Genomic DNA, 54,952 nt, shown 5'->3' with positions numbered 1-54,952 from the left:
GCGTGGCGGCGCGAAATTCATAAATCACGATTTCGGCGGCTTTTTGCAGGTTGATGCGGCCCTTGGTCAAGACCGCGCCGCGCTTGCGGCCAATTTCTTCCAGCACCTGTTCGTCGGTAATACCGGGTTCCAGGTCGAGCCGGTAGCGCGATGCCAGCATGTCGGGGTAGTTGGGAATCAGGTAGTCGAGCAGTTCGAGCGCAACCTCTTCCTCTTCAAACGCATTGCGGCCAATCGCGCCGCTGGCGGCCAGGTTGTAGCCGCTCTTGGCAACGATGATGCGCGGCCACAGCATGCCCGGCGTGTCCCACAGGTAAAACCCATCGGCCAGCACCAGGCGCTGCTCGACTTTGGTGATGCCGGCCTCGTCGCCAGTCTTGGTGGCGCGCTTGCCGGTCAGCGTGTTGATCAGCGTCGATTTGCCGACGTTGGGAATGCCGCAGATCAGCACGCGCATCGGCTTGACCATGCTGCCCCGCGTTGGCGCCAGCGCATGGCACGCTTCAATCAGCGCCTTGGCCGGCGTGCTCATGCTGGCATCCAGGCCAATGGCGCGGGTGCCTGGCTGGCTGTTGTAGTGCGCCAGCCAGAGCGCGGTGCGCGCCGGGTCGGCCAGGTCCTGTTTGTTCAGCACCTTGAGCGCCGGCTTGGCGCCGGTCAGTTCGGCCAGCATCGGATTGGCGCTGGAGCCGGGCAGGCGGGCGTCGAGCAGCTCGATCACCACATCAATTTCCTTGATGCGCTCTGCAATAGCTTTTTTGGTCAGGTGCATGTGACCGGGAAACCACTGGATGGCCATCGGGATGTTTCTTTCTTGGGTTGCGGGTGCAGGCCAGGCTGCGTGATTGCAGCCAAGGCGGCGGCAGGCATTTCACTATCAGCCGCCTGGCACCGAATGCCGAATTGTCACCTGTTCAGACGCCGATCGGTGCGGCGGCCTGGCCAGGCCGGACGAATAGGGGAAAATCCACCTCATGCCTTTACCCAATGCCCCCACCCGCCGCCCGAACAACTCCAACACCCGCCAGGCTGACAAAAAGGCCAACAACGACCTGCTGATCAAGGGCGTGCTGTGCACGCTGATCGGGCTGGGCGTGCTGGTGTCACCCCACTACATCACCTCACCCGGCATGCAGGGCATCGTCGCCCAGGCTTCGCTGGTCGGCTGGTTTGCGCTGGTGCTGGGCTGGGCCTTCCTGGGGCTGTATGCCAAGCGGCGCCTGTCGGCGCAAAGCAAGCCCTGAACGCTTGCAGCCAAGCCATGACGTCGTTTGATGACCTGCTGCGCCTGCCTGCCAGCCCCGGGGACTGGCACAGGCTGTTCAGCGCACTGCAGCAGCGCGCCCATGATTCAGGTATACGCCTGCGCCCTGCGCCGGCTGAACCCACGAGTTGCTGCGGGCGCGGCTGCAACGGCTGTGTATGGGAGGGCTTTTACAGCGCAGCAGCCTATTGGCGGCAACAGGCCTTGCTTCAATTGCAAGGCGTGTAAACATCCCTCGGTTCAGCCGTGCACCGCCTCCGGCACCCGAACTTCCAGGTGCTCGGGCGACACATACTGCTGCCGGTAGTCCTCGAACAGCATGCTGTCGCCCGACTCAATCGCCTTTTGCGCCTCGACGGATTGACGGCTCATGTCAAGCGAGCGGGCCAGTTGCTCGTCGGTCAGCGGCAGGCTTTGCAGCGCGGTCTGGGTTTTCAGCGACTGGGCCTTGATGAACTGAACGAAGGAGTTGTCAAAATCCTTCGCCATGGCGGCCAGCACCCGGGCCGACGGCAGCGTGTCGGCATCTGCCAGGCCGATGCTGGCAGCGGCCAGCGCATCGCGGTATTGCGTGCCGCCATGCTCGGCATCGAGCGCCGCGGCAATCGGCGCGCACCCGGCCAGAATTTCCGCGCCCCATGCCACCAGCGCGACTTCGCCGCCGGACCGCTGGAGCTGCACGCCGGGTTCGCGGCCACGCGCTGCGGTCTGGTGCTGGTTGTATTTGATCTCGGCAATTTCGGCAGGCGTGTCGGACGGACTGTCGGACAGCAGGCAATGCAACAGAAATACGTCGATGAAACGCATGGTCTGCGCGTTGATGCCCACCGGCTCGAACGGGTCCAGGTCCATCAGGCGCACTTCGATGTACTCGACGCCACGTTCACGCAGCGCATGCAGCGGCCGCTCGCCAGGATGAATCACGCGCTTGGGACGAATCGTGCCGTAGAACTCGTTTTCAATCTGCAGCAGCGTGGTGTCCAGCTGGTTGTAGTCGCCGCCGGGGTTGCGGATACCGACGGCTTCGTAGGCCGGATAGGGCCGGGTCAGGGCGTCCTGCAGCGAAGCAGCGTAGCCCTCCAGGCTGTTGTAGCTGACCGCCAGTGAGGCCTGCGCATCGCTCTGGTAGCCGAGCCGGCCCATGCGCAGCGAAGTGCCATGCGGCATGTACATGGTCGTGTCGGTCAATTTGTGCAGCTCATGCTGGCGGCCGGCGACAAAGGTCGAACATACCGCAGGCGAGGCGCCGAACAGGTAAAGCAGCAAAAAGGCATGGCGGCGGAAATTGCGGATCAGCGAAAAGTACTGCTCGTTGCTGACACCGGGCAGCGACCAGTTGTAGTGAATGCCCGAAATGGTCTGCATGCGCCGGCCATAGCGGTGGCCCAGTCCCACGCGGTACACGCTCTTGGCGCGGCCGACGTTGGACGAGCCGAAGCGGGCAATCGGAATGGTTTCATCCGTCGGCAGGCCGCAGGGCATGCTCGACACCCAGAGCATTTCGTCGCCGTTTTCCTTCAGCGCCTGGTAGGTGAACTGGTGAAGCTGCGTGAGCTGGTCCAGCGCGGCTTCGGGGCTGGCGTGGGCGCTGGTGACCAGCTCGACCTGCGACTCGCTGAAATCGGTGGTGATGCTGGGATGCGTCAGTGCCGAGCCAAGGGCAGCCGGATGCGGCGTCAGCGCCAGCGCGCCACTGGGCCGGGCCCGCAGGCTTTCCTTTTCAATGCCCCGGCGTATGCCCTGGAGCTGCTGGGGAGTCAACGCCTTCAGGCGTGATTGCAAAATTGCGTCGGCATGGGCCTGCAATGGGGTCATACAGTGTTCTCTCGGATTCTTGGGATTGGCGTGGAAGTTATCACACACCGATGCTTTGCGCTGTCGCAGGTTGTTTGCCTGTACTGTCAGCAGGCGGGAGGGGTAAGTCGCCAGCAAAATGCTGAAAATCAAGCCAGCATGGGCCTGGAAAAACTTGCAGTTTGCATGCCGTTCAAAAGCAATGCCACGGCACAGGCACGGCCTGAAGGGACAAAAAAAGCATGTGCACCCGCCAGGATCGGCGGCAAGTGCTTTGTCCAGCCCTTCATCGTGCTATTTTTTCAATAGCTGACTGTGCACGTCCACCATGCGCAAACGGCTTATTTAATTGATAAATCCGGCTCAAGCCAGCACGCGCAGCAGCCACTGCTGCAGGTCGGCCACTTCCTGCGGGCAAACCGAATGTTCCATCGGGTATTCGTGCCATTCGACCGGGTAGCCCAGCGCGGTCAGCGCATCGTGCGTGGCCACGGCGCGTGGCAGTGCGACCACGCCGTCGCGCGAGCCATGGGCCAGGAAGATCGGCACGTCCTTGTTGGCGGCGCTGCCTTCAGCGGTGGTTTTTTCGGCCAGCGGCAAATAGCCTGACAGGCCAGCAATACCCGCCAGCCGTTCGGTGTGGCGCAAACCGACCATCAATGCCATGGCGCAACCTTGTGAAAAACCTGCGACGACGATGCGATGGGCCGGAATGCCGCGCGCTTTTTCATTGGCAATAATGGCTTCGATGGCGGCTTGGGTCTGGCGCATACCGGCTTCGTCCTGGCGGCTGACGAGGTCGGCGCCCAGAATGTCGTACCAGGCGGGCATGGTGTAGCCGCCATTGATGGTCACCGGCATGTGCGGTGCGCTGGGAAACAAAAAACGGACCGCCCCGATGCTGGACAAATCGAGTTGCTCGGCAATCGGCACGAAGTCGCGTCCGTCGGCACCCAGGCCGTGCAGGATAAGAATGGTGGCGACGGGGTCTTCGCCGCTCTGGGCTTCAATGATCTGAAGAGACATGCGTTGGCCAATAAAAAGGAGAAAGAAAAAAAATAAAAGTCCGGCAAAGCACAGCTTTCCGGACCGCATCAAGGAACAGATTTTAATGTGCCTTGAGAGACCTTAGCCGACGGCCCAGCTCCGCTTGCGTGTTGAGCGCGTCGTACCACAGCAGGTAGCCGGCATCGCTCGGGTGCAGGCCGTCGCGGGCATTGAGTTCACCGGGCCGCTGCGCAAACGGGTCTTCAGCCTTGCTCTTGTACATGTTCACATAAATGGCGCCGTGGTCTGCGGCGGACTGGCGCACCAGACCATGCAGCGTCCGGGAGCGCTTGGCCATCAGCCACGACAGTGGCGGCATGAAAAAAGGTGCATTGCCGACATTCCCGGGCGGCATGAGGACCACCAACGGCGCGCGGGCTGCGGCCAATTGGGCGACTCTGGCAATGTTCTGCGCCAGCGCCTCTTCACCCGTCAGGCGAATCACGTCGTTGCCGCCGCCCATCACCAGAACCGCGTCAAAGCGCTCGTCGCCTTGTAGTTGGCGAACAATGTCAGCAAAGCGCGCACCATCCTGGGCGCGGTTGACAATGCGCAGACCAGGATGGTCCCGCGCGATCAGGCCTGCCACGCTGCTGGCCGCAGAAGACGCGCCGGTGCCGACCGCCGTGCTGTCACCGGCGATCAGCAAGCTGGCGGTGGCGCCGGTCGGCGACGCTTGGAGCGGCTCGCTCTGGCGCGCCAGTTCAACGGATTGTTTGATACGCCATGCGGCATGCCCGGCAGTGGCCGCAACAACCAGCGCAGCGAACGTCCACAACGCAGCAGGCAGACGGCGCGTCGAGAAAAACCGTGAAGTCATGGCAGGCAGCTTGGTTGGATCGAATCGATGTTCATCGGTTCAACGGTTCAACGGTTGAGCCAGGTAATGCTCAATTGCAGCACCGTGGCAAACCCGACCCACAGCAGGTAGGGAATGTTCACCAGCGCCACCCAGCGTGCCCTCCCCCAGATCACCCGCATGGCCCAGACCAGAGTGCCCAGCACCAGCACGATGTCGATGCTGGCCAGCAGGTTGTTGCGCAGGCCGAACTGGATTGGCGTGTAGGCGGCATTGAACAGCAGGTTCAGGATGAAGGGCAGCAACACGGCAAAAGGCAGGCGGCGTTTGATCGTCTGAAACAGCACAAACCCGAAACTGATGGCGATGACAACATACAGCACGGACCAGACCGGGCCGAACACCCAGGCGGGCGGTGCAAAAAAGGGTTTGACAAGTTGCGCGTACCAAGCAGCGCTGCTGGTGTTGTCCATATTGAAACGTGTCTGAAGTGGGAATGCGTTGTTTTAACACCGCGCCTGTCGCGCTCCTATTGTGGCCGCCGGATGACCGGGTAGGACGCAAGCGCGAGTTGCAGCCGCTTGAATCTGTTTGGTCATCTGTTGCGTACTTTTCAGCAAGGTTTGCGGCATGATGTGATGATTGCATTTGCGGGGCCTTAATGAAAAGTGTCACCATGAAAAACAGCCAGGCTTTTTCGTCTATTTTTCTTGCCCGCCTGACAGGCTGGCTGGCCGCAGCCCTCATGCTTTTGGCGCCATTGCCATCGTGGGCGCTGTCTGCGGCGGATGCGCAAGGCGTGCGCGCCGTGGTTACGGCACAACTGGAGGCGCTGGCCCGGGACGACGCCGCCACAGCGTTTTCGTTTGCGGCGCCGAATGTGCGTGCATCCGTCGGCACGGCCAGCCGTTTCATGGACATGGTGCGCAGCAGCTACCCGGCCATCTACCGCCCTGCCTCCACGGCGTTCCTCCAGCCTGAAGAGCACCACGGCCAGGTGATCCAGCGGGTGCAACTGATGGATGAAGACGGCAAGGCCTGGCTTGCGCTTTACAGCGTTCAGCGGCAAAAAGACAAGTCCTGGCGCATCACCGGTTGCCAGGTGATTCCGAACAAGGGACGCATGGCTTGAACGGACACATCCTGACAGCTATTGTTTCAATAGCTGTCAGCGCTTGTGGATAAAGCGGAAACGCTGGTTTTGGCATAAAAGCGTCCGTGCTTCTTACCCCTTCACCCACCCGCCCCTTTGTCCGCCAGCCCCAGCCTTCGGGCCAGCCGGACCAGGTTGGCGCGGTGCAGGCCCAGTTCGCGTGCGGCTGACGCCCAGTTGTGGCCATGGCGCTCCAGGCTGGCTTGTATGCACAGGCGCTGGTGCGCCTCGGTTGAAGTGCGCAAATCAACGGGCACCGCAGTGCTGGCGGCAGGCGCATCGACAGCCGCCAGCACTGCTGCCGCCCCGCTTTCAGGCGTCAGTGAAAAGTCAAAATGCCGTGCGCTCAGGCTCACGATGCGCGGCCGTGGCGACTGGCCGGCCAGAGCTTTCAGCGCGCTGCGGCTCACCAGGTGTTCAAGTTCGCGCACATTGCCCGGCCAGTCGTGCGCCAACAGCGCAGCGCGCGCGCTGGCGTCAAGCCTCAAACTGCCGAGCCCCAGGCGTGAACGGTTCTGCTCCAGAAAGTTGCCGGCCAATAACAGCACGTCATGGCCGCGCGCTCTCAGCGGCGGCACCAGCAGGGGATAAACGCTGAGCCGATGGTAAAAATCAGCGCGAAAACGTCCGGCGCGCACCTCGGCGGCCAGGTCGCGGTTGGTGGCGGCAATCACGCGCACATCGACCTGGTGTTCACGGTCCGAGCCCAGTCGCTGCAGCTGCCCGCCCTGCAGCACGCGCAGCAGCTTGGCCTGCACCGCCAGCGGCAACTCGCCCACTTCGTCCAGAAACAGCGTGCCGCCATCGGCCAGCTCGAACTTGCCGCGCCGATCGGCCACCGCACCTGAAAATGCTCCGCGCACATGGCCGAACAGTTCGCTTTCAACCAGCGTCTCGGGCAGGGCCGCGCAATTGAGGCTGATCAGCGGGCGTGCGGCGCGCGGTGACGCAGCATGCAGCGCCTGCGCCACCAGTTCCTTGCCGACGCCGGTTTCGCCAGTGAGCAGCACCGTCAGCGCGCTGTTGCCGGCAATGGCGATTTCCTCCAGCAGCCGCAGGTGCGCCTGGCTTTGGCCTATGAGCGTGGGTCGTGCACCTTTCTCGGCCATCAGCGCGCCAAAGATGTCGGCGCGCCGGCGCTCGTCCTCGGCCCGCAGCGCCAGGCCCTCGATGCGCTGCACGACGCTGACCGTCGCGGCTGCCAGGCTGGCAAAGGCCTGCAGGTCTTGCAAATTGACCTGGGACAAGCGCTCGCTGGCCAGCGCATCAAGCGTCAGCAGACCCCAGGGCTTTTCGCCGACCTGCACCGGGCAGCCCATGCAGTCATGCACCTCCAGCTGGCCGTGAAAGCCTTCGACCAGGCCGTCATACGGGTCGGGCAGCGTGCTGTCGGCGGCAATGCGCAGCGGCCCGCCAGCCGCCAGCAACAAGCCAAAGCGCGGATGCTCGTCGATTTTGAAGCGCCGGCCCAGCGTGTCGCGGCTCAGGCCATTGACCGCCAGCGGCCGCAGCCAGACGCCCTCCAGCCGCAGCAGCGCCACCGCGTCGCAGGGCAGCAAGGCGCGCATGGCTTCGAGCAAACGGCGGTAGCGCTCGCTGTCCGGCAGTTCACGCGACAGGTCATCGACCAGGGGCACCAAAACATGCAGCATCGGGTTGGCGATCAAATTGACTCCTTAAAGCATCATTTTGACTACTTTTCATCCATGTCATTTTGACTCTTTTTTAGTCAAAAATCGCGCAAGTGCTTGATCCATATGAATTGCCAGGCGGGCACGACTCTTGAGTAACCAGGTTATCGGCTGTTTGCCCCGCTTCGCAGCGTGCGAGGCGGCAACTGCCCACAACGGAGAATTCATGCTGACCCCAGAACAACGCGCCATCGTCAAGTCCACTGTCCCGCTGCTGGAGACTGGCGGCGAAGCGCTGACCACCCATTTTTACCGGATCCTGCTGGCCGAGCACCCCGAGGTGCGGCCGTTTTTCAACCAGGCGCACCAGGCCAATGGCGACCAGCCGCGTGCGCTGGCCAACGGTGTGCTGATGTATGCGCGCAACATTGACCGGCTGGAGCAGCTTGGTGGACTGGTCAACCAGATCATCCACAAGCATGTCTCGCTGCAGATCGAACCGGCGCATTACCCGGTGGTGGGCAGCTGCCTGCTGCGCGCCATCCGCGAGGTCTTGGGGGCCGAGATTGCCACCGACGCCGTGATTGCCGCCTGGGCGGCGGCGTACCAGCAACTGGCCGACATCCTGATCGTCGCTGAAGAAAAGATTTACGCCGAAGTGGCGGCAGCCCCGGGCGGCTGGCGCGGCACGCGCCCATTTTGCGTGGTGCGCAAGGAGGCGGAAAGCGCCGAGATCACCTCCTTCTACCTGGAGCCACAAGACGGCGGCGCGCTGGTCAGCTTCCAGCCCGGCCAGTTCATCGGGCTGCGACTGGTGGTGAACGGCCAGGAAATACGCCGGAATTACTCGCTGTCGGCCGCGCCGAACGGCAGCGACTACCGCATCAGCGTGAAGCGCGAGCCGGGTGGCGTGGCGTCAGGCTACCTGCACGATCAGCTGCATGAAGGCGATGTGCTGGAGCTGGCACCACCCGCTGGCGAATTCGTGCTGGCAGACAGCGACAAGCCGCTGGTGCTGATCAGCGGCGGCGTCGGCATCACGCCCACGCTGGCGATGCTGGATGCCGCCTTGCGGGGAACGCGGCCAGTGCACTTCATCCACTTTGCGCGCAACCGATCGGCGCATGCGTTTCGCGCGGCCATCGAGGCGCGCCAAGCCCGGCATGCGCAGCTCAAGCGCTTTTATGTCTATGACGAGCATGCAGGCGAAGCGCAGGCACCGCACGCCATCGGCCTGCGCAGCAGCGCGCAACTGGCCGAATGGCTGCCGGCTTCACGCGATGTGGACGCCTACTTTTTGGGGCCCAAGCCCTTCATGCGTCGTGTGAAGAAGCAGCTGCGCGAGCTGGGCGTGCCTGAATCGCAAACCCGTTTCGAGTTTTTCGGCCCCGCCAGCGCGCTGGAATAAAACCGGGCAGATTTTCCATGCACTATGAATTCAATAGCTGCTTGCGCCCGCCCTGCGTGCGCAAAAGGCCGATTTGGTTAGAAAATCAAACAACCGGGCTCATCAGATGACCCCGGTTGGCGTCTTCAATACGTGCCGATGTAGTCCTTCTTGCCCACTTCCACGCCGTTGTGGCGCAGGATGGCATAGGCCGTGGTGGTGTGGAAAAAGAAATGCGGCAGGCCGTAGTTGAAGATGTACGACTCGCCGGTGAAGCGCTTTTCCTTGGGCGTGCCGGCCTGCGTGACGATCTCGCGTGTGGCGGCTTCGGCGAATAGTGAAGCATCGAGTCCTTCAATAAACGCCAGTACGGTGGCAATTCGCGCCTGCAAGTCGGCAAAGGTCTGCTCGTCGTCGGCCAGCTTGGGCACTTCCACGCCAGCCAGCCGGGCCGAGACGCTCTTGGCAAAATCGCTGGCCACCTGAACCTGGCGCAGCAACGCAAACATGTCGGGGTAAAGCCGCGCCTGCAGCAAGGCGTTGGGGTCGATTTTTTTCGCAGCCGCATGGGCTTCGGCCTTGCTCAGGACGCCGCTGAGGCCACCCAGCATCTGTTTGAAAACGGGAATCGAAGCAGTGTAAATCGGGCTGGTCATGGGCTCTTTCATCAGGGAATGTCAACGGAACCGCAGTTTGCCATGCCTGGCAAACTGCAAGACCCGGCATTCTCGCTGCCATCAACGCTTGGCGCTGCTTTTGAAATAATCGCCACACGCGGGCAGGCCGGTTTCACCGGCGTGTAAAACCCGGCCGCTGCGGCCATTCGGCCCTGGCCCACCCTGTCAGAAGCCCTGCATGCCACGACTGGCTTGGTGTCTAACCGCGCAGGTAGCGCTCCAGAATCGCCAGCTCGCTTGTTGTCGGCACACCTTTGCCGGTGATGACCGCATAAATATTGCCGCTGAAACCCTCTTGTGGGTAGTAATCCTTGAATCCCCAGCCAAGCAGCATCTGGTTGAAATGACCTGGTGCAAACGTGGCCTTGCCGCTGTCCACCAGCGCCGAATTGACGCGCAACGACTGGTCTTCGGGCGCACAGGTGAAGGTCAGTACCGACAGCTTGTTGGGTGCCAGCTTGTCGGGGCTGGTCAGTTCTGCCTTCCGGCCTTTGGCATCTTCCCACCGGACCACCGGCTGGCCGTTCGAAAACGCCAGTTCACAGGCGTGGCTGGCTTCAGTCTGGGACGCCTGGAAAACCAGGCCGCTGCTGTCTTTTGCGGCGATGCCAACGGCGGCAATGGCAAAGTAGCGGTCTTCAATGTTGTAGGGGACGCGATTGACGGGGTTGGGCCGTATGTCAGCTTCAGGCACCGCCTTTTTGCACCAGAAGCCCGAAGTGTCGGCCTGGTGGCCCGAACTTTTCCGGCCATTGGCCACGCGCAGCACCGGCAGCGACATGCGCCCCATGGCAGGGGTTTCGGTGTTGGTCCAGTTGAGCATTTCCATCGGATTGCCCGGGCTTGAGCCATAGCCCGAGTCGGACACGGCGCGCACCACCTGGCCGCTGCCTGACGGCGCACCCAGCATGTAGTCGGTGTAGGCGTCGGCCATGTCCCATTTGCAGGCGCCATAGCGGGCGATGATGGCCATGGCCGCGTCTTCCAGACTGGTGGATGCGTGGGCCACCGGATCGTTCAGCGAGAACACCTTGCGCGGCGGCGGCACCGGCACAGCTGGCGAGCCGATGCTGGTGTAACTCAGCACGGCCACCTGATTGTCAGCCGGCGTGTAGCTGAAGGAGTCCTGCCCGTTCGGACCCGCCGGGATCGTCAGTTCTTCCTTGCTGAGCTTGCCGCGTCCCTTGACCGCCACCGTCAGGCGCACGGGCCGGGCCAGGTTGCCCCGCGCATACACCGTGATGGTGGTGGGTGTGCCCGCGCGCGCATGGCCCGGGCCGTCGTCGAACAGCATGGCCTGCGCAATGCCTGCCGAAGCTTTCATGACGCCAGAGACCAGCGGCTCCAGCGTTTTGTTCTGGTGCCAGCCCGCCACATGATTCAAGGCATTGCTGCGTATCGGCCAGTGGTTGCCGGCCATCCAGCTGTATACCTCGACGCCGTTTTGCAATGCCAGATCGACCGTGTTCCTGAAGCTTTCAGCCCAGCGCGGGTCGTCAATGGGCATGCCGACTTCGCCCAGCGCAAGCTGGACCTTTTTGGCCTTGGCCCAGTCCAGAGCCGACCGGATGCGGTCACGTCCGGTGCTGCGACTGATCGGCTCGGCCTGGGCACTGCCGAATTTCCGGGGCGTCGATTCAATGTCCCAGTCGAAGGCATGGCCGGTGCTGCGCCGGTCCAGATAGGCATGCACTTCATAAATCAGTCCTTCTCCCTTCAACGGATAGCCAGGATTTTTCGTCGCCAGACTGCCTGCGCTGCTCCACTCGTTGCCCCCCACATAAATGGGCGTTTCCTTGTCGATGGCGCGGATGGCATCAATGGCCGCCTGCATGAACACCGGCAGGATCATCAGGTCGTCGCGGCCCCTTTTGCTTTCGACAATACTGTCGCGCTCGGGCATCTCGTGGGGCTCGTTCATCAGGCCGTAGCCGCCCAGGCCGGGATGGTTTTTCCACAGCGTCGCCGCGCGGCGCCAGACATCGGCAAACAGTGCCGGTGTGAGGGTGGCGCCTTTTTCCAGCGCAAAAATCCGCCGCTGAATCTGCGACCGGTCGGTGGTGTAGGGCCTGAGCAGGGGATCCGGAGCAGCCTTCAGGCCGATAACCGCGCCATCGGGCTGGTAGATGAAGTCCGTGTAGCGGGCGTAGTTGTGCAGGTCAATGATGCAGCGCGTGCCTGAGGCCGCATGGGCATCGAGCAAGCCGGTGATGTAGGACGCATAGCCGGCATGAAAGGCACCGGGCTCGCCGATCAGCGACCGGGCAGCGGCATTTGCCACAGTCCCGGGAAGCATCGGCTGCAGCAGTTCCCACTGGATGGGCAGGCGGTTTTTGGTAAATCCGCAGGCGGCCAGGTAGGCCACATCCGATTTTCGCGGGACGGTGAAATGAATGTTGGGGGCGGAACTGAGGCCGTGGCGCAGGCCGGGTGCAGCCCATTCGAGGCCGGAAAGGTTGGTACCCAGGGCCACCGGAGTGACCGCGGGCGCTTTTGCCTCGGACGGTCCGGCCGCCAGCGCTGGCTGCCCGCCCCACAGTCCAAAGGCCGCCATGGCAGCGGCAGCCTGTGAAAATTCTCGCCTGTGCATTGATGTTTTCTCCGTGGAAATCGGTGATGGGCTGTTTTGATCCTGTCTGGACGACAAGGACAATTCCAGCGTTTGATGGACATGGCCCTGTCTTTTAAAAGAACACCGGCGCCCCGTCAATCAGCGTCCGGCCTATTGACACATCCGTGAACCCAAGGTTCACGGTAGAACCTTTTCATAAATCGACAGCTGCAATGCCTCACCCGGTCTGCCGAAATCCGGCAACAACGTCTGCCCCGCCTGACAGTTGTCTTGCCGGAACCACGCAGGCCGGTTCAGTGCGTTTGGATTGGATCAAGCTGGCTGGCTTGGCTTTGCTGCCGCACCACGCCGGCCAGCCAGGCATCAATCAGCGCCAGGTCATTCACCGTCTTGAGTTGCTGATACGCGGTTTCGGCTTCAGGAAAACGCCGGCGCAAAAAATTCAGCCATTGCTTGAGCCGGCCGGCGCGTGCCTTGGCGTCAAGCCGGGCGCAGACAACAAGCCAGAATTCGGCCAGCAAAGGCAGCAGTTCAGGCCAGGCGATTCCCGTTGTCGTCCGGGTTGCCCCGCTTGCCCCGCTTGCCCCGGTTGCCCCGGTTGCCGGGCCATTCATCGACGCCTTGATCGCCAGCCCGAGCCCCGGGTCGGTCACCGCGCCACGGCCCAGCATCAGCGATTCGCAGCCCGACGCCTGGCGGCAGAGCCGCGCATCCTCGACCGTCCAGATTTCGCCGTTGGCCACCACCGGAATGCGCACGGCGGCGCGAATGTCGGCAATGCGTTCCCAGTAGGCGGGCGGACGGTAGGCTTGTGCCTTGGTGCGCGCATGCACCACCAGCTCGTCGGCGCCGCTGCCGGCAATCGCCAGCGCACACTCCACCGCGCGCGAATCGTCGTTGAAGCCCAGCCGCATCTTGGCCGACACCGGCATGTGGCGTGGCACGGCACGGCGCACAGCGGCGACGATGGCGGCGATGGTGTCGGGCTCGTCAAGCAGCGCCGCGCCGCCGCCATGGCGATTCACGATTTTTGCCGGACAGCCAAAATTCAGGTCGATGCCTGCCGGCCCCAATTCGGCCAGCCGCCCGGCGTTTTCAGCCAGGCACACCGGGTCCGACCCCAGCAGCTGGGCGCGCACCGGCACGCCGGCCAGCGTGCGCCCGCCGTTGTGCAGTTCGGGAACGATGCGGGTGAACACCCGCTCGGGCAGCAGCTGGTCGGTGATGCGGATGAATTCGGACACGCAGCGGTCTATGCCTCCGACCCGCGTCAAAATGTCGCGCAGCACGAAGTCGAGCAGCCCTTCCATGGGCGCCAGCAGGATCATCGGGGCCGGGGCCGATGGCTTGGCAGGTCGCCCCACAGTCAAAAAATCATCGCTGTTCATAAGTCATTCCCGCGCAGGCGGGAGAGCCGGCAAGGCGCTGGTTTAAACCGCGCCCAAGCGCCAGAGAGACGTCACTTCGGCAGCGCGGGCCTTGTGCAGCGGGTTGCTGGTGTCGGCCGCCTTGGGGTGCTCGGGCTTGGCGTCGATACGGCCCAGCACCTTCAGGCCGCTGGCCTTGATGGCGGCGAGCAATTCGGCGCGGGTGCGCAAACCCAGCTGCTCGGCAAAATTGGACAGGATCAGCCAGCCTTCACCGCCGGGCGCCAGGTGAGCCGGAAGTCCCTTGAGGAAACCCAGCAGCATGCGGCTGCCTTCGTCGTACACCGCGCCTTCGAGCGGTGAACCGGGGCGGGCCGGCAGCCACGGCGGGTTGCAGACAATGACCGACGCCAGCCCCTCGGGGTACAGGTCAGCTTCCATGACCTTGACCGGGTTGGGCAGGCGCAGCCGGTAGATGTTTTCCCGGGCGCAGACCAGCGCGCGCGGGTCAAGGTCGGTGGCCACGACCTGGTCCACTTCCGGACGCAGCGCCAGCACGGCCGACAGCACACCGGTGCCGGTGCCAATGTCGAAGGCCACAAATTTCGAAGCTGGACTGGCGGGCAAAGGGGCATTTGCCACCAGATCCACATATTCGCCGCGCACCGGCGAAAACACGCCGTAGTGCGGATGAATGCGGTTGTTCGGCGCCTTGCCCAGGGCCGCAATTTCAACGCCCTTCTTGCGCCACTCATGCGCGCTGATCACGCCCATCAGTTCGCGCAGCGACGCCACGCTGGGCAAAGCATCTTGGGCGAGCGCACCCCAGGCTTCGGCACACGCCTGTTTGGCGTCGGGCGCACGGCGCAGGTCAACGCCATAGTCGGCGCCAAACTCGATCAGCACCATGCCGAGCACCCGCGCGCGCTGCGATTGCGCCTGGCGGTGCAGGTGAAACTCCTGGCCGGCCGGAACGCCAGAAACAGCGTTGTCGGCATCTTTTTTCAGCTTGACGCGGGCCAGCTTGGAGGCTTTTGGCGGCTTGTCGATGCGCCGGGCCAGCGCCTGCACCATCTGCCGTGCGTTCTGGAAGTCGCCGCGCCAGAGCAGGCCGGTGCCTTCGCAGGCCAGCCGGTAGGCGGTGTCGGCGGCCATGGTGTCGTCGGCCTCGACGATCCGCCGGGGCGGCAATGCGCCACGCTCGGAACGCCACAGCGCCGAATGCGCCACACCCGCTTCTTTCCATTCAATAAGGGTAGAGGCCGGGGTGGCCGATTCAGTAAGTGCGGTGGAGGTCACGGAAAAGAAGGTAGGCATGGGCAAGGCAGTCAGAAAGGTCAGAAAGAAAGACCCCGTGTTTTAACAGATGGCCGACGCTTTCACGGCAAAAAACCCTGCTGCCTACGTTTCTTGATAAAAATAAGGCTGTAGCGCATGCTGCACGGGCGCAAGCAGCTATGAATACAGTAGCTAGCGAAATGGACGGCTGAGAAAGCGCGAACCCGCCATGCCGAATCGCCAGGGCTGGTCAACGGCTTTCGATATGCCAATGCGCGGCCCGGACACCACCTGCGCTTGCAGCCCCGGCGCGGCGGGGAGCAACTCAAACGGCGGCTGGCCAAGACGCAAGCCGTTAAAACTGCGGTCTATCCCCAGCGCCTGCCCCAGCCGGCCAGGACCGGCGCAGAGCAGCCGGACATCGTCCAGACCGCGCCGCTTGCGCATGCGCTCCAGCCCCTCGGTGGGCTCGATCGCGCGCAGCAGCACCCCTGCGCCGTGTCCGGCTTGGCGGCAGACAAGGTTCATGCACCAGTGAATGCCGTAGGAGCGGTACACGTAGATGCGCGCCGGAGGGCCGAACATGACTGCGTTGCGTTCGCTCGGGCCGCTGAAGCTGTGCGACGCCGGGTCGTCGCGGTCGTAGGCTTCGGTTTCAACAATCACACCGCCCACGCCATCGACCAGCAGCAGCATGCCGATCAGCTGGCGCGCCACGGTGCTGGAGACGGCCAGAAAGTCGATGCCGGCAACGCTGGAGGATGAATTAAAGACCATGGGTGAATTTTCCAAGGCAATCCCTGATAAAAAAAGCAGAACACGGCAAGAACGCACGACATCAGCCAACAGGGAGCGCCAGCAAGGTGCAAAAGCCATGCCCTAGGATTTGTCTTTCAACCCATCGGAATTACCGGGGGCAAAGGCCAAAGGACTCCTACGCACAGCTTGAAATGGCGACTACAGCCCGGGACGGCTCTCGAGGTTTAAGGTTTGGGCTTACTCAAGGGAAACGACAACATGCCAAAATTCAATGCCTCGCCCCCCAATGGCGACAGCCGCAAAATGCTGGAGCAGCGCTCCCGCGAAGCCACCCGCCCAGCGGCGCCAGAGCAAAAAGGCGGCTGGCCATTTTCAGCCAACAAGCAAATTTTTGCTGTTCGCACAGATCGCCCGTCGGCAGTTCCTTCGCACGAAGAAAAACCTTCAGATTAACGCCACACGAGTCTGCATGGGTGGGCTTCTGGAAAGTCAGGTGGGCGGCAGTGTCCGAACGCTGAAAAAAAGTTTTCTGACTTTCAATTCGCTTTTGACTTCAGGCGTTTGAACACGGTGACACCCAACAGCACAATGGCTCCGGCCACGATTCCCACGATGGCATCGATGACAAATGGTGCCAGGGTGCCCAGCACTGCCCCGATGCCATTGACATCACTGGCCCACTGGGTGGCGATGTCAACAGGATGATGAAGAAAGGTAAAACCGTGGCTCAGGATACCGCCACCGACCAGAAACATCGCGGCAGTTCCGGCAACCGAAAGAAACTTCATCAGCCACGGCGCCGTAAACAGGATGACGCGTCCCAAGCCGTGCTGAAAACCGGTCCACGCCCCGTCGCCGGGAAGCTGGCTCAGGTACAGCCCAGCATCGTCAAGCTTGACAATACCGGCCACCAGACCATAGACCCCGGCGGTCATGACCACGGCAATACCACTCAACACCACCAACTGGGTGGTGAAAGGGCTGCCTTGTACCGTGCCGAGCGTGATGGCGATGATTTCCGCCGACAAGATAAAGTCTGTTCGAATTGCACCCTTGATCTTGTCTTTTTCCACTTCACGCAAGTCCACCGCTGGATCAGCCATTGCATTCACCCGCTTTTCATGCTCGGCCGCCTGCTCGGCAGCGCTGTGCATGAACTTATGCGCCAGTTTTTCAAACCCTTCATAGCAAAGGAAAGCGCCGCCGACCATCAGCAGCGGCGTCACCAGCCACGGCGCAAATGCACTGATCGCCAGCGCTGCTGGCACCAGGATCGCCTTGTTGATGAAAGAGCCTCTGGCAACCGCCCAGACCACCGGCAGTTCGCGCTCTGCCTTGACGCCTGAAACCTGCTGCGCATTCAGGGCCAAATCGTCGCCCAGCACGCCGGCGGTTTTTTTGGCTGCGACCTTGGACAGCAAAGCCACGTCGTCCAGCACGCTGGCAATGTCATCAATCAGGGCAAGAAGGCTGGTGGCCATGGGTTTTCAGGGCATGTGGTGGCATGCCGGGGTTAAGAAGCAAAAACAAAAAAAATCGGAAAACTCCAGCGTACCGAATTTTTCGAACTGTCGGGACAGGAAAAAACCGCCATCAGGCGGTTTTCGGTCGCAAGTATTTACGCCCGACGTTGATCAGTGAGCTGTCAGGCGGCCGATGATAAAACCCAAGGCCAGCGCCAGTCCAACGGCTTCCAGCGGCTTGTCCTGAATCCAGGACTTGGAACATTCAACCGCATAACCCGGCGCCTCGTAGACCCGGCTGACCTGTTCGGAAACACGGTCGGCCACATGGGTAGCACCGCTGGAGAGACGGTTGACCGCGTCATGCGCCGCACTGCCGGCATGACCGACCGCGTCAAGCGCCGGGTCCACTACCTTGTCGATGGAATCGTGCAGCGTCGAGCCTGCAGATTCCACGCTGCGCTTGAGTGCGTTGCTGTCAGTGGTGTCAGGGTTGTGATCGCCATTGTGTGAAGTCGAGTTTTCCATCTTGTTTCCTTAAAAAAATTCAGCAAAATTTGAAGTTTTCCAATAGCCGTGCCGTGTTTGTTCAGCTTGGCTGCCATGCGCGAATCACGCCCCAAGGACTTGACAGCCAAGTTTAAGGGGCTGGCCGCTTTGGCAAATGTGCGGCGCTGCACGATGCCTTTGTAGGACAGGAAAGACAAAGCCTACCCGGCTAAAACTGAGCCTGGTTTGGGCCAATAATCGAATATTGACGCATGGCTGCACCCCACCCGGCCGCGTCGACAACCGAAGGAATTCAACATGCATGGTTTTTCAAATATTGCTACTCAACGCTACTTCGCAGGCCCTGCCGGCCACAGCCTGACCCGCAACGGGCCTGGCGAAGAGGCCCAGGAAGAGGAAGAAGGCCTGGAACTGCCGGTGAACCCTGACCAGGGAATACCGCTGATTCCGGATGAGCAAGGCGACATCGCGATACCGGCCTGACGCTTGCGCCGGCGGCCAGGTCTGGGGCGGCCTCAACTTTGAGCTGAAACCAGGCCCGGCCAGCGTTCCTGGGTACTCTATCCCTTGCCTCTCATGAAAGCGCATGCTTCAATACAAGCGCTGACGAGCTTGTTGACATAGCATGAAATGCTGCTGTCACGGCAAAAAAGGAGGCCCTTGAACACACTGACAAAACTGGTCAGGGGAATGATCGGCCAGCTTAAACCGCAGTGCCTGCGGCGCAGCGCGAGTCGTATGCGTCAGTAGCGGCGGGCGCCATGGCGCAAACCGTCTACCTGTTTTGTGTATCTGCCGGACTGGGAACCGTGATTCGGGCCTGGATTGACCGCCAGGCACTGTCCGAAGCGATGGGTCTTCAGGCCGATCACCAGATACTTTTATCGCAAACCGTCGGCTGGCCGGCAGCCGCTTTTTCGGCTGCCGTGGATGCGGTCAGTCCACCGCCCGTTTGAGGCGCAACTCTTCGAGTTTCACGCTGCCGAAATCAACCGTCTTGAGCGACGGCATTTCACGCTTGAAACCGGCAGCATGTTCACAAAACTCCAGCGCAGGCTCATTGCCCAGCAGCACCCACAAGGTGACTTGTGTGCAGCCCTCATCTTTCAGGCCATCGCGGGCACCGTCCCACAGTTGCAGGCCCACGCCCTTTCTCCAGTGATCGGGCGACACGTAAAGCGCCCAGATCTCGCCCACGCTGGAGCGGGTCTTGGGGTCGCGTGAACGGTCGAAACCGACGAAGCCGACGATCTGCTCGCCGTCTGTGGCCACCAGCACCTGCGGCTCGCTGTACTCGATTGCTTCACGCCAGTAGGCCTGGCGCTTGTCCACGGTCATCTTGGTCAGATAGTCCTCGGGCATCAAGTCCTTGTAGGCGGCTTGCCAGGTGGCAACATGGATTTCGGCAATGGCTTTGGCATCACGGGCAACGGCAGGGCGGACGGAATAGCTGGACATAGAAAAAATCGCTTGTGAAAGTCAGGGGAAGGCCCGGGAGGGCGGATTGTCGCGCAATTCGAATTGGCGTCCGATGCGCTTGGGTTAAATTCAACTTTTTGCTTTGCGCCTTCAAGGTGTTCGCGCTTACCACCTTATGCCAGACCCCCAACCGAAGAGCCCGACCACATTGGAAGAATCCAGCAGCCAAATCTTCAACGCGTGTATCGCAGGCGATGCCACGGTGTTTGAAGTGTCTGCAGCGCTGCCGCTGCTGGTCGCCGCCGAACATGCGGGCGTGTGGCTGCGGGACAGTTCATGCCGCAACGGCACCTGCCGTACCTGCATTTGCCGGCTGGTCAGCGGCCAGGTGGTGTACCGCATCGACTGGCCGGGGCTGAGCCTGGATGAAAAACGCGAGGGCTTCATCCTGCCCTGCGTGGCGTACCCGGCTTCCGATGTGGTGATTGAAGCGCTTTTCTGATTCTCCAACGCCAGCGCTTTTGCATGGCAGCGCACGTTATGCAAAAGCGCATGGGGCTAAGGCATGATGGCCGCATGAAGATGACCCAATTGCAATCCCTGGCGCGCCGGCTTGTTGCAGCCACCCTGACTGGCGGCACCTTGCTGATGGCTGGCGTCAGCATGCCGGCTGGCGCCCTGCCGTTCGAAGACACCATGGCCCAGCGCACGCTGGCCTGCACCGCCTGCCACGGCCCGCAAGGCCGTGCCGCGCCCGGCGGCTACTACCCGCGACTGGCCGGAAAGCCGGCCGGCTACCTTTACAACCAGCTGCTCAATTTCCGTGAAGGGCGCCGGCACTACGGGTTGATGACCGGACTGATCGATCCGCTGAGCGACGCCTACCTGCTGGAAATGGCGCAGTATTTCGCCAGCCTGGACGTGCCCTACCCGGCGCCGCTACCCGCGCAGGCGACAGCCGCGGTGCTGCGCCGGGGCGAGCAGCTGGTGATGCACGGCGACAGCGGCCGCAAGCTGCCCGCGTGCGTCCAGTGCCACGGCCAGGCCATGACCGGCGTGGTGCCTGCGGTTCCCGGCCTGCTCGGGCTGCCGCGTGACTACCTCAATGCCCAGCTGGGGGCCTGGAAGGCCGGCCAGCGCCGCGCCCACGCGCCCGACTGCATGCAGGACATCGTGTCCCGCCTGAGCCTGGAAGAGATCAACGCGGTAGCCAGCTGGGTCGCCGCCCAGCCGCTGCCGGAGAACACCCATGCGGTCAGCGCCCCACCGGCCGCAGCGCCCGGCAACGAATCCCTGCGCTGTGGCAGCGCTTTGCTGCCTGCCGCCGGCAGGCCTGACACGAAAGCAAAAAAATGAAAACCACCACCCGATGGGCACTGGGCATTGCCGTGCTGGCCTTGGGTGCTGTTGGCGCCATCTGGGCGCTCAATGTGCAGGACGAGACCGATGTCCGGACCACGGCAGCTTTTGCCCCCACCGACAGCGTGGTCGCGCGTGGCGCCTACCTGGCGCGCGCGGGCAACTGCATGGCCTGCCATACGGCGCGCGGCGGTGCCGGTTATGCCGGCGGACTGGGCATTCCGACACCCTTCGGCACGGTGTTCACCTCCAACCTCACGCCCGACGCCAATACCGGCATCGGCAGCTGGTCGCCAGCGCATTTCTGGCGCGCCATGCACAACGGCCGGTCCAAGAGCGGCCGCCTGCTGTACCCGGCCTTTCCGTACACCAGCTACACCCAGGTGACGCGCGAGGATTCCGACGCAATCTTCGCCTTCCTGCGCAGCCAGCCCGCCGTGAACCAGCCAAACCGGCCGCACGCGCTTGAATTTCCCTTTAACTCGCAGGCTGCGCTCGCTGTCTGGCGCGCGCTGTACTTCAAGCCGGGCGTGTACCAGCCCGCCGCCAGCCGAGATGCCGAATGGAACCGGGGCGCCTACCTGGTGGGCGGCCTCGGCCACTGCAGCGCCTGCCATTCACCGCGCGATGCACTGGGCGGCAGCCGGCAGAGCCTGGCACTGGCCGGCGGGCTGATCCCGATGCAGAACTGGTATGCGCCGTCGCTGACCTCACCGCATGAGGCCGGCATGGCCAACTGGGACAAGCAGCACATCGTGCAACTGCTTCAGACCGGCGTGGCGCCAGGTGCCTCGGTCAGCGGCCCGATGGCCGAGGTGGTAATGCGCAGCACCCAGCACCTGACGGACCAGGACCTGGGCGCCATGGCAACTTACTTGAAGGCGCTTCCCGGCGCCAGCCCGGCGCCCAAAGCACCGGCCTCGCCGCGCACGGAGCGCGCCCCGGCCAACTTGGAAAAAACTGCAAAACTCTATGAGCAGCATTGCGCGCAGTGCCACGGCGACAAGGGCCAAGGCATCCCCAATGCCTACCCGCCGCTGGCCGGCAACCGCGCAGTGACGATGGACGCCACCGACAACCTGGTGCAGATGGTGCTCAATGGCGGGTTTGCGCCCGCCACCCGGGGCAACCCCCGGCCCTTTGGCATGCCGCCGTTCGTGCTGGTGCTGGACGACAGCGAAGTGGCCGGCCTGATCAGTCATATCCGCAGCTCCTGGGGCAACCAAGCCAGCGCCGTCACACCGCTGGAAGTGACCCGCGCCCGGTCCAACCAGGCGCATTGAACGCTGGCTGTCAGCCTCGCCATCATGTTGGTGGTGGCGCTGGTGGATCGGTCATGCGGTCGCGGTTGGCAAGCGCCGGAAAGCCCCTGAGCCAGAGCACGGCCACCAGCAATGTTCCCACACCGCCCGCCACCACCGACCCGACCGGCCCGAGCAGAGCCGCAGTGGCACCGGATTCGAATTCGCCCAGCTGGTTTGACGCGCCAATGAACACCGAATTGACCGCGCTGACGCGGCCGCGCATGTCGTTCGGCGTCTCGATCTGCACCAGCGTCTGGCGCACTACAACGCTGACCATGTCGGCACCGCCGGACACTGCCAGCGCAACCAACGACAGCACAAAGTGGGTCGACAGGCCGAACACCAGCATGCACACCCCATAGACGGCTACGGCCATCAGCATCGTGCGGCCGACGCGCCGCTCCAGCGGCCAGCGCGTCAGCGCCACCGACAGCACCAATGCGCCTGCCGCCGGCGCCCCGCGCAGCAGGCCCAGGCCCCAGGGGCCAACATGCAGGATGTCTTTCGCGAACATCGGCAACAAAGCCGTGGCGCCGCCCAGCAGCACCGCGAACAAATCCAGCGACACCGCGCCCAGCAACGCCTTGCGTTGCCAGACAAACTCGGCCCCGGCCAGCAGCGTGCGCATCGACACCGGCTCGCGCGGCGGCGGCACATGGTCGTAGCGCACTGCCGCGACCAGCGCGCAGCCGACGGCAAACAACAACGCACAGGTCGCATACACCGCCGTGGCACCGGCGACAAAAATGACGCCGCCCAGAGCCGGGCCGCTGATCACGGCGGCCTGCATGCCCGAAGAGCTGAAGGCCATGGCGCGCGGCAGCATCACCGCCGGCACCAGCATCGGCGTCAGGGCTTGCTGTGCCGGCATCTGGAAGGCACGGGCCACACCCAGCATCACCGATACGCCGAGCAGCAGTTCGCGCGACGCCCAGCCTGCCGGCGCGCCCCAGCCCTGCGTTGCAGCCACCAAAAGCAGCGCCACGCTGCCCTGCGTCAGCAGGCAGGCCGCCACAATATGCGCCCGGTTCAGCCGGTCGGCCACATGCCCGGCCACCAGCGTCAGCAGCAGCGCAGGCACAAACTGGTACAGGCCGACCAGCCCCAGGTCCCACGCACTTCCGGTCAGCTCGTACATTTGCCAGCCGACGGCGACCATCAGCATCTGGTTGCCGGTGGTGCCGAACAGCCGGGAAAACCACATGCGCATGAAGGCGCGCTGGCCAATGAGTTCAGCAAAACTGGGGGTGGACATGGGGCGGGAGCTTACCAGCGCGCATCCAAATGCGTGCAAGCCAGCATTCACCGCCACATCGCGCTATTTATTCAATAGCTGTTCATGTCCGGTGTGCTTGCGCAAAAGACTTTTTTAGCTTGAAAATCAAACGCATTCATCATCACTCGGGCGCAGCGAAACCTGTAATTCCCAGCCGATCGTGCGCTCCAAAATGATTGCCAGGACGCACTGCTCACAGACAAAGTTGCGCCGATAATTCAGGCATTAACTTAATGGAGAAACGACATGGCCAAAGGTCAGCAAAACAACGACAAGATGGTGAAAAAACCCAAGAAGGACAGCTCGCCGCCCAAGCTGGTGTCGCCCGACGCGGTTCGCCCTACTGTGGTGACGCAGGTTCCGATTCGCGGCAAGCTGAAGAACAAATAAGCTTTTCATGGTGTTGCCTGACGCTCCGTCCACCGCCCTGCTGCCAGAGCCTGCCCCGGCAGGCGGCCAGCCGGGCAATCCGCTGCACGGCGTCAAGCTGGAAACCATCGTCGCCGCACTGGCTGCCCATTACGGCTGGGAAGGCCTGGGCCAGCGCATCAACATCCGCTGCTTCACCAGCGAACCCAGCGTGGCGTCGAGCCTGAAATTCCTGCGCAAGACGCCCTGGGCGCGCGAGAAGGTCGAAAGCCTTTACCTTTTCATGCTGCGCGAGATCCGGCGCAGCAGCCCGCCGGTTCACAACTTTCCCCCGCCCAGGCCTTGAACCCTGTCAGGGACGTCGCGTGCCCTGGCGCGCAGCCGCTCACCCCTTTGCAAATCCTCCATGCCGACGACAGCCTGCTGGTGCTGAACAAGCCCTCCGGCCTGCTCAGCGTGCCCGGGCGCGGTGAGGACAAGCAGGACTGCCTGAGCCGCCGGGTGCAATCCCTCTACCCTGACGCGCTGGTCGTTCACCGGCTGGACATGGCGACCTCGGGCCTGATGCTGATGGCACGCGGCGCAGCCATGCAACGTGCCATGAGCCTGCTGTTCGAGCGCCGCGAGGTTAACAAGCTTTATGTGGCGCTGGTGGATGGACAGCTGGAACCCGCACCCACCGCTGACGGCAGGGGCCTGATCGACCTGCCGATTGCGGTGGACTGGCCACGCCGCCCGCTGCGCATCATCGACGCTGCCGGCAAGCCCAGCCAGACGCGCTGGCGCAGCCTTGCGTTCAACTCGGAGGCCCATTGCACGCGTGTCGAACTGGAGCCGGTCACCGGCCGCTCGCACCAGTTGCGCGTGCACCTGCTGGCGCTGGGCCATCCGATCCTGGGCGATGCGCTGTATGCGCCCGACGCGGTCCGGGCCCGCTCTGTGCGCCTGCTGCTGCACGCAACCGCGCTGCGCCTGATTCACCCGGCAACCGGTACCCTGCTGTCAGTTGAAAGCCCGCCCGATTTTTGACCCTTGGTGCGTTCGCGACTGCCAGCCGCAATGCCTGGCGCTACCATGCGCCTCATGACAACTTCTCACCTTTACATCCTGACCGGCGCTTCACGCGGCATGGGTCTGTCAATGGCGCGCCAGCTGATCGTGCCCGGACACACGCTGCTGTGCATCTCGCGCAGCGAATCGCCTGCGCTTTCGCAGCATGCCCAACAGGCCGGCGCCGCGCTGGTTCAGTGGTGCCACGACCTGGCCGACAGCCGCACGCTCGGCCCACGGCTGGAAAGCTGGCTGCATGAACAAGGCAGCACCTCCTGGCGCAGCGCCACCCTGATCAACAACGCCGGCGTCATCTCACACATTGGTCCGCTGAGCCAGGCCGATCCGGACGACTTGGCGCAGGCCCTGCGCGTCGGGCTGGAGGCGCCCATGCTGCTGACGTCAGCCTTCCTGCGCGCTACTGAAAGCTGGACGGCTACACGCAAGGTGCTGAATATTTCGTCGGGCCTGGGCCGCAAACCGATGGCGTCGCAGGCTGCCTATTGCGCGGCCAAGTCGGGCATGGACCATTTCAGCCGCTGCGTGGCACTCGAAGAAGCGTTGAAGACCGGTGGCGCAAAAATCTGTTCCCTGGCACCCGGCGTCATCGATACCGAGATGCAGCTGCACTTGCGCAGCGCTGATTCAGAAGCCTTTCCTGACCGCGACAGCTTTGAACGGCTCAAGACCAGCGGCCAGCTGACCTCGCCCGACGAAGCCGCCCGGCGCGTATTGGCCTGCCTGGCGCGGCCGGATTTTGGCGCGCAGCCGGTTGCCGACGTGCGCGACTGAAAACCAGTCAATACACTTCGGGAACGACGATGTCCAGCGGCACCGGCTGGCGCACATAGTCGTCATGGCGAACCCGCTCGGGCAGCACCACGGGCGGATGCTCTGTTTCCTGGTAGGGCATTTGCGCCAGCAGATGGTGAATGCAGTTCAGCCGGGCTTTTTTCTTGTCGTCGGCCTGCACCACCCACCATGGCGCCTCGGGAATGTGCGTGCGCTGCAGCATGACTTCCTTGGCGCGGGTGTATTCCTCCCAGCGGCGGCGCGACTCCAGGTCCATCGGGCTGAGTTTCCATTGCTTGAGCGGGTCGTGGATACGGCCCAGGAAGCGCAGATTCTGTTCGTCGTCGGAAATTGAAAACCAGTACTTGATGATCTGCACCCCCGAGCGAACCAGCATCTTTTCAAAATCCGGCACGGTGCGGAAAAATTCCTCGTACTGCGCGTCAGTGCAAAAGCCCATCACCCGCTCAACGCCGGCGCGGTTGTACCAGCTGCGGTCAAAGAGCACCATTTCACCGGCCGCCGGCAAATGCGCCACATAACGTTGAAAGTACCACTGGCTGCGCTCGCGGTCACTGGGTGCGGGCAGCGCTGCCACACGGCAAACGCGGGGGTTCAGGCGCTGTGTGATGCGCTTGATGACGCCGCCCTTGCCGGCTGCATCGCGCCCTTCAAACAGGATTACCACTTTGTGGCCGGTGGCAATTACCCAGTCCTGCAGCTTGACCAGCTCGCCCTGAAGGCGAAACAGTTCGCGAAAATACTGGCGGCGTCGCTCCCGGTCCTGCGCGCCTGGAGTGTCGGTTGCTTCGCCAGTCAACTGGGCAACGGTCTGGTCCTCAAGCTCCATCTCCAGCTCTTCGTCGTAGCTGTCGATCAGGTCGTGGCGGATCCGCCGCATCACCTCTTCGTCAATTGAATTCATGGTGCGTTCCTGACACTGCGAGTTGGTTGAACCTGGCAGCGTAGCAATGCAATGTTTCAGTTTGATGAAAAGCTTAACCCGCTTGCACGGAAAGTAAAGGCAGCGTGATGAAAGTGCTGAATTGCTACTTTTAAAATAGCACTGTATTCTTATCCATCGTGCGCTAAATCAATTTTATGCTTGAAAAAAGGTCGTCAGCATGTCACTCGGATTTCAGGATCTGGTAAATCTCGTCCTTGCGCTCAAGCCGTTTTTTCTTCAACACTTCCAGCACTTCATCGGCAATCGGCAGTTTGCCCTGCTCATGTTGGGTAATGGCTTGATTGTCGGCAGCGTAATGCTCGCAAAGGCTTGAAAAATGCGCGTCTGAAGCCTTGAGCTGGTTCATTTTTTCAAGGTATTCAGGAAACTCATGCGCCAGATCGTGGTTCAACAATTCCATCTCAACTCCTTTAACAACAAAAATTCAGGCGCCTTCATTGCGCACCACCAGCACCGGCAGGTGGGCATGCGACAACACCTGCGCCGTGACGCTGCCAAGCACCAGTTTTTCCATGCTCCGGTGGCCGTGCGAGCCCATCACCACCAGGTCGGCCTCCAGTGTTTCGGCTGCCTGCAAGATGGCCTGGTAAACCGAATGGCCTTCGACCACCGAACCATTGACCAGCATGCCCTGGGCTTCAAAAACCTGCCGCGCCGCGCCGATGGCTTCGTTTGCCTGCACCGTGGCAGCCCGCAAATAGTCGGACGGGTCAGAGGAAACAACAGCACCGTTGCCGGTTAAGGCATAGGGGTCGATGACATGGATCAGCGTCACTGAACTCCTGAATGCACACGCAATGGCCCTCGCCTTGTTGACCGCGTGATGGGCAACCGGCGAGCCGTCTACAGGAACAAGAATATGCTTGAACATAAGGCCAGCTCCGCGACTTGCAAAACAGTTAAGTGGCCTGGCGCGATGCGCAGGGGTTTGCGTTGCGCCTGATCAGGGCTCAATCCGCACGCCTTTCCAGAAAGCGACGTGCCCGCGGATATTGTCTGCCTCTGGCTTGGGATCGGGGTAATACCAGGCGCAATCGGTGTTCATTTCACCATTGACCAGCAGCGAGTAATAGCTCGCCTGCCCTTTCCAGGAGCACATGGTGTGGTGGTTGCTGAACGTCACATGGTCACGGTTGAGCGAGTCTTCGGGAAAATAATGGTTGCCTTCAAGCACCACGGTGTTGTCGCTTTGCGCAATGACTGCGTCATTCCAGATAGCCTTCATGTCTTTTTCTTCCAGATGTTCGATTGAGGTTTTGCTGGCACTGGCAGCATTCATTTTGCCTGCCGCCAGCATGGAGTTTGTTAGGCAGATAGCGCATTTGTAACAGCCAGGAGGCTGGTGCAGCGTAGGATAAGGTGATTGATGCAGACAATTATTGCTTGTCTGTAAAAATATTTACCGCCTTATCCGCCTTGTCCGCCTTGTCCGCCTGACGGAATTACCACTTTGAGGCAGCCGGCGCCCATGAAAAAGGCCCTCCAGTTTGCAACAAACTTTATCCCGTCCTTTTTTGCCTGGCTTTTGCATGACCTCTCCCGCGCCCGATATTGAACTGTCTGAGGATTGATCCGCAGGTTCGACACACTCGAGCCGCGCTACACCTCTTACCCGACCGCAGACCGGTTCCACGCCGGATTCAGCGAACAGTCTTGCCAAAGCCACCTTGTGCAGCGCGCCGGTAGAGTTCGAGGCCGTCAACCGCGCCCACGGCATCGACTTCCATCGCTATTTCGCGCAGGAACTGCTGCTGCTCAGGCAGTGTGAAGAAGCCGGCCTGATCACCATCGACCCGCAGGCGATACGGATCACGCCCAAGGGCCGCATGTTTGTTCGCGCCAGCAGCATGGTGTTCGACAGCTACCTGACCCAGCAGACCACAGCGGCCTATTCCAGGCTGATCTGATCGCTCTCCATGCAACAAGGGCCGGCCAAAAGGCTGTTCCAATAGGCGGTTTAACGCAAACACGCCCGGTTGGCTGTCAGGCAGCCGGGCATTGCCACCCGAGAACGATTCCCATGGCCATCAAAGCCACCATTCATAAAGCCCAATTGCAGATCGCCGACATGGACCGCGGCATTTATGGCGACCACAACGTCATCATTGCCCGCCATCCGTCCGAAACCGACGAACGCATGATGATCCGCCTGCTGGCGTTCGCGCTCAACGTGCAGGGCGACGACAAGCGCGGCAACCTCGAATTCGCCAAGGACCTGTGGGATGTGGACGAACCGGCGCTCTGGCACAAGGATTACACCGATGCGGTGCTGCACTGGATCGATGTCGGCCAGCCCGACGAAAAGCGCCTGATGCGCGCCGCCGGCCGGGCCGAACGCGTCACGGTGATCAGCTTTTCCAGCAGCACGCCGGTCTGGTGGAAAGGCATTGAAAGCAAGCTGACCCGTGCGGCCAATCTGGTCGTCTGGCAGGTTGAGGCAACGCAAAGCCAGGCGCTGGCCAAACTGGCCGAACGTGGCATGCAACTGCAAATCACGATCCAGGATGGCACGGTGTGGATGAGCACCGGCAGCGAGTCGGTGGAAATCACCCCGCGCCGCCTGACGGCCGGCGGCTAGACCGGCTAACGGGACTCGCGCGGCCGCTCTGCCTGCAGCCCGTCTTTTTTCTCCTGTTCCTCGGCCTTGTAGGCCGGCAGCCGGGCGCCGCAATGAAAGCAGAAATCGGCATTGGCCGCATGGCCCTCGGTGAGGCATTCGTGGCAGGTGCGGGTGGTGACCGGAAACAGGATTCCGCCCCGGTGGGCCGCCATTTCCGCTGTCACGATGCCGGTCGGCACGGCCAGCGTGCCCCAGCCAAGCAGCATCATGAAGGAAGAAATCAGCCGCCCCAGGTCGGTCTTGGGCGTGATGTCGCCAAAGCCGACGGTCGTCACGGTGCTGATGGCCCAGTAGACCGAGGTGGGAATGCTGGTGAAACCGTTGGTCGGGCCTTCAACCACATACATCACCGTGCCCATGATCAGCACCAGCATCAGCACTGCTGACAAAAAAACCATGATCTTGCGCCGGCTTGAACTCAGCGCCCGCGCCAGTGACTGGTATTCGGCCACATAGGCGGTCAGCTTGAACACCCGGAACACGCGCAGCAGCCGCAGCACGCGCACATCGATCAGCGCATGCAGACCGGGAACAAACAGCGCGAGGTAAGTCGGCAGCACGGCAATCAGGTCGATCACGCCATAAAAGCTGGTGGCATATTGCATCGGCCTGCGAACACACAGCAGGCGCGCCAGGTATTCGGCGGTGAACAGCAGGGTGAAAATCCATTCCAGCCACATTAAAGTCCGGCCATGGACTTGGTGAATCGCCTGCACACTGTCGGCCATGACCACGCCGATGCTAAGCAAAATGACGCCGATCAACGTCTGGTCAAAAATGCGTCCGGCGCGGGTGTCGGCCTCGAAAATGATGGTGTACCAGCGCAGGCGCCAGCCTTGCAGGGGCTTTTCTAGCGCAGGAACCGGACGCGTGGTGGCAGATGGCTTCATGCGGTCAAGCGTCTTTGTTTTGATTCAGAAGACCGGCAGGATAACCCAGCCAGAACGTTGCGACGAAACTTGAGGCCAGTCAGCGCCCTTGCCATCCCATCGATGAACGCTCCTTTATTTATAGCTTCTTGCGCTTGCCTGCCTTGCGCAAAAGCCATTTTTCATTCAACTCTCAGGATTCTGAAGGCTGACCGCCTTCGGCTTCCTGCAGCGCGCGCCACATCACCTTGCCCGAGCCGCTCTTGGGCAATACATCGACGAACTGGACAACACGCGGGTACTTGTACGCGGCCATATGGTCTTTGCACCAGTGGATGATCTCGTCTTCGCTGACCTGGCCCTTGAACTTTTCGCGCAGCACCACGACAGCCTTGACGGACTCGCCCCGGTAGGCGTCGCGGGTGGAAATGATGCAGGCCTCCTGAATCGCCGGATGCCTGAACATCAGCGCTTCCACCTCGGCAGGCCAAACTTTGAAACCCGACGCGTTGATCATGCGTTTGAGCCGGTCGGTGATGAAGAAGTAACCCTCGGCGTCCACATGCCCCAGGTCGCCGGAGCGAAAGAAACGCTTGCCGTCGCGTTCGATGAAGGCGGCCTCTGTGGCACCGGGCTGCTTCCAGTAGCCCGAAAAATTCTGCGGCCCGCTCATGATGATTTCGCCCTGCTCGCCCTGCGGCATTTCCTCCAGCGTAAGCGGGTCGATGACGCGTGATTCGGTGCTTATAAATGGAACACCCAGGCATTGCTGCTTGGTGGCGTCGGGCGGGTTGCTGTGCGAAGGCGCAGCGGTTTCGGTGAGGCCGTAACCTTCGGCAAAGCGCAGGCCGTACTGCTCCCACAGCCGCTGCGCCACCGCCTGCGGCATGGCCGCGCCGCCGCCGCCGATATACACCAGGCTGCTCAAATCAAAAGCGGCAAAGTTCGGGCTGGCCAGCAGGTCGATCACCATGGTCGGGATGTTGGTCCAGTGCGTCACGCGCCAGGTTGAAATCAGCCGGCCGGCCAGCTCGCGGTCCCAGCGCGGCATGATGACCAGCGTGGCGCCGCCGTAGATTGACGCATGCATCACCGACACCATGCCGGTGATATGGAACATTGGCACCACCGACAGCACGACATTTTCAGAGGTGCTGTTGCCCCACAGGCAACTGCCGACCGCGTTGTGCATCAGGCTGGCATGGGTGTGCATGCAGCCTTTGGGCAGGCCGGTGGTGCCGCTGGTGTAAGGCAGCACAGCCAGGTCCTGCGGCGCGCTGGTGTGTTCGGGCAGGTAGCTGATGTCGCTGGCGGCCAGTGCATCGGTCCAGACCAGCACTGAGCCGTCTTGCAACACCGGCAACTCGTGCCGGCTGCCCAGCCAGTCGCGCCAGGATTGCGGCATGGCGTTGTCGTCGGGGGTGCCCGCCCTGCCCTCAAAGGCGTCGCTGTAATGCGTCACGATCAGGTGCGCCAGACGGACGGCCGGCGGCAGCGAGTCGCTGGCTTTGGCGAGTTCGGGCGCCAGGTCGGCGGCGGTGATGGCGACCTTGACGTCCGGGTCGGTGATGTAGTGCTTGAGTTCCTCGGCGCGGTTCATCGGGTTCACCGGCACCACCACCGCATCGATCCGCAGGATGGCGAAATGCGCCACCACCCATTGCGGGCAATTTTGCAGGTTGAGCAGCACGCGGTCACCTTTGCGGACGCCGAGCCGATGCAGCGTGGCGGCCAGTCGCTCGGCCTGCTGCATCACAGCGGCATAGCTCAGCGACTGGTCGAAGAACACCAGCGCGGGCTTGTCCGGAAAGCGCAGCGCGCTGACCGCCAGGTTGTGCCACAGCGAGGTTTGCGGCGGCGTGATGCTGCGTGGCAGGCGCTTGGGCCAGAACGGGTAATGCAGGTCGTGGCGTGCAGGCGCGCCGGATACCGTTTGATCGGCAGTCGAAGGACGGGTCAAGGCAGTGCTCCAGGCAGAAGAAAGTCCGCACAGGCTAACCCGAGTGCGTTTTATCCGCATTCGGGTAGCTGCTGATGCACCGCGCTTTTTGTCGCCTGCGTGACGCTGCCTTGGCGCTGGGGCTGTCAAACCATGCAACGGCCAATGCGCTGCTTCCAAGCGGGATGAACAACTTTGGCCACGACGAAATCATTCGCCTGCAAACCATGAATGAAACGTTGTATTCCCTCAAGCGGGCCGCCATCGAACCCGTCGCCACTGGCCCGGCCAAGCTGTTGGTTAAAAATGCGTCCGCCTGACAAAACAGCTGTACCGCAAAAAAACTTCTAATCAACTCTCTTTCAGGAACCGTCGCCGCTTCGCCTCCGAATCGATGAAGCGACTTGTTTTTAACCAGTGGCTATTTTTTTAAGTGGTGCTGTCTCCAGACAAATCCAGTGTGCCCTCGCGGTGACTTGACATGCATTGGCACGTTTTGGGCCTAACACAAAATCTTCAAAGCATTTGAAAACGAAATCAAACTCGGGAATGAAATCCGACCAGCTGAAGCATTTCAGGCGTCGTGTCCGGATCAGCCAAAATAAGCGTTCGTCCAGCGCTTCATGCTCATCCCGCTTTTCCTTGAATCCAGAGCACCCTCCCATGCATCCCGTCAAGTCAGTCAATGAACGTTTTTTCCAGGCTTTTATGTTCGAAGCCCTTGCTATTGCCATTTGCGCGCCACTCGGGGCCTGGCTGCTGGACTACCCACTGGTGTACATCGGGTGGCTGACGCTGATGATTTCGCTGATTGCCATGAGCTGGAACATGCTGTTCAACCTGCTGTTCGACCGAGCCCAGAGTCGCATGGGTTTCGAAAAGACGGTAGCAGCACGCGTCGCTCATGCCGTTCTTTTTGAAATCGGACTGCTGCTGGCCATTGTGCCGCTGGCTGCGTGGTGGCTTGGCATTGGCCTGTGGCAGGCTTTCATGCTGGACATCGGCATTGCGTTGTTCTTCCTGCCGTATACGTTTTTCTTCAACTGGACGTATGACGTCCTGCGGGCACGCTTCATTGCCCGAAAAATCCGGCGCGCCCAGGCCTGAGCCTCGCAGCGCATCAGCCCCTGACAATGCGTCCAAGTGGTAGTTCGCTGGACTCGACGCACTCAAAACAGCCGCGGGCAACCTGGAAATCCCAGCGCTCCACGCGGCAGGACGGTTGCTCGCCAGGACCATGACAGCGCAACAGATTGACCGAATTGGGTATTCCGGCACGCACCCGACTGGAAAGCGCAGTGCCCGCCTGAACGCACCAGAGCCGACGCTCCAGCCCATCAAGGCGCGCTGACAGATCGCACAGTGAAGGCAGGTGAATATGCCCGCCCATGACGATATCGGCGCCTGCCCTTGACCATGCGCGCACGGCAGGTTCCCAGCCGCGCAGGCGGTCATGCTGGTCCTCGACGTGCATGACATGGACCGGCTGGTGGACCACGACGATGCGCAACTGCCCCGGCACGGAACGGTTCAGTTCGGCCACCACCCGCTCAATTTGCGCGCCTGATACCTGGCCGTTCTTGTGCCGCCAGCGGCGCGTCGTCTTCACGCCGACGACATGCAGCCAGGGTGTGGACAACACCGGCTCGACCACCGGGCCAAACGCCTGGCGAAAGTGCGCATACGGGGTGAAGAAGCGTTGGTAGAGGTTGAGCAATGGAATATCGTGATTTCCGGGTATGACCAGCCACTGCGGAATTGCCAGGCTGTCGCAAAAGGCACATGCTTCGGCAAACTGCAACGCTTTGGCGCGTTGCGTGATGTCTCCAGACAGCACCAGCACATCGGGCCGCTGTTCACTGGCCAGTTGCGCCAGTGCATGCATCACGGCCGGCTGAACGGTACCGAAATGCGGATCGGAAATTTGCAGCACGCTGCTCATGCGTCAGCCCGGCTCAGGTCATCGCTCATTCAATCTCCGCCTCGTCTTGCGGCAAGGGCACCAGCAGCAGCAAAGGCTCAGGCGCCACTTCAAAAACCAGCGGCGACTGCATCCAGACGATTTCTCCATCAGTGGCCACCTTGATGCGTTTCATCCGGCGCGGCGTCACCGTCAGGCGGCGAAAAGTGAAGCTGCGGATGTTCTCCGCCTCCCCAAGCCGCCCGAGAACGCCGCGCAGCAACAGGCCAAACAAGGCCAGCGCGCCAATTGGTCGAACCGCCACCGCAGCCATTTGTCCCTGCCTCACAGCTTCGGCTTGCTGCGCATCAATGCCAGCCTGGACAAGTTGCAGACGGTTGTTGCCGACGAACAGCGTGGGTGTGCGCAAGGACGTGGCCTTGCCCGCCGATTCAATGCGCAAGTTCAACTGGCCACGGGCCTGCAGTAGCGTCGCAATGCCGGAGACCAAGGCCACAAAGCGGCTGCGCCCGAACTGCTGCTTCCAGGCTTCGCGGTCCTCCAGCAGCTTGGGATAAAGGCCCACGCTGGCATTGACCAGAAACAACCGGCCATTGACCTTGCCAGCCTGGACCGGCAAAACGCGGCCTCGGAGCAGGACACGGGCGGCTTCGCTGCTGTCTTGAGAAATTGCATTGTCCCGACCGAAATAATTGAAGGTGCCCTGGGGAATCACGCCAAAAGGGCAACCGCTGCCGAGCACCGCATTGGCAACGGCATTGATGGTGCCGTCGCCGCCTGCGGCCACCACCACACCGTGGCGGGCCTTGGCCTGGTCCACGGCGCGCCTGGCCAGTGTGTCAATCGACTCGCTGCCTTCGCACCGCATGAATTCAAATTCGCGACCGCCCTCTTGAAGCACGCGGCTGATGGTCTGCATTTCCTCCTCGGCGTCCCGACGGCCCGAGCCTGCGTTGAAGACGATGAAAAGCGGGCCGTGGCGGGCAATTTCCTGGGGGTCGGTCATGCCGGAAGAATAAACCGGCGATAGTGCTCACGCTGTCAGCAAAATCCGCTTTTCAAGCAGGTCCTGAAGCTTGCCTTTGTGTGCCACGATCAAGGCCGGGCTGGTGAAGCCAGCATCTGCACGGATCCCGAGATATTGACCAGCACTGTGCTCTTTCCCGCCTCGACCGGCACCGGCGCATCGGCCATTTCGGACTTGGCACTCATGGTCATGGCACGCATGCGCGGCATTGGACTTTGGTCGTTGGTGTTGATCGAGACCTCGCGCAGGGCATAGCCACCAAAGCCAAAAGCGCTGGATACTTCGCTCGCCTTCGCCTTGAATCGCTCAATCGCCTGTGCCTGCGCCTCGCCTTCGACCCGGGCGCGTTGTTCACGGCTCAAGGCAAAGCTGACGCCGCCCATGCTCAGTGTCTGTATCTTGCCTGCTGCGGCGGTGATGCGCGGAAAATCCTTGCCCTCTAGCACCAGTTCGGTGGAGCCTTGCCAACCGTTGATCTTGCCGTCCTTGCCGTAGCGCGGGTACAGGCTGAAATTGCCAGTGCGCACGTCCATCTGTCCGGGTGATGCAGATTGCCTGGCCTGCGTCAGCGCGGCCTCAAGCGCCTGCCTGAGTTGCGTCTGGACGGAGCCAGCATCCAGTCCATCACGGCTGGTGGTCAGCGAAATCGACAACAAATCCTGCTGCACCTCAACCGAACCGCTGGCAGAAAGCTGAGCCACGTTTTTCAGTGTCTCATTTGACAAATTTTGAGCAAATGCGCCAGTTGCGCATACTGCCAATGCACAAGCCGCTATTGATTTAGTAGCATTCAGCATATTCGTCTGCCTTTCACAAAGTTAAAAAACACGTTCGAGTCATTGAAGGCAAGTCTGTGGTGAAGACCCAAACCCACAGGAAGCCAAACAGCATGTCGCTGCCTGGCGGCCCTTGTGCGTGCAACCATCCAGCATAAACCCACTGAAACCCGGTAGGCTGCTCGACCCTGCAGCCCCTTTCAAAATGCTACTGTCAACGCTAAACACCCCCATTTCTGCCTCTAAAAAAGAAACATTGGCCACAAAGAAACCACCATCATGGGCCCCGACGGCTTAAATGATATAAATAGAAATATTAGTAATAAAAAGTTTAATTGATTAAAAAAAGAGATATTCGTTTTTTTCCGCCCTCAAAATGGCCTCTGTTACAAATTAAAAGACCATCATGCTTCAAGCCCAATCCAATGCTCGCGCCGACAAAATCCTCATTCTTGATGACGACGCACGAATTCGCGACCTGTTGCGCCGCTACCTGGCCCAAGAGGGTTTTGACGTGATATTGGCAGAGGATAGCAAGGCGCTGAACCGCATCATGCTGCGCGACGCGGTAGACCTGATCGTTCTCGACCTGATGATGCCGGGCGAAGACGGCCTGTCGATCTGCCGTCGCCTGCGCGCGGCCAATGACCGCACGCCCATCATCATGCTGACAGCCAAAGGCGAGGATGTGGACCGCATCGTTGGACTGGAAGTCGGCGCTGACGACTACCTGGCAAAGCCTTTCAACCCGCGCGAACTGCTCGCCCGTATCCACGCCGTGCTGCGCCGCAGGCCGACCGCTGAAGTGCCTGGCGCGCCGTCGAACGACCAGGAAGTCATCACCTTCGGTCCGTTTTCCTTCGACATGAGCCTGCGCACGCTGCAGAAAAATGGCGAGGAACTGCCTTTGACCACCGGCGAATTTGCCATGCTCAAGACCCTGGTACGCCATCCGCGTCAGCCGCTGTCGCGTGAAAAACTGGCGCAACTGGCACGCGGACGGGAATTTGAGCCTTTTGACCGCAGTCTGGATGTGCAGGTGTCGCGCCTGCGCAAGTTGATTGAAACCGATGCTGCGGTCCCGCGCTACATCCAGACCGTCTGGGGAATCGGCTACGTGTTCGTGCCGGACGGCAACAACTGAACTCCATCCGCCTTCATTTGAATTCCGGTCTTGGTCTGCGGAGGGTCAGATCAAGCGTGCTGGTCGAGTGATAATCGTCTAATCTCCAGCCAGCGCGCCGTGCCGGGTTCACGGTTCAGTCTGAACTCCGATGACGCTCCCCCCTTTGCCATGCAAACTTCTCGTCCGTCCCTGCTTGAAACCGAACCTGCACCGCTGGAAGCTCGCCCGCGCCGACGAATCAACCTGTTTTGGCGGACTTTTTTCTATCTGGCATTGCTGCTGTTCGGCTCGATCATTGCCTGGGTACAGACATTCCGTGCCCTCGAAACCGGGCCTCGGGCAATTCAAAGTGCACAGCAACTGGCTACCCTGGTCAATACGGCCCGTGTGGCGCTGCGCTATACCGATCCGATTGGTCGCGGCTTATTGATCAAGACACTGGCAGAGGAAGAGCATGTCCGCATCATGGCGCGCAGTCCGAAGGACGCTTTCGAGCCTTACATCAGTGATGAATTCGGTGAGAGGATTGCCAATGAACTGACCCGGCGTCTTGGCACTGGCACAGTGGTAGCCGGTGCCATGAACAAAAAGGAAGGTTTGTGGATCGGCTTTTCCATTGATAACCAAGCGTATTGGCTGCTGACCGATCCTTCCCAATTGGGACCGTCGCGCACCAGCACCTGGGCGATCTGGCTGGTCACGGCGGCGGCCTTGTCGATGGCCGGTGCGGCAGTGATTGCGCGCTTGATCAACCAGCCGCTCAAACAACTGTCTTTTGCAGCCAGCCGGATGCGCGATGGCGATTTCGATGCCAGCCGGCTCGATGAGCAGGTGGCAACCAGCGAGGTCCGGGAGGTCAATATTGGCTTTAACCGAATGGCCGCGCAATTGTCCAAAATCGAGCAGGACCGGGTGGTGATGCTGGCAGGCATTTCGCATGACTTGCGTACCCCGCTGGCACGGCTTCGTCTGGAAACCGAAATGAGTGTGTCTGACCCTGACGCGCGCCAGCACATGGTGGCAGACATTGCCCAGCTCGATGCCATCATCGACAAATTTCTCGATTACGCCCGGCCTGAACCGGCCCATCTGGAGCCTATCGTGCTCAATGATGTGATTGCGCAATCGCTGTATTCGGTGGCCGATTACCCGGACATGAACGTTTCCGTCAGCATTCCGGAAAACACGCGGGTGCTGGCCGACAAGGTTGATCTGTCGCGGGTGATTGCCAACCTGTTGGAAAATTCAAGGCGTTATGGCAGGAGCAGCGACACCGGCATGGCGCATGTGGACATCTCTGCCCGCATCAGCGAGGCCTGGGTGCTGCTGAAAATCCGCGACCATGGCAATGGCGTGGCATCTGATGTGTTGTCCCGGCTTACCAATCCATTTTTCAGGGGCGATGTTGCCCGTACCGAGGCCACCGGCGCAGGTTTGGGGCTGGCGATAGCCGAAAAAACCGTGCTCCGCATGGGGGGTCTGTTCAGCTTGTCCAACACCGGCTCCGGCGGCCTGGCAGCGCATATCAAGCTGCGCCGGGGTTAAGCACAGACCGAACCTTCAGGCCTGGCTGAATTTATAGTAAAAAAGGCTTTTCCGCAATCTGCACAAGTATTTACAGCTATCAATAAAGTAGCGCTACAGCGCGTGCTTCCAGGCTCAGGCCTTGGCCTACAGGACCCAGCTTTTCGGCGGTCTTGGCCTTTACGTTCATCCGGTCTTGCGGCATTCCCAGTGCCTGCGCAATACGCAAGCGCATCGCCGGAATATGTGATGCCAGTTTGGGCGACTGCGCAATGATGGTGCTGTCAATATTGCCGATGCGCAGGCCGCGTTCAGCCAGCATGCGCCCGGTCTCGCGCAGCAGGACGATCGAGTCGGCGCCCTTGTAGCGGGCATCAGTGTCAGGGAAATGGCTGCCGATGTCGCCCATTCCCGCCGCACCCAGCAACGCATCGATGATGGCGTGCAGCAGCACATCAGCGTCCGAATGGCCGAGCAGGCCCAGCGTGTGGGGTACCTCAACACCGCCCAGGATGAGTTTGCGGCCGGGCACCAGCGCGTGCGTGTCCCAGCCTTCGCCGATGCGGAACGGAGTAAGCGGCTCAATGGGGTCGGAATTCATGGATTGGGCTTTCGTGGGGTCAAGAGTGTCGGGGAAACGCGGCAGCAGTCAGACCGATTGGCTGCGGTTCAACAAGATTGCTTCGGCCAGTGCAAAGTCTTCCGGGTACGTCACCTTGAAGTTCTGCGCGCTGCCGGCCACCAGCCGGGGGGCCAGGCCCAGCATTTCGATGGCGCTGGACTCGTCGGTGACCGATGCGCCAGCCAGCGCAAGCGCCTGCATCAACAGGCCGATGCGAAACATCTGTGGCGTTTGCGCCAGCCATTTGTCGCTGCGGTCCAGCGTGGCGGCGACTCGGCCCTTGCGTTCGAGCGTGCCTTCGCTTTTCAGTGTGTCCGGCAGCTTGTGTGCCAGCAGGCCACCGACGGCATCGTGCTGGCAGGCGTCAATCAGCTGGTTGATCTGGCCTGGCGTCACCAGGCAGCGCGCGGCGTCGTGTACGAGTACCCAGTCGTGCGCTTCAGCCCCGCCTTTAAGCAGCGCCTCCAATCCTTGGCGCACACTGTCGGCGCGGCTGGCGCCACCGCAGGCTGACACGTCGAAACCCGCCTCGGCCATGGAATCCAAAAAACAGTCGCCAGGTGCCACCACCACCAGTGTTTGCGCCAGCCGCACGACCTGACGGAACGCCGCCAGCGTGTGCAGCACCATCGGCAGGCCGGCAATTTTCTGGTATTGCTTGGCTTGGCCTGAAAGTGAAGTGCCGGCCCGGCTGCCCTGGCCAGCACAGGGAATCAATGCGAAAAAACGGGTGCTGGAACGGTTTTCGGCTGCGCTTGTCATCATTACTTCATCATAGATTCTAAAATCGGGGCGATGCACCTTCCTTCACTCGTGACCGGCAAACGCTACACCCTGCCCCAACCCATTGGTTCTGCCGATGCCCTGCTGCTGGCCCGCCTCGGGCAACGCGAAAAAGCGGCTGGCAAGCTCACCGCCATCGTCACCTCGGACGCCGCCACCGCCCAGCGCCTGATGGACGAGATGGCGTTTTTTGCGCCTGATCTGCGCTGCGCGCTGTTTCCCGACTGGGAAACCCTGCCTTACGACGCGTTTTCGCCGCACCAGGATTTGATCAGCGAACGGCTGGCCACGCTCTGGCGCATCCAGCAGCGCAACAAGGACACTGGCGCCGACGTGGTCATCGTGCCGGCCACCACGGCGCTGTACCGCCTGGCGCCGCCCAGCTTTCTGGCCGGCTACACCTTTGAGTTCAAGGTCAAGCAAAAGCTCGACGAAGCCAAGCTCAAAGGGCAGCTCACGCTGGCCGGCTACAGCCACGTCACCCAGGTCGTCAGCCCCGGCGAATACGCGGTGCGCGGCGGGCTGATTGATTTATTCCCGATGGGCTCGCTGGTGCCCTACCGGGTCGATCTGTTCGACGACGAGATCGACAGCATCCGCACCTTTGACCCTGACACCCAGCGCAGCCTGTACCCGGTGCCCGAAGTGCGACTGCTGCCGGGCCGCGAGTTTCCGATGGACAACGATGCGCGCGCCAAATTCCGCAACCGCTGGCGCGAACTGCTGGAGGGCGACCCGACCAAGAGCCGCATCTACAAGGACATGGGCAACGGCGTCGCCACGGCAGGCATCGAGTATTACCTTCCGCTTTTTTTCGAAGAAACCGCCACCGTGTTCGACTACCTTGGCAAAAATGCCACGGTGGTGCTGCACGGCGACCTGGAGCCGGCCTTTCAGCGCTTCTGGCAAGACACCAAGGACCGCTACCGGCTGGTGAAAGACGCGCCCGACCGCCCCGCACTGCCGCCCGAGTCGCTGTTTTTAAGCGCCGAGCAGTTTTATTCGCGCGCCAATGACTATCCGCAGTTGGCGTTGCGCGGCACGGTTGAAGACGTTGCCGACAACGCGCAGATTCAAAAGCTCAGTGAAATGGCCGTGGTGCGCGGCGCCGAAGACCCGCTGGCCGGCCTCAAGCGCCACGCCAAAAACACCGCCCATCGCGTGCTGGTGCTGGCCGAAAGCGCCGGCCGGCGCGAAAGCCTGCTTGATTTTCTGCGCGCAAGCAACCTCAGCCCACCGGCCTTCGATTCGCTCGAAGACTTCCAGACGAGTAGCGAGAAGATCGGCATTGCCACCGCCGCGCTGAACACCGGTTTCAGCTGGCTTGAAGAAAGCATTGATTTCGTCACCGAGACCGAGCTGTTCGCCGCAGGCCCCACAACACGCCGGCGCAACAAACGGCAGGAGCAGGTCAGCGACGTCGAAGCGCTGATCAAGGACTTGTCCGAACTTCGCATCGGCGACCCGGTGGTGCACAGCGCCCACGGCATTGGCCGCTACCAGGGATTGATCAACCTGGACCTGGGCGAGAAAAATTCGGACGGATCCCCTGCGGTGCAGGAATTTTTGCATCTGGAATATGCCGACAAGGCCACGCTGTACGTGCCGGTCAGCCAGTTGCACCAAATCAGCCGCTACACCGGCGTCAGTGCCGAAGAAGCGCCATTGCACCGGCTGGGCAGCGGCCAGTGGGAAAAAGCCAAGCGCAAGGCCGCCGAGCAAATCCGCGATTCCGCCGCCGAACTGCTCAACATCTATGCCCGCCGCGCCGCGCGCGAAGGCCACGCCTTTCGTTATTCGCCGGGCGACTACGAGGTTTTTGCCAACGACTTCGGCTTTGACGAAACCCCCGACCAGCGCGCTGCGATCCACGCCGTGATCCAGGACATGATCAGCCCGCGCCCGATGGACCGGCTGGTTTGCGGCGACGTGGGTTTCGGCAAAACCGAAGTGGCGTTGCGCGCCGCCTTCATTGCCATCACCGGCGGCAAGCAGGTCGCCTTGCTCGCCCCGACCACGCTGCTGGCCGAGCAGCATTACCAGACGCTGGTGGACCGCTTTGCCAAGTGGCCGGTCCGGGTCGCCGAAATGAGCCGATTCCGTTCGGCCAAGGAAATCACCGCCGCCATCAAGGGCCTGGCAGAAGGCACGGTCGATATTGTCGTCGGCACGCACAAGCTGCTAAGCCAGGACGTGAAGTTCAAGCAACTGGGCTTGCTCATCATTGACGAGGAACACCGTTTTGGCGTGCGCCACAAAGAGGCCATGAAAGCCATGCGCGCCGAGATCGATGTGCTCACGCTGACCGCCACGCCAATTCCGCGAACGTTGGGCATGGCGCTTGAAGGCTTGAGGGATTTAAGCGTGATTGCGACCGCCCCGCAACGCCGGCTCGCGATCAAGACCTTTGTGCGCACCGAAGGCAACGGCGTGATCCGCGAGGCCGTGCTGCGCGAGTTGAAGCGCGGCGGCCAGGTTTATTTCCTGCACAACGAAGTCGACACGATTCAAAACCGCCGCGAGAAGCTTGAGTTGCTGCTGCCCGAAGCGCGCATTGCCGTCGCCCATGGCCAGATGCCCGAGCGCGAACTGGAACGCGTGATGAAGGACTTCGTGGCCCAGCGCTTCAATGTGCTGCTGTGCTCGACCATCATCGAAACCGGCATTGACGTGCCCAGCGCCAACACCATCTTGATGAGCCGCGCCGACAAGTTCGGCCTGGCGCAGTTGCACCAGTTGCGCGGCCGCGTCGGCCGAAGCCACCACCAGGCCTATGCCTATTTGATGGTGCCGGATCTTGAAGGCCTGACCAAGCAAGCCAGTCAGCGGCTGGACGCGATTCAGCAGATGGAAGAACTTGGCTCGGGCTTTTACCTGGCGATGCACGACCTGGAAATTCGTGGCACCGGCGAAGTGCTGGGCGAAAACCAGAGCGGCAACATGCTGGAAATCGGCTTTCAGCTCTACAACGAGATGCTGAGCGAAGCGGTGGCGTCCCTGAAGGCAGGCCACGAACCAGACTTGCTGTCGCCGCTCGGCGCCACGACCGAGATCAACCTGCATGCCCCGGCGTTGCTGCCAAACGACTTTTGCGGCGACGTGCATTTGCGCCTGTCGTTCTACAAAAAGCTCGCCACGGCCAAAAAGACCGAGCAGATCGACGCGTTGCTGGAAGAAATCGTCGACCGATTCGGCAAGCTGCCCGCGCAGGCCCAGACGCTGATCGACGTGCACCGCCTGCGCGTGATTGCCAAGCCCTACGGCGTGGTCAAGGTCGATGCATCGCCTGCCGCCATCACCATCACCTTCAAGAAAGACCCCCCCATTGACGCCATGGCCATCATCCACCTGATCCAGAAAAACAAGCACATCAAGCTGGCTGGCAACGACAAGCTGCGCATCGAGCGCGCCCTGCCCGACGCCAAAGACCGGGCGCAAATGGTGCGCGATGTGCTGCGCAGTCTGGGACAGCCGCAAAAAGAAGAGGCCATGCTGGCGCTATGAATGCGGAGGAAAAAAATCTGGCAGTTGTGCAAGCTGTCGACTCGTCCAGCTTGTCAGCGCAAGCGCCAGGTTACGGCGACTTTCTTGTAGAAATCAAGTCGCAGATTCGGCAGCGGCAATTTCAGGCTTTACGCGCGGCCAATCGAGAACTTCTGGCGCTGTATTGGTGGCTGGGTGAAAACATCAGCCAGCGCCAAGCCGCACTGGGCTGGGGCAAAGGCGTGGTGGAAAATCTGGCGCGTGACCTGCAGGTCGAGTTTCCGGGACGCAACGGATTTTCAGCGCAAAACCTCTGGTTGATGCGCCAGTTTTTCAACGAATACAGTGACAAGCCAAAACTCCAATCGTTGATTGGAGAAATCAGCTGGGCGAAAAATCTGCTGGTCATGGCGCGTTGCAAGGGCGATCTCGAGCGTGAGTTTTATCTGCGCGCGACCGCCCGCTTCGGCTGGACCACCAACGTGCTGCGGCACCAGATCGACAACCACAGCTACGCCCAATACCTGAACGGACAAACCAACTTTGACGCCGCCGTGCCGGACACCATCAAGGCCCAAGCTCTGTTGGCGGTGAAAGATCACTACACTTTCGACTTTTTGGGGCTGGCTGAAGAACACTCCGAGCGGGAGTTGGAGCAAGCGCTGGTGCGCAACCTGCGCGGCTTTTTGAGCGAAATGGGCGGTGCCTTCACCTTTGTTGGCAACCAGTACCGGCTGGAAGTGGATGGCAAGGAATACTTCATCGATCTGCTGCTGTTTCACCGCCGCCTGCGCTGCCTGGTCGCTATTGAGCTGAAAATTGGCGACTTCAAGCCCGAGCACAAGGGACAGATTGAGTTTTACCTTGACACGCTGGATCAGCAGCACCGACTGGAAGGCGAAAACCCGCCGATTGGCATCGTCATTTGCCGCAGTAAAACCAAGACGATGGTCGAATACGCCCTGCGCACCATGACGCGGCCGCTGGGCATTGCCACCTATACCGTCACACCGCAGTTGCCCGTCAGTTACCGCAACGATCTGCCCAGTCCTGAGCAAATTGCTGCGCGCTTGCAAGGCTGGGCAGCAAGCGGTGAAGACGGCGAGGCGTGACGGCAGCCAGGCTTAAAACCTGAAATTTATAGAAAATAGGGTTCTAGCGCACGCCATACGGGCACTAGAAGCTATAAAAACAAGAGCAACCATCCGCCATGAGCATTCCCGACGACCTGCTGAAAAGCCTGGAAAACCTGAGCGCCCCGCAACTGCGCCGCCTGCTGACCGAACATTTGACGAAGCAAAAACTCGGGTTGTACTGGGAAAGCAGCGCCATTGCCCGCGATGCGGCGCTGAACGCCGACATCGTGCTGCCCCGTCTGGTGCCGGATTTTTCCCACGGGCTCGATCAGGTTGAAGGCAGCGGCACGCCCAACCTGATCATTGAGGGCGACAACTTCGACAGTTTGCGCCTGCTCAAAAGCACGCACGCTGACAAAATCCGCGTGATCTACATCGACCCGCCCTACAACACCGGCAACAAGGACTGGGTCTACAACGACCGTTATGTCGGCGCAAACGACCGCTGGCGGCACAGCCAGTGGCTCGAATTTTTGTACCAGCGACTGCTGCTGGCCAAGGATTTGCTGACGCAGGACGGCGTGATCATGGTCAGCATCAACGACGAAAACCGGGCGCGGCTGGAGTTGCTGATGGACGAGGTGTTTCCGGGACGGCGGGTTGGCAGTTTTGTCTGGAGGGTGCGCTCAGGCGGTAATGACACCAAGGGTGCACTCCTCTCGGACAACCACGAGCATGTACTGGTGTATGCAAATACAGGTTTTGAGTTCAAAGGTGAAGGCCGCGACGAATCGGCCTATAGCAACCCCGACAACGACCCGCGCGGTGAATGGCAAAACGACAACCTCGTAAAGGCGCATAACGCCAAGCAGAGACCCGAGGCTTACTACCCGATTCACAACGTGGAAACCAACACTTGGTATGCCTGCGACCCAGACAGCGTGTGGCGCTTTTCTTCGATATCCAGACCGCTCAAGAAAAAGCTTCAATCAGACCCAATTGAAACTATTCTTGCGGAGAAACGCATCCTTTGGCCCGGCAACGACAAAACCGTAAGTTATGCGAGTGCTGACGAGATTTTGAAAGCTATCAAGCAGGGCACGGCCCCAAAGCAGCTGAAGATTTACCTTGAACTCAAACAACTGACTAAGGCGGCTGAAAGTGATGCCAAAGTTGCGCGACTTTTGACTTACATCGAACCACTAGAAAGCTGGATAGGACGAAAGATTGGTTATGGCAAACCACGCTATAAACGGTTTCGCCAGCATTTGCTTCGCGAAGTGACGCCGCTTTCATCTTGGCTGCACGCTGCAGCGCAGACACTCACAGAGGAAGACGAAGACGACAACGTAGTCAGCTTGACAGTCGGCGCGACGGGCGAGGGAACCTCTCAAGTCAAAGCGCTTTTGGGCAACAAAGATTTCCCTTACCCAAAGCCCTTGTCGATACTTTTTGGTCTGTTAAACCAAGCCAGTCGAGCCGACGACACCGTTTTAGATTTTTTTGCTGGCACGGGAACCACGGGCCATGCGGTGCTAGCGCTCAATGCGCTGGACGGCGGCAATCGAAAGTTCATTCTTTGTTCCAGCACGGAAGCAACCGTCAAAGAGCCAAACAAAAATGTCTGCCGCGACGTCTGCGCGGCGCGCATCCGCAAGGTCATCGAATCCGACGCGGCGCTGGCGGGCAACAGCTTTGCCTATCTGCAACTCGACAAACTCGCGCCCGGCGATGCACCATTTGATTCCAGTTGCGCGCATGCATTCCAGTTGCTCACGCTGCGTCTGGGACAAGTGGCCCGGCCCGTGCCTGCCACCGACCGGGGCGTGAAGGTGCTGGTACAAAACACCGGCAACGGCGCGCTCACGGTGCTGTGCCACACGCTGACCCGCGCCACGCTCGACGTGCTGGCCGCCCTGCCGTGCCGCCAGTTGCGGGTCTATTCGGCGCGCCCGGCCACGGTGCGCGAGCACTTCCAGGCGCTGGGCCGCGAGGTCGAAAGCCTGTCGCTGGCGCAAGCGCTGCTGCACGGCCAGCAAAGCCCACTGGCGCGGCGCAAGCCGGTCGCCTTGCCGCCAGACGCTACGGATTCAATAGCTGCTCACGCAGACGCAGCAAGCGCAACAGACCTAAATGGCACTGAAAATCCTTCCGCAACCCCTTCAGAAAGCGCCAGCTCATGAGCGCCCTCGCCCCCATCACCGCCCCGCAGTCCGCCGGGCTGGTTCCCAAATCCTTTCAGGCGCAGATCATCAAGAACGTGTGCGACGCCCTGGACCGCCAGCCGCGCCCGCCCTGCCTGCTGCGCAGCCCCACGGGGTCGGGCAAGACCTTCGTGCTGACCCGGATTCTGGCCAACATCTCCCAGGCAACGCCCGTGCTGTGGCTGTGGTTTGTGCCTTACGTCAACCTGGTGGCGCAAACCGTGGACACGCTGGACAACCAGACCACCGAGACCGGCTTGATTGCCAAACACCTGTCCATGGCGCAAAACGAAGCGCCCGAAGCAGGCCAGGTGCTGGTGTCCACCTTGCAGGGCGTGGCCAGCGCCAAGTCGCACAAGGCCGGCTACACCGACAAAAGCGACGACGACCGGCGCAGCCTGGCCACCTACCTTGAACTGGCCCGGGCGCGCGGGCTGGAAATTGGCCTGGTGGTGGACGAGGTGCACATTGCGCTGGACAGCGCCACCGAGTTCGGCAAGTTTGTGAAATGGCTCAAGGCCGACTATTTGCTTATGGCCAGCGCCACGCCCAAGGATGCGCGGCTCAACGCATTCATCGCCAGCGCGGGCAACATCGCCTTCAAGGCTTTCAGCGTCAGCCGCGCCGACGTGGTGGCCGAGCGGCTGAACAAGCCCTGGCTGGAAACCGTGATCTACCCCATGAGCGAGTCGATGCAAGGCGTCACCGACCTGAAACTGACGGTGCTGCGCCGCGCCTGGCTGCGCAACCAGCACATCGGCCGGATGCTGAAAAACCGGGGCCTGGCCACGGTGCCGCTGATGCTGGTGCAGGTGGCCAATGGGGAGGACGCGATTCGGGAGGCCTTTGCATTTTTGACGCAGCAGTTAGGCATTGCCCCGGAGGCGATTGGCATGCACTCGGCCGACGAGCCCGACCCGGTGATGATGGCGGCAATTGCGGTGGACACGCGTATTGAGGTGCTGGTGTTCAAGCAGTCGGCGGGCACGGGCTTTGACGCGCCGCGTGCCTTTGTGCTGGCTTCGACGAAAAACGTGAGCGATGAAGACTTTGCAATGCAGTTCATCGGCCGCGTGATGCGGGTGCCGGCTGAATTGCAGAGGGCTTTTCCAGTGCCCTACACCGCGCCACCGGAACTGGACACGGCCTATGTTTTTCTGGCTAACGAACAGGCGCAGACGGGTTTTGCAGAAGCAGCGGCTTCGACGCAAGCGGTGATCTCGCAGCTCGAAGGCCAGATCGAGGAACTGGTGGTGCGGCGCACCGCGCACGGCGGCATTGCCTTGAGCAACCACGCCACCAACCAGCCGCCGCTGGGTTATGACATGGGCTTGCTGGCCACGCTGGGATTGGATGGCACGGTGCAAGCGCCGGTAGTGCCCGCCGCGCCGCTGCCGGGTGACTCGGCTGTCGTGGCCGCACCGCCGCTGGCCGACATTGGCACGACACCCGAACTGTTCGGCGCCATGGCGCAAAGCGGCGAGTTCGATGCGCTGGACTTCATGGAGGCGGTTAGCGGCAACCGGCCCTCATCCACGCGCAACGCCCCAGCCAACCAGGCCCAGTTGCTGGAGGCGCTGGACGCCTGCGGGCTGCGCGCCTACCCCCGGCTGGACCGGGTGGCGCAGCGCGCGACGCCCAGACAGTTCATCACCGAAACCAAGCCGGTGTTTGACGTGCTGGAACTCGACATTAAAGCGGCGGCGCGTGCATTGCCGTTGCCCGAAGAGGTCAAAAGCATGGCCACGCGCGCGGCGCTGAACCTGCTGACGGAATGGGAAGTGCGCACCGAACTGTTCACGGGCGTTAGCAGTGAAGACCGGGTTCAGGTCGTGACGGACCGCACGGCGCTGATGCACCACACCCAGGCGGCGCTGGAAAAGATGGGGCTTGAAGAGCAGGACCACATCGAGCTTATTGGTGAACTGGCGCGGCGGCTGCTGCCCGAAATCGAGCGCGCCCACGCCTACCGCGAGCATGAAGCAGCCCCGCCGTCCGGCGTGCTGCGCACCCAGGCGCGCGACGCCGCCTGCTGGGTGATTCACAAGCAGTTGCCCGAATTGCAGGAAGCCTTGCAGGCGCAATGGGCCAGCAAGGCGCGCGAAGCCCCGGCGCAGGCGCTGCCCGATGCACTCTTGATGCCTGCCGGCAAACCCTTGGCGCGATCGAGAAAAAATATTTACGGCGTGCTGTTCCCCGAAACCGACAGCGTGGCGCTGGCGGCCGGCGCGTTGCCGCTGCAAGCCCAGCCTCTGTTTAAAAACGAAACGTATGTATTTGCGCAGGATGCCGGCGGCCAGCCGTCGGGCGACGTGTTTTCAACGGCGCGACTGGATGCGACGTTTGAATTCAACACCCAGGAGCTGGCCTTTGCGCAGTCGCTGGATCGGGCCGATTTTGTTGCCTGGTGGCATCGCAACCCGCAGGGCAAGCCCTACAGCATTGCGCTGATGCGCAGCGACAGCCGCCACATGTTCTACCCCGACTTCGTGGTCTGCCTGCAGCATGAGCTGGACGACGAGCCGCTGATTCGCCTGGTCGAGACCAAGCACGATGTGAAGGACGCCAGCCGCAAGGGCAAGCACCAGTCAAGCACCTATGGGAAAGTCTTGTTTCTGACCAAGGACGCCCAGCGCTTCAAGATTGTTGACGACAGCGGCAGCCTGGGTGAAGTGGTGGACTTTGACAACCTGGCGCGCCTGCGGCAATGGATGCGCGACTCGGCGCCTGCTACCTGACATATTTTCAATATCAAATAGGCCGCTAGTGCACGCTCCATCTGCGCGAACAGCTATCAAAACCGTAGTAACAAGAATCATGAACCCCATCGAACCCTCCCCCGGCCTAGTTGTCAACATTGCCACGCCCGACCTCAAACTCAGCGACTTCAAGCTGATCGCCTTTGACATGGACTCGACACTCATCAACATCGAATGCATCGACGAGATTGCCGACGCGGTGGGCCGCAAGGCTGAAGTGGCGGCCATCACCGAAGCCGCCATGCGCGGCGAGATTACCGACTTCAAGGACAGCCTGCGCCGGCGCGTGGCGCTGCTCAAGGGCGTGAGCGTTAACAGCATGGAATCGGTTTACCGCGAGCGCCTCAAGCTCAACCCGGGTGCGGCGGAATTGGTGCACGCCTGCAAGGCCGCCGGCATGAAGGTGTTGCTGGTCAGCGGCGGCTTCACCTTTTTTGCCGACCGGGTGCAAGAAACGCTCGGCATCGACTACCTGCGCGCCAACGTGCTCGAAATCGACAACGGCATACTGACCGGCCGACTGGTCGATCAGCCGTGGGGCGACATCTGCGACGGCGAGGAAAAGCGCCGCACGCTGCTTGAAACCTGCGGCGTGCTGGGTATCAACCCGCTGCAGGCGATTGCCATGGGCGACGGCGCCAACGACCTGCCCATGATGGGCGCAGCCGGCCTGTCGGTGGCCTACCATGCCAAGCCCAAGGTGCGCGAGCAGGCGATGGTGGCGATCAACGAAGGCGGGCTGGACCGGCTGCTGGAGCTGCTGCGATGAAGCGATGAAGCGATCTTCGATGAACGGCTACGCTCCCTCATGAACCTGTTTCAAAAATTCGAAAGCCTGCTGCACGCGTACCCCGAAGCAGAACCAACGCTGCCGCCCAAGGGTTTCATTGCTTTTATCTGGGCTTGCAGCCAGGGTGCACGCGGCTTCATTTTGGGGATGGCTGTGCTGTCCGGCTTGTTGGCCGCCTTTGAGGCTTTGCTGTTCGCCATGATGGGCCGCATTGTGGACTGGCTGGGCCGCACGCCACCGGCCCGGCTGTGGATCGAGCAGGGCACGACGCTGAAAGTGCTGGCTGGCCTGGTGGTTGCCAGCATTGCGGTGGTGGCCCTGCAAACCGTCATCAAGCACCAGACGCTGGCCATCAATTTTCCGATGCGTTTGCGCTGGAATTTTCACCGCCTGATGCTGGGCCAGAGCATGGCCTTTTACCAGGACGAATTTGCCGGGCGCCTGACCACCAAGGTCATGCAGACGGCGCTGGCGGTGCGCGACACGCTGTTTGTGCTGGCCGATGTGCTGGTGGCCATGGTGATTTACATCGCCACCATGACAGTGCTGGCGGGTGCATTTGACCTCAAGCTGGTGCTGCCGTTTCTGGTCTGGCTGCTGCTGTATATCGGCTCTCTGTTTTTCTTTGTGCCCCGGCTGGGCCATGTCGGCAAGCAGCAGGCCGATGCGCGTTCGCTCATGACCGGCCGCATCACCGACGCCTACACCAACATCACCACCGTCAAGCTGTTTTCCCACACCCACCGAGAAGCCGCCTTTGCCCGCTCGGCGATGCAGGAGTTCATGGACACCGGCCACAGCCAGATGCGGCTCGTCAGTGCGTTTGAAGTCGTCAACCATGCGCTGAGCATGGGCCTGATTCTCGGCATGGCTGGCACGTCGCTGTGGTTGTGGCAGCTGGGCGAGGTCGGGGTTGGCGCGGTGGCGGCGGCTACCGCCATGGCGCTCCGGCTGCAGGGCATGTCGCACTGGATCATGTGGGAAATGACCAGCCTGTTTGAAAGCGTGGGCACGGTGCAGGACGGCATCAACACGCTGTCGCGGCCGCGCGTGATCGAGGACGCCGCCCAGGCCAGGGTGCTCACGGTGCCGCACGGTGAAGTGCGCTTTGAAGACGTGAGCTTCAGCTACGGCCAGGGAACGCGGGTGATTGAAAAGCTTAACCTGGCGGTCAAGCCTGGCGAGAAAATCGGCTTGATTGGCCGTTCGGGCGCGGGCAAATCCACGCTGGTCAACCTGTTGCTGCGCTTTCATGATGTCGAGGCCGGGCGGATTTTGATCGATGGCCAGAACATTGCGAACGTCACGCAAGACAGCCTGCGCAGCCACATCGGCATGGTCACTCAAGACACGTCGCTGCTGCACCGCTCGGTGCGCGACAACATCACCTACAGCCGGCCCGGCGCGACCGAGGACGCCATGCGGCTGGCGGCGCAGCAAGCCGAAGCCGACGGTTTTATTGCCGGCCTGACAGACCTGCAAGGGCGTACGGGCTTTGATGCGCATGTCGGCGAGCGCGGCGTGAAGCTGTCGGGCGGCCAGCGCCAGCGCGTGGCCATTGCCCGCGTGATGCTGAAAGACGCGCCCATCTTGCTGCTCGACGAAGCCACCAGCGCGCTGGACTCCGAAGTGGAAATTGCCATCCAGACCAGCCTGAACACCCTGATGAAGGGCAAGACCGTGATTGCGATTGCGCACCGCCTGTCAACCATTGCGGCGATGGACCGATTGATCGTGCTGGACCAGGGCCGCATCGCGGAAGAAGGCAGTCACCGCGAACTGCTGGCCCTGGGCGGTGTGTACGCGCGGCTGTGGGCGCACCAGAGCGGCGGTTTTCTGCCTGACGAGACCGACGAGGAATAGGCGCAGGTCTTCAGTGCCCGCCATTGAGTTTGGCATGAATGCGGCGGATGTTGCGCCAGACCAGCCACAGCACCAGCGGAATCGCAGCGCCGACCAGCATTTCCGGATTCACCGGCGCGCCCGCCGCCTTGGCGGCCTTGCCGGCGTAAAGCAGCAGGCTGATGACGTAATAGGAAATGGCGGCAATCGACAGGCCTTCGACCGTTGATTGCAGGCGCAGTTGCAGCTCCTGCCCGCGCGTGAGTTTTTCCAGCAGCACCTGGTTTTGCGTTTCGGTGGCAATGTCCACCCGGGTGCGCAGCAAGGCGCTGGTGCGCGTGATGCGCTCCGACAGCGAATTCAGGCGCTGCGCAGTGGCGGCCACGGTGGCAATGGCAGGCGACAACCGGCGCTGCATGAATTCGCTCAGTGTCTGGGTACCGGAAATGGGCTTTTCGCGCAATTCGATCAAGCGCTGGCCGACCAGCGTGTTGTAGGCCTGGGTGGCGGAAAAACGGTAGCTGTGCTCGGCGGTGGCGCGCTCGACGCGTGCGGCCAGTGACACCAGCGTGTCGAGCAGATCCTGGTCGGATGCCGACTTGCCTTCCAGCCGGGCCGTGATGTCGGCCAGCGCGCTTTCGGCTTCTGACAGCATGGGCGCAAGTTGCTTGACCACCGGCAGGCCGCGCAAGGCCATCAAGCGGTAAATCTCGACTTCCAGCAGGCGCTGCGAAATGCGGCCGGCACGGCTTTCACTGGTGCCGGGCACGGCAACCACCAGCATGCGCTCAAACCCGTCGGCGCCAATCCGGAAGTCGGTCACCGCCCAGGAATGGCCGTTACCCAATTGCGAGGCAATCACCGAACGACCGCCAAACCAGGACTGCGCCTGCGCCATCAGCGCGGGCGCATCGCCAAGCAGCCCTTCCAGCATGACCAGCTGAATGGCCGACACGGTGCGCCCCGGAATGCCGCAAAGCCATTCGGGCGTGACGGCCAGGCCAGTGAGCAGTTCAGGCTCGGACGCGCCGAGCAGCGCACCGTCTGGCAGCGCCTGCACGATGGAATAGCGGGTAAATTCGCTGTGCCGCTCCCATTTCACGGTGAAGTAACCGCACGGCAGCCGCAGGAAATTGCCGCTCAGGCGCTCCAACGGCAGCAGGCTCTGGCCGTTCAGGCGCCGCAGGTGCGCGCACTCGTCTTCACGCGTGATGCCGGCGTTGAGCACGGCCACCTGCACGACCAGCGCCGGCAGCCGCACCCGCGCGGAAGGACGGGCATGCACTTCGTTGTGCAGCGCGCTGCGCTGCGGGTCGTCGGGCGGCAGGAAACTGGCCCGAAGGGAAAGTGGAGGCAGGCTGGAGGTCATGCGTTGATACTACTTTTTTGATAGCTGAATGTGCCCACCGGGATTGCGCAAGAAGGTCTATTGAGCATATTCCTGTGCTCAGGCGTCACGCCGGTTTGCCGTTGAACGCCTGCGCTGGCCGGCGTTGCACCTGACCCGGCAAGGTGCTGGAAGCAGGCACCGGGCCGGTTGCATGGCGCTGGCCGTTGCACACTTCATGGCTGATGGCCAGGTTTTCGGCATGGCTGTTGCCGCCATCACACAGCGCCTGGATATGTTCCAGCGTTGCCGCCTCGGGCGTGACATGCTGGCCGCACACCCAGCACGGCACCACGCCATGCAACTGGCGGGCGACGGTGCGGTACATCTTGATGCGAAGGTGCTGCAAACTGCTCATGAGTGCATTTTCATTCAAAAAAATGGCACTTTTTTTATTCAACGGCTTATGACAGCCGCCATGCGATTGCACTTTAGGTTGCGGCTTCCCCGGAGATTGCGACAATGCATTTTTAAACCAACAAAGGATTGCCATGAAAGGCGACGCACAAGTCATTGCATACCTGCAGGCCCAGCTCAAAAACGAGCTGACTGCTATCAACCAGTATTTCCTGCATTACCGCATGTACAAGCACTGGGGCCTGGACAAGCTGGCCAAGAAGGAATACGACGAATCCATCGGCGAGATGAAGCATGCCGACCGGCTGATGGACCGGCTGTTCATGCTTGACGCCCTGCCCAATTTGCAGGACCTGGGCAAGCTGATGATTGGTGAGGATGTGCTGGAAGTGCTCAATTGCGACCTGAAGCTGGAATCGGCCGCGCAAATCACGGTGAAAGAAGGCATGGCCCACTGTGAAGCGGTGCGCGATTATGTTTCGCGCGATCTGTTGCAGGACATCCTGAACGACACCGAAGAGCACATCGATTTCCTGGAAACCCAGATCGACCTGGCCGGCAAGGTCGGCATCCAGAACTACATGCAAAGCCAGATGGGCGAACTCAGCTAAGGGCTGACGCAACACCCCGGCACCTGAGCGGTGCCGGAACACAGGCAATACACAACGGGGCTTTTAAGCCCCGTTGTTGTTTTCAAACACAAGCGCCTGTAAAGAGGAAAGATTTGACTGACGGTATCGCGAATAATTCTCATTTATCAATACAATCGTGAACGCATTTCAGCAGCCAGCCAACTCACGTCCTGCAGGACAGCTTCGAGCCAGCCAAGCCAATATTTAAATCTGATCCGTTGCCCCCAAGGCCGGATACCGCTTGGAGCTCTCTCTTTTGGCAAACCTTTCCGCCCGCCCTGCGCGCCACCGCCTGTCCAGCTGTGACAGTTTGAAAAAATTTTCTCCGGTCACAAAAACCACATCTGCCGGCTTGTCATCCGAATGCGTTTTGATGCCCTTGGGTGCGCTGATGCTTGCTGCCTCGGTGTCCGGCTGGGCACAAAGTACGACACCTTCGCCTGAATCAGGCATTGCCACAACCACGCAGGTCGAAGGCAAATCCCTGACCCCTGTCACGGTTACCGGTACTCGCGACCGCGCTGCGCAAACCTACCAAAGCGGGGTCACCAGCGTCGGCAAGATGCCAGTGGCGGCCAAGGACATTCCGCAGTCGCTGACCGTGATAAATGACAAGCTGATCCATGACCAAGGCAAGGACAGCTTTAAAAGCGCACTGGAAAATGTCATCGGCATCACGTTTGAAGCCGGCGAAGGCGGCCGTGTTGGTGACAACATCCGGCTGCGCGGCTTCAGCGCGGCGGGCGACATCTACCTTGATGGCATGCGTGACATTGCGCAGTACAACCGCGATTTGTTCAACATCGACCGGGTGGAAGTGTTGCGCGGTTCGGCGTCCATGCTGTTTGGCCGGGGCTCCACCGGTGGCATCGTGAGCCAGGTCAGCAAGCAGCCGCGCCTGATCACCGAGCAAGAGGTCAACGCGACGATTGGCACCAACGGCTACCAGCGCTATCAAGGCGATTTCAATTTCAAGCT

The 54,952-nt window shown here is 61.4% G+C and carries 57 protein-coding genes (2 of these 57 running past the window's edge); 29 read left to right on the top strand and 28 right to left on the bottom strand.

Annotated elements, in window-relative coordinates:
- Positions 1–799: the 5' portion of a ribosome biogenesis GTPase YlqF gene (gene ylqF, locus H4V98_RS09705; protein ID WP_196862691.1), read on the bottom strand. 161 nt of this gene lie to the left of the window's left edge; the window shows 799 of its 960 coding nt (coding positions 1–799); it begins with the start codon at positions 797–799; its stop codon lies off the left edge, out of view.
- A 175-nt stretch (positions 800–974) separates the two neighbouring features.
- Here ylqF and H4V98_RS09700 point away from each other — a divergent pair, with 175 nt between their 5' ends.
- Both H4V98_RS09700 and H4V98_RS09695 read left to right on the top strand, forming a co-directional pair.
- Entirely contained in the window at positions 975–1,244 is a 270-nt protein-coding gene (locus H4V98_RS09700; protein ID WP_196862692.1) for a hypothetical protein, read from the top strand.
- Positions 1,245–1,261: 17 nt separating this feature from the next.
- The gene (locus tag H4V98_RS09695) at positions 1,262–1,492 is read left to right on the top strand and encodes an oxidoreductase-like domain-containing protein (RefSeq protein ID WP_196862693.1); all 231 of its coding nucleotides are present in this window, start codon (positions 1,262–1,264) and stop codon (positions 1,490–1,492) included.
- A 12-nt stretch (positions 1,493–1,504) separates the two neighbouring features.
- On the opposite strand, the gene gshA is transcribed toward H4V98_RS09695, so the two are convergent.
- A complete protein-coding gene (gene gshA, locus H4V98_RS09690; protein WP_196862694.1) occupies positions 1,505–3,079 on the bottom strand; it encodes a glutamate--cysteine ligase in 1,575 nt (524 codons plus the stop codon).
- Here gshA and H4V98_RS09685 point away from each other — a divergent pair.
- Positions 3,059–3,367 carry a hypothetical protein gene (locus tag H4V98_RS09685; protein WP_196862695.1) on the top strand — a complete coding sequence of 103 codons (309 nt, stop codon included), beginning with the start codon at positions 3,059–3,061 and terminating at the stop codon, positions 3,365–3,367. The two genes, gshA and H4V98_RS09685, sit on opposite strands and share 21 nt — an antisense overlap.
- A 54-nt stretch (positions 3,368–3,421) precedes the next feature.
- Here H4V98_RS09685 and H4V98_RS09680 read toward each other — a convergent pair whose 3' ends face one another.
- The 3 genes from H4V98_RS09680 to H4V98_RS09670 all read right to left on the bottom strand — a co-directional run bounded on the left by H4V98_RS09680 (position 3,422) and on the right by H4V98_RS09670 (position 5,377).
- Positions 3,422–4,084, bottom strand: a complete 663-nt coding sequence (locus H4V98_RS09680; RefSeq protein WP_196862696.1) for an alpha/beta hydrolase — start codon at positions 4,082–4,084, stop codon at positions 3,422–3,424.
- Between the two features lie 82 nt (positions 4,085–4,166).
- Positions 4,167–4,925, bottom strand: coding sequence for a GDSL-type esterase/lipase family protein (locus tag H4V98_RS09675; protein ID WP_196862697.1), 759 nt, complete (start codon positions 4,923–4,925; stop codon positions 4,167–4,169).
- 47 nt (positions 4,926–4,972) lie between these two features.
- Positions 4,973–5,377, bottom strand: a complete 405-nt coding sequence (locus H4V98_RS09670; protein WP_196862698.1) for a TspO/MBR family protein — start codon at positions 5,375–5,377, stop codon at positions 4,973–4,975.
- A 203-nt stretch (positions 5,378–5,580) separates the two neighbouring features.
- Here H4V98_RS09670 and H4V98_RS09665 point away from each other — a divergent pair, with 203 nt between their 5' ends.
- Positions 5,581–6,036, top strand: a complete 456-nt coding sequence (locus H4V98_RS09665) for a DUF4864 domain-containing protein (RefSeq protein WP_196862699.1) — start codon at positions 5,581–5,583, stop codon at positions 6,034–6,036.
- A 101-nt stretch (positions 6,037–6,137) separates the two neighbouring features.
- Here the strand turns inward: H4V98_RS09665 and norR are convergent, their stop codons facing one another.
- Complete coding sequence (gene norR / locus H4V98_RS09660) at positions 6,138–7,724, bottom strand: nitric oxide reductase transcriptional regulator NorR (RefSeq protein WP_280757477.1); 1,587 nt, start codon at positions 7,722–7,724, stop codon at positions 6,138–6,140.
- A 190-nt stretch (positions 7,725–7,914) separates the two neighbouring features.
- Here norR and hmpA point away from each other — a divergent pair, with 190 nt between their 5' ends.
- Complete coding sequence (hmpA, locus tag H4V98_RS09655; RefSeq protein WP_280757476.1) at positions 7,915–9,096, top strand: NO-inducible flavohemoprotein; 1,182 nt, start codon at positions 7,915–7,917, stop codon at positions 9,094–9,096.
- Positions 9,097–9,221: 125 nt separating this feature from the next.
- Here the strand turns inward: hmpA and H4V98_RS09650 are convergent, their stop codons facing one another.
- The 5 genes from H4V98_RS09650 to H4V98_RS09630 form a co-directional block, all read right to left on the bottom strand.
- On the bottom strand, positions 9,222–9,731 hold the full coding sequence (locus tag H4V98_RS09650; RefSeq protein ID WP_196862702.1) for a DUF1993 domain-containing protein: 510 nt from the start codon (positions 9,729–9,731) through the stop codon (positions 9,222–9,224).
- Positions 9,732–9,951: 220 nt separating this feature from the next.
- The gene (locus H4V98_RS09645) at positions 9,952–12,306 is read right to left on the bottom strand and encodes a cellulase family glycosylhydrolase (protein ID WP_280757475.1); all 2,355 of its coding nucleotides are present in this window, start codon (positions 12,304–12,306) and stop codon (positions 9,952–9,954) included.
- A 311-nt stretch (positions 12,307–12,617) separates the two neighbouring features.
- Positions 12,618–13,652, bottom strand: coding sequence for a tRNA-dihydrouridine synthase (locus H4V98_RS09640; protein ID WP_280757851.1), 1,035 nt, complete (start codon positions 13,650–13,652; stop codon positions 12,618–12,620).
- Between the two features lie 102 nt (positions 13,653–13,754).
- On the bottom strand, positions 13,755–15,008 hold the full coding sequence (locus tag H4V98_RS09635) for a class I SAM-dependent methyltransferase (protein ID WP_280757474.1): 1,254 nt from the start codon (positions 15,006–15,008) through the stop codon (positions 13,755–13,757).
- 153 nt (positions 15,009–15,161) lie between these two features.
- The gene (locus H4V98_RS09630; protein ID WP_280757850.1) at positions 15,162–15,746 is read right to left on the bottom strand and encodes a DNA-3-methyladenine glycosylase; all 585 of its coding nucleotides are present in this window, start codon (positions 15,744–15,746) and stop codon (positions 15,162–15,164) included.
- Between the two features lie 240 nt (positions 15,747–15,986).
- Between H4V98_RS09630 and H4V98_RS09625 the strand changes: the two genes are divergently transcribed.
- Positions 15,987–16,181 (top strand): hypothetical protein, encoded by a 195-nt coding sequence (locus H4V98_RS09625; RefSeq protein ID WP_280757473.1) that lies wholly within the window; start codon positions 15,987–15,989, stop codon positions 16,179–16,181.
- A gap of 83 nt (positions 16,182–16,264) precedes the next feature.
- Here the strand turns inward: H4V98_RS09625 and H4V98_RS09620 are convergent, their stop codons facing one another.
- A complete protein-coding gene (locus tag H4V98_RS09620) occupies positions 16,265–17,209 on the bottom strand; it encodes a DUF808 domain-containing protein (protein WP_280757472.1) in 945 nt (314 codons plus the stop codon).
- 153 nt (positions 17,210–17,362) lie between these two features.
- Positions 17,363–17,719, bottom strand: a complete 357-nt coding sequence (locus H4V98_RS09615) for a hypothetical protein (protein ID WP_280757471.1) — start codon at positions 17,717–17,719, stop codon at positions 17,363–17,365.
- Positions 17,720–17,998: 279 nt separating this feature from the next.
- On the opposite strand from H4V98_RS09615, the gene H4V98_RS09610 reads away from it, so the two are divergent.
- Both H4V98_RS09610 and H4V98_RS09605 read left to right on the top strand, forming a co-directional pair.
- Positions 17,999–18,184: a hypothetical protein gene (locus H4V98_RS09610; RefSeq protein ID WP_196862707.1), complete on the top strand. Its 186-nt coding sequence runs from the start codon at positions 17,999–18,001 to the stop codon at positions 18,182–18,184.
- A gap of 230 nt (positions 18,185–18,414) precedes the next feature.
- The gene (locus H4V98_RS09605) at positions 18,415–18,657 is read left to right on the top strand and encodes a nitroreductase family protein (protein ID WP_280757470.1); all 243 of its coding nucleotides are present in this window, start codon (positions 18,415–18,417) and stop codon (positions 18,655–18,657) included.
- Here the strand turns inward: H4V98_RS09605 and H4V98_RS09600 are convergent.
- Positions 18,638–19,159: a GNAT family N-acetyltransferase gene (locus tag H4V98_RS09600; RefSeq protein ID WP_196862708.1), complete on the bottom strand. Its 522-nt coding sequence runs from the start codon at positions 19,157–19,159 to the stop codon at positions 18,638–18,640. The genes H4V98_RS09605 and H4V98_RS09600 overlap by 20 nt on opposite strands.
- A gap of 136 nt (positions 19,160–19,295) precedes the next feature.
- Between H4V98_RS09600 and H4V98_RS09595 the strand changes: the two genes are divergently transcribed.
- From H4V98_RS09595 to H4V98_RS09585, 3 genes are all read left to right on the top strand, one after another.
- Complete coding sequence (locus tag H4V98_RS09595; protein WP_196862709.1) at positions 19,296–19,622, top strand: 2Fe-2S iron-sulfur cluster binding domain-containing protein; 327 nt, start codon at positions 19,296–19,298, stop codon at positions 19,620–19,622.
- Between the two features lie 146 nt (positions 19,623–19,768).
- Positions 19,769–20,476: a c-type cytochrome gene (locus H4V98_RS09590; protein WP_231374660.1), complete on the top strand. Its 708-nt coding sequence runs from the start codon at positions 19,769–19,771 to the stop codon at positions 20,474–20,476.
- Positions 20,473–21,762: a cytochrome c gene (locus H4V98_RS09585; protein ID WP_196862711.1), complete on the top strand. Its 1,290-nt coding sequence runs from the start codon at positions 20,473–20,475 to the stop codon at positions 21,760–21,762. The genes H4V98_RS09590 and H4V98_RS09585 overlap by 4 nt, the downstream gene beginning before the upstream one ends.
- Before the next feature lie 22 nt (positions 21,763–21,784).
- On the opposite strand, the gene H4V98_RS09580 is transcribed toward H4V98_RS09585, so the two are convergent.
- Entirely contained in the window at positions 21,785–23,038 is a 1,254-nt protein-coding gene (locus H4V98_RS09580; RefSeq protein WP_280757469.1) for an MFS transporter, read from the bottom strand.
- 267 nt (positions 23,039–23,305) lie between these two features.
- Here H4V98_RS09580 and H4V98_RS09575 point away from each other — a divergent pair, with 267 nt between their 5' ends.
- The 4 genes from H4V98_RS09575 to H4V98_RS09560 are packed head-to-tail and all read left to right on the top strand — an operon-like array spanning position 23,306 to position 25,270.
- Positions 23,306–23,449 carry a hypothetical protein gene (locus tag H4V98_RS09575; RefSeq protein WP_196862713.1) on the top strand — a complete coding sequence of 48 codons (144 nt, stop codon included), beginning with the start codon at positions 23,306–23,308 and terminating at the stop codon, positions 23,447–23,449.
- 7 nt (positions 23,450–23,456) lie between these two features.
- Positions 23,457–23,774, top strand: a complete 318-nt coding sequence (locus tag H4V98_RS09570) for a VF530 family protein (RefSeq protein WP_196862714.1) — start codon at positions 23,457–23,459, stop codon at positions 23,772–23,774.
- Positions 23,771–24,457 carry a pseudouridine synthase gene (locus H4V98_RS09565; protein WP_196862715.1) on the top strand — a complete coding sequence of 229 codons (687 nt, stop codon included), beginning with the start codon at positions 23,771–23,773 and terminating at the stop codon, positions 24,455–24,457. The genes H4V98_RS09570 and H4V98_RS09565 overlap by 4 nt, the downstream gene beginning before the upstream one ends.
- 54 nt (positions 24,458–24,511) lie before the next feature.
- The gene (locus H4V98_RS09560; RefSeq protein ID WP_196862716.1) at positions 24,512–25,270 is read left to right on the top strand and encodes an SDR family NAD(P)-dependent oxidoreductase; all 759 of its coding nucleotides are present in this window, start codon (positions 24,512–24,514) and stop codon (positions 25,268–25,270) included.
- Between the two features lie 7 nt (positions 25,271–25,277).
- On the opposite strand, the gene ppk2 is transcribed toward H4V98_RS09560, so the two are convergent.
- The 4 genes from ppk2 to H4V98_RS09540 form a co-directional block, all read right to left on the bottom strand.
- Entirely contained in the window at positions 25,278–26,195 is a 918-nt protein-coding gene (gene ppk2, locus H4V98_RS09555) for a polyphosphate kinase 2 (RefSeq protein WP_196862717.1), read from the bottom strand.
- A 202-nt stretch (positions 26,196–26,397) separates the two neighbouring features.
- Positions 26,398–26,637 (bottom strand): DUF465 domain-containing protein, encoded by a 240-nt coding sequence (locus H4V98_RS09550; protein WP_196862718.1) that lies wholly within the window; start codon positions 26,635–26,637, stop codon positions 26,398–26,400.
- Between the two features lie 24 nt (positions 26,638–26,661).
- The gene (locus H4V98_RS09545) at positions 26,662–27,108 is read right to left on the bottom strand and encodes a universal stress protein (RefSeq protein WP_196862719.1); all 447 of its coding nucleotides are present in this window, start codon (positions 27,106–27,108) and stop codon (positions 26,662–26,664) included.
- Between the two features lie 72 nt (positions 27,109–27,180).
- Positions 27,181–27,462 carry a DUF427 domain-containing protein gene (locus H4V98_RS09540; RefSeq protein WP_196862918.1) on the bottom strand — a complete coding sequence of 94 codons (282 nt, stop codon included), beginning with the start codon at positions 27,460–27,462 and terminating at the stop codon, positions 27,181–27,183.
- Between the two features lie 442 nt (positions 27,463–27,904).
- Here H4V98_RS09540 and H4V98_RS09535 point away from each other — a divergent pair, with 442 nt between their 5' ends.
- Both H4V98_RS09535 and H4V98_RS09530 read left to right on the top strand, forming a co-directional pair.
- On the top strand, positions 27,905–28,144 hold the full coding sequence (locus tag H4V98_RS09535; protein ID WP_196862720.1) for a hypothetical protein: 240 nt from the start codon (positions 27,905–27,907) through the stop codon (positions 28,142–28,144).
- A 113-nt stretch (positions 28,145–28,257) separates the two neighbouring features.
- Positions 28,258–28,815 (top strand): YaeQ family protein, encoded by a 558-nt coding sequence (locus tag H4V98_RS09530; RefSeq protein WP_196862721.1) that lies wholly within the window; start codon positions 28,258–28,260, stop codon positions 28,813–28,815.
- Positions 28,816–28,820: 5 nt separating this feature from the next.
- On the opposite strand, the gene H4V98_RS09525 is transcribed toward H4V98_RS09530, so the two are convergent.
- Entirely contained in the window at positions 28,821–29,747 is a 927-nt protein-coding gene (locus H4V98_RS09525) for an ion transporter (RefSeq protein ID WP_196862722.1), read from the bottom strand.
- 172 nt (positions 29,748–29,919) lie between these two features.
- Positions 29,920–31,686: a long-chain fatty acid--CoA ligase gene (locus tag H4V98_RS09520; RefSeq protein ID WP_231374643.1), complete on the bottom strand. Its 1,767-nt coding sequence runs from the start codon at positions 31,684–31,686 to the stop codon at positions 29,920–29,922.
- 74 nt (positions 31,687–31,760) lie between these two features.
- On the opposite strand from H4V98_RS09520, the gene H4V98_RS09515 reads away from it, so the two are divergent.
- On the top strand, positions 31,761–31,985 hold the full coding sequence (locus H4V98_RS09515) for a hypothetical protein (protein ID WP_196862724.1): 225 nt from the start codon (positions 31,761–31,763) through the stop codon (positions 31,983–31,985).
- 343 nt (positions 31,986–32,328) lie between these two features.
- Positions 32,329–32,772 carry a multidrug/biocide efflux PACE transporter gene (locus tag H4V98_RS09510; RefSeq protein ID WP_196862725.1) on the top strand — a complete coding sequence of 148 codons (444 nt, stop codon included), beginning with the start codon at positions 32,329–32,331 and terminating at the stop codon, positions 32,770–32,772.
- A 13-nt stretch (positions 32,773–32,785) separates the two neighbouring features.
- On the opposite strand, the gene H4V98_RS09505 is transcribed toward H4V98_RS09510, so the two are convergent.
- The 3 genes from H4V98_RS09505 to H4V98_RS09495 all read right to left on the bottom strand — a co-directional run bounded on the left by H4V98_RS09505 (position 32,786) and on the right by H4V98_RS09495 (position 35,410).
- On the bottom strand, positions 32,786–33,607 hold the full coding sequence (locus tag H4V98_RS09505; RefSeq protein WP_196862726.1) for a metallophosphoesterase: 822 nt from the start codon (positions 33,605–33,607) through the stop codon (positions 32,786–32,788).
- Positions 33,608–33,632: 25 nt separating this feature from the next.
- The gene (locus H4V98_RS09500; RefSeq protein ID WP_196862727.1) at positions 33,633–34,592 is read right to left on the bottom strand and encodes a diacylglycerol kinase family protein; all 960 of its coding nucleotides are present in this window, start codon (positions 34,590–34,592) and stop codon (positions 33,633–33,635) included.
- 89 nt (positions 34,593–34,681) lie between these two features.
- Complete coding sequence (locus tag H4V98_RS09495) at positions 34,682–35,410, bottom strand: SIMPL domain-containing protein (protein WP_196862728.1); 729 nt, start codon at positions 35,408–35,410, stop codon at positions 34,682–34,684.
- A gap of 385 nt (positions 35,411–35,795) precedes the next feature.
- Here H4V98_RS09495 and ompR point away from each other — a divergent pair, with 385 nt between their 5' ends.
- Together ompR and H4V98_RS09485 are read left to right on the top strand one after the other, a co-directional pair.
- Entirely contained in the window at positions 35,796–36,533 is a 738-nt protein-coding gene (gene ompR, locus H4V98_RS09490; RefSeq protein WP_196862729.1) for a two-component system response regulator OmpR, read from the top strand.
- Between the two features lie 150 nt (positions 36,534–36,683).
- Complete coding sequence (locus tag H4V98_RS09485; protein WP_196862730.1) at positions 36,684–38,060, top strand: ATP-binding protein; 1,377 nt, start codon at positions 36,684–36,686, stop codon at positions 38,058–38,060.
- Between the two features lie 79 nt (positions 38,061–38,139).
- On the opposite strand, the gene ispF is transcribed toward H4V98_RS09485, so the two are convergent.
- Positions 38,140–38,640 (bottom strand): 2-C-methyl-D-erythritol 2,4-cyclodiphosphate synthase, encoded by a 501-nt coding sequence (ispF, locus tag H4V98_RS09480; protein ID WP_231374644.1) that lies wholly within the window; start codon positions 38,638–38,640, stop codon positions 38,140–38,142.
- 48 nt (positions 38,641–38,688) lie between these two features.
- Positions 38,689–39,423, bottom strand: coding sequence for a 2-C-methyl-D-erythritol 4-phosphate cytidylyltransferase (gene ispD / locus H4V98_RS09475; protein ID WP_231374645.1), 735 nt, complete (start codon positions 39,421–39,423; stop codon positions 38,689–38,691).
- 33 nt (positions 39,424–39,456) lie between these two features.
- On the opposite strand from ispD, the gene mfd reads away from it, so the two are divergent.
- From mfd to H4V98_RS09445, 6 genes are all read left to right on the top strand, one after another.
- Entirely contained in the window at positions 39,457–42,948 is a 3,492-nt protein-coding gene (gene mfd / locus H4V98_RS09470; RefSeq protein WP_196862731.1) for a transcription-repair coupling factor, read from the top strand.
- Complete coding sequence (locus H4V98_RS09465; RefSeq protein WP_196862732.1) at positions 42,945–44,039, top strand: PDDEXK nuclease domain-containing protein; 1,095 nt, start codon at positions 42,945–42,947, stop codon at positions 44,037–44,039. The genes mfd and H4V98_RS09465 overlap by 4 nt, the downstream gene beginning before the upstream one ends.
- 98 nt (positions 44,040–44,137) lie before the next feature.
- Complete coding sequence (locus tag H4V98_RS09460; RefSeq protein WP_196862733.1) at positions 44,138–46,186, top strand: site-specific DNA-methyltransferase; 2,049 nt, start codon at positions 44,138–44,140, stop codon at positions 46,184–46,186.
- Positions 46,183–48,945 carry a DEAD/DEAH box helicase family protein gene (locus tag H4V98_RS09455; RefSeq protein WP_196862734.1) on the top strand — a complete coding sequence of 921 codons (2,763 nt, stop codon included), beginning with the start codon at positions 46,183–46,185 and terminating at the stop codon, positions 48,943–48,945. The genes H4V98_RS09460 and H4V98_RS09455 overlap by 4 nt, the downstream gene beginning before the upstream one ends.
- A gap of 79 nt (positions 48,946–49,024) precedes the next feature.
- Positions 49,025–49,735: a phosphoserine phosphatase SerB gene (gene serB, locus H4V98_RS09450; protein ID WP_196862735.1), complete on the top strand. Its 711-nt coding sequence runs from the start codon at positions 49,025–49,027 to the stop codon at positions 49,733–49,735.
- 39 nt (positions 49,736–49,774) lie between these two features.
- Positions 49,775–51,619, top strand: coding sequence for an ABC transporter ATP-binding protein (locus H4V98_RS09445; RefSeq protein ID WP_196862736.1), 1,845 nt, complete (start codon positions 49,775–49,777; stop codon positions 51,617–51,619).
- A gap of 10 nt (positions 51,620–51,629) precedes the next feature.
- On the opposite strand, the gene H4V98_RS09440 is transcribed toward H4V98_RS09445, so the two are convergent.
- Both H4V98_RS09440 and H4V98_RS09435 read right to left on the bottom strand, forming a co-directional pair.
- Positions 51,630–52,967: a DUF3422 domain-containing protein gene (locus H4V98_RS09440; protein ID WP_196862737.1), complete on the bottom strand. Its 1,338-nt coding sequence runs from the start codon at positions 52,965–52,967 to the stop codon at positions 51,630–51,632.
- 85 nt (positions 52,968–53,052) lie between these two features.
- Positions 53,053–53,343, bottom strand: coding sequence for an HNH endonuclease signature motif containing protein (locus H4V98_RS09435; RefSeq protein WP_196862738.1), 291 nt, complete (start codon positions 53,341–53,343; stop codon positions 53,053–53,055).
- 133 nt (positions 53,344–53,476) lie between these two features.
- Here H4V98_RS09435 and bfr point away from each other — a divergent pair, with 133 nt between their 5' ends.
- Together bfr and H4V98_RS09425 are read left to right on the top strand one after the other, a co-directional pair.
- A complete protein-coding gene (gene bfr, locus H4V98_RS09430; protein WP_196862739.1) occupies positions 53,477–53,953 on the top strand; it encodes a bacterioferritin in 477 nt (158 codons plus the stop codon).
- A gap of 394 nt (positions 53,954–54,347) precedes the next feature.
- Positions 54,348–54,952, top strand: the 5' end (the start) of a protein-coding gene (locus H4V98_RS09425; RefSeq protein WP_280757468.1) for a TonB-dependent siderophore receptor. 1,558 nt of this gene lie beyond the right edge of the window; 605 of the gene's 2,163 nt are visible here — the first part of the coding sequence; its start codon is at positions 54,348–54,350; its stop codon lies off the right edge, out of view.

The sequence above is a fragment of the Polaromonas sp. CG_23.6 genome (assembly GCF_029892315.1).
Taxonomy (GTDB): domain Bacteria; phylum Pseudomonadota; class Gammaproteobacteria; order Burkholderiales; family Burkholderiaceae_C; genus Polaromonas.
The sequence above is the reverse complement of the archived record's forward strand: the minus strand, read 5'-3'. Positions and strand labels throughout refer to the sequence as shown.

What these genes read in the sequence shown, in the direction of transcription:
- H4V98_RS09585 (WP_196862711.1), top strand. Translation starts at nt 20,473, where the DNA reads ATGAAAACCACCACCCGATGGGCACTGGGCATTGCCGTGCTGGCCTTG.
- H4V98_RS09560 (WP_196862716.1), top strand. Translation starts at nt 24,512, where the DNA reads ATGACAACTTCTCACCTTTACATCCTGACCGGCGCTTCACGCGGCATG.
- ppk2 (WP_196862717.1), bottom strand. Translation starts at nt 26,195, where the DNA reads ATGAATTCAATTGACGAAGAGGTGATGCGGCGGATCCGCCACGACCTG.
- H4V98_RS09650 (WP_196862702.1), bottom strand. Translation starts at nt 9,731, where the DNA reads ATGACCAGCCCGATTTACACTGCTTCGATTCCCGTTTTCAAACAGATG.
- H4V98_RS09440 (WP_196862737.1), bottom strand. Translation starts at nt 52,967, where the DNA reads ATGACCTCCAGCCTGCCTCCACTTTCCCTTCGGGCCAGTTTCCTGCCG.
- bfr (WP_196862739.1), top strand. Translation starts at nt 53,477, where the DNA reads ATGAAAGGCGACGCACAAGTCATTGCATACCTGCAGGCCCAGCTCAAA.
- H4V98_RS09530 (WP_196862721.1), top strand. Translation starts at nt 28,258, where the DNA reads ATGGCCATCAAAGCCACCATTCATAAAGCCCAATTGCAGATCGCCGAC.
- H4V98_RS09685 (WP_196862695.1), top strand. Translation starts at nt 3,059, where the DNA reads ATGGGCCTGCAATGGGGTCATACAGTGTTCTCTCGGATTCTTGGGATT.
- H4V98_RS09570 (WP_196862714.1), top strand. Translation starts at nt 23,457, where the DNA reads ATGGTGTTGCCTGACGCTCCGTCCACCGCCCTGCTGCCAGAGCCTGCC.
- ispF (WP_231374644.1), bottom strand. Translation starts at nt 38,640, where the DNA reads ATGAATTCCGACCCCATTGAGCCGCTTACTCCGTTCCGCATCGGCGAA.
- H4V98_RS09695 (WP_196862693.1), top strand. Translation starts at nt 1,262, where the DNA reads ATGACGTCGTTTGATGACCTGCTGCGCCTGCCTGCCAGCCCCGGGGAC.
- H4V98_RS09615 (WP_280757471.1), bottom strand. Translation starts at nt 17,719, where the DNA reads ATGGAAAACTCGACTTCACACAATGGCGATCACAACCCTGACACCACT.
- H4V98_RS09540 (WP_196862918.1), bottom strand. Translation starts at nt 27,462, where the DNA reads ATGAAGGCTATCTGGAATGACGCAGTCATTGCGCAAAGCGACAACACC.
- H4V98_RS09600 (WP_196862708.1), bottom strand. Translation starts at nt 19,159, where the DNA reads ATGTCCAGCTATTCCGTCCGCCCTGCCGTTGCCCGTGATGCCAAAGCC.
- H4V98_RS09670 (WP_196862698.1), bottom strand. Translation starts at nt 5,377, where the DNA reads ATGGACAACACCAGCAGCGCTGCTTGGTACGCGCAACTTGTCAAACCC.
- H4V98_RS09580 (WP_280757469.1), bottom strand. Translation starts at nt 23,038, where the DNA reads ATGTCCACCCCCAGTTTTGCTGAACTCATTGGCCAGCGCGCCTTCATG.
- H4V98_RS09545 (WP_196862719.1), bottom strand. Translation starts at nt 27,108, where the DNA reads ATGTTCAAGCATATTCTTGTTCCTGTAGACGGCTCGCCGGTTGCCCAT.
- H4V98_RS09510 (WP_196862725.1), top strand. Translation starts at nt 32,329, where the DNA reads ATGCATCCCGTCAAGTCAGTCAATGAACGTTTTTTCCAGGCTTTTATG.
- H4V98_RS09700 (WP_196862692.1), top strand. Translation starts at nt 975, where the DNA reads ATGCCTTTACCCAATGCCCCCACCCGCCGCCCGAACAACTCCAACACC.
- H4V98_RS09645 (WP_280757475.1), bottom strand. Translation starts at nt 12,306, where the DNA reads ATGGCGGCCTTTGGACTGTGGGGCGGGCAGCCAGCGCTGGCGGCCGGA.
- H4V98_RS09500 (WP_196862727.1), bottom strand. Translation starts at nt 34,592, where the DNA reads ATGACCGACCCCCAGGAAATTGCCCGCCACGGCCCGCTTTTCATCGTC.
- H4V98_RS09625 (WP_280757473.1), top strand. Translation starts at nt 15,987, where the DNA reads ATGCCAAAATTCAATGCCTCGCCCCCCAATGGCGACAGCCGCAAAATG.
- H4V98_RS09620 (WP_280757472.1), bottom strand. Translation starts at nt 17,209, where the DNA reads ATGGCCACCAGCCTTCTTGCCCTGATTGATGACATTGCCAGCGTGCTG.
- H4V98_RS09455 (WP_196862734.1), top strand. Translation starts at nt 46,183, where the DNA reads ATGAGCGCCCTCGCCCCCATCACCGCCCCGCAGTCCGCCGGGCTGGTT.
- H4V98_RS09505 (WP_196862726.1), bottom strand. Translation starts at nt 33,607, where the DNA reads ATGAGCAGCGTGCTGCAAATTTCCGATCCGCATTTCGGTACCGTTCAG.
- mfd (WP_196862731.1), top strand. Translation starts at nt 39,457, where the DNA reads ATGCACCTTCCTTCACTCGTGACCGGCAAACGCTACACCCTGCCCCAA.
- H4V98_RS09550 (WP_196862718.1), bottom strand. Translation starts at nt 26,637, where the DNA reads ATGGAATTGTTGAACCACGATCTGGCGCATGAGTTTCCTGAATACCTT.
- H4V98_RS09630 (WP_280757850.1), bottom strand. Translation starts at nt 15,746, where the DNA reads ATGGTCTTTAATTCATCCTCCAGCGTTGCCGGCATCGACTTTCTGGCC.
- H4V98_RS09515 (WP_196862724.1), top strand. Translation starts at nt 31,761, where the DNA reads ATGCACCGCGCTTTTTGTCGCCTGCGTGACGCTGCCTTGGCGCTGGGG.
- H4V98_RS09435 (WP_196862738.1), bottom strand. Translation starts at nt 53,343, where the DNA reads ATGAGCAGTTTGCAGCACCTTCGCATCAAGATGTACCGCACCGTCGCC.
- H4V98_RS09680 (WP_196862696.1), bottom strand. Translation starts at nt 4,084, where the DNA reads ATGTCTCTTCAGATCATTGAAGCCCAGAGCGGCGAAGACCCCGTCGCC.
- H4V98_RS09485 (WP_196862730.1), top strand. Translation starts at nt 36,684, where the DNA reads ATGCAAACTTCTCGTCCGTCCCTGCTTGAAACCGAACCTGCACCGCTG.
- H4V98_RS09575 (WP_196862713.1), top strand. Translation starts at nt 23,306, where the DNA reads ATGGCCAAAGGTCAGCAAAACAACGACAAGATGGTGAAAAAACCCAAG.
- serB (WP_196862735.1), top strand. Translation starts at nt 49,025, where the DNA reads ATGAACCCCATCGAACCCTCCCCCGGCCTAGTTGTCAACATTGCCACG.
- H4V98_RS09640 (WP_280757851.1), bottom strand. Translation starts at nt 13,652, where the DNA reads ATGATCCTGCTGGCGCCCATGGAAGGGCTGCTCGACTTCGTGCTGCGC.
- H4V98_RS09610 (WP_196862707.1), top strand. Translation starts at nt 17,999, where the DNA reads ATGCATGGTTTTTCAAATATTGCTACTCAACGCTACTTCGCAGGCCCT.
- H4V98_RS09675 (WP_196862697.1), bottom strand. Translation starts at nt 4,925, where the DNA reads ATGACTTCACGGTTTTTCTCGACGCGCCGTCTGCCTGCTGCGTTGTGG.
- H4V98_RS09465 (WP_196862732.1), top strand. Translation starts at nt 42,945, where the DNA reads ATGAATGCGGAGGAAAAAAATCTGGCAGTTGTGCAAGCTGTCGACTCG.
- gshA (WP_196862694.1), bottom strand. Translation starts at nt 3,079, where the DNA reads ATGACCCCATTGCAGGCCCATGCCGACGCAATTTTGCAATCACGCCTG.
- H4V98_RS09460 (WP_196862733.1), top strand. Translation starts at nt 44,138, where the DNA reads ATGAGCATTCCCGACGACCTGCTGAAAAGCCTGGAAAACCTGAGCGCC.
- ompR (WP_196862729.1), top strand. Translation starts at nt 35,796, where the DNA reads ATGCTTCAAGCCCAATCCAATGCTCGCGCCGACAAAATCCTCATTCTT.
- H4V98_RS09495 (WP_196862728.1), bottom strand. Translation starts at nt 35,410, where the DNA reads ATGCTGAATGCTACTAAATCAATAGCGGCTTGTGCATTGGCAGTATGC.
- H4V98_RS09665 (WP_196862699.1), top strand. Translation starts at nt 5,581, where the DNA reads ATGAAAAACAGCCAGGCTTTTTCGTCTATTTTTCTTGCCCGCCTGACA.
- H4V98_RS09635 (WP_280757474.1), bottom strand. Translation starts at nt 15,008, where the DNA reads ATGCCTACCTTCTTTTCCGTGACCTCCACCGCACTTACTGAATCGGCC.
- ispD (WP_231374645.1), bottom strand. Translation starts at nt 39,423, where the DNA reads ATGACAAGCGCAGCCGAAAACCGTTCCAGCACCCGTTTTTTCGCATTG.
- H4V98_RS09445 (WP_196862736.1), top strand. Translation starts at nt 49,775, where the DNA reads ATGAACCTGTTTCAAAAATTCGAAAGCCTGCTGCACGCGTACCCCGAA.
- H4V98_RS09525 (WP_196862722.1), bottom strand. Translation starts at nt 29,747, where the DNA reads ATGAAGCCATCTGCCACCACGCGTCCGGTTCCTGCGCTAGAAAAGCCC.
- H4V98_RS09595 (WP_196862709.1), top strand. Translation starts at nt 19,296, where the DNA reads ATGCCAGACCCCCAACCGAAGAGCCCGACCACATTGGAAGAATCCAGC.
- H4V98_RS09590 (WP_231374660.1), top strand. Translation starts at nt 19,769, where the DNA reads ATGGCTGGCGTCAGCATGCCGGCTGGCGCCCTGCCGTTCGAAGACACC.
- hmpA (WP_280757476.1), top strand. Translation starts at nt 7,915, where the DNA reads ATGCTGACCCCAGAACAACGCGCCATCGTCAAGTCCACTGTCCCGCTG.